Here is a 50,481-nt window from a genome sequence, read left to right as displayed (position 1 = left end):
ACGGTAATAGTGATTTGATGCGCTGTGCCATCAGCTGAGTGAACAGTGACGATGTCTGTCGCAGTTGAACCTTGGCCAAGTCTTTGAACTGCTGGGTTATTGTTGTCTAAACTGTATGTCCACGCACCGTCTTTGGTGATGCTTAGCGTACCGAAATTACTAGTCACTTGTGAGGCTTGAAAGTGGTCCTCTCCAAGATCAGAGTCCGTTACCGAAAGCTGCCCTTGAACTTGTGTCGTTAAATCTTCAGTTAACGTGCCAGCATCCACACCCGTAATTACGGCATTGTCGTCGTTTCCGCCAATCGTCATATCGATCGTTTGCGGTGTGCCATCTTTGGTGTGAATTGTGAAACTTTCATGCAGTGAAGTGGCTGCGGTTAAAGCTTGAACATTAGAGAGCGAGTTATCAACTTGATACTGCCAATGTCCATCAGCATCGATAGTTAATGAACCATATTTACCTGAGATAACTTCCGGCGTAACCGAACTTTCATTTTGGTCAGGGTCTATGACATCGATTTTGCCGTTCGCATGTAACAAGCCTTGTGAATCAATATTGTGATCTTCTGTTACCACACCTGTTAAGTCTCCAGAAATATTTGGCGTGTCTTGCTTACCTGTTACCGGTATCTGAACAATGATGCTCGAGCCGTTAGATAGATGTAACGCAAAATGATCAGTACCTGGTTGGTGCTGGTTTAACAGGATGTATTGAGGAGAATTTGGATTCAATACGAATGTGTATTGACCATTTGCATCAACATGAAGCTCTCCGTAGGTACCTTTTATGACTTCTGGCATAAAGGTGACGGGTAAAGCGGGTGTCGTCGGCGCATTTGAATGAGTCGGCTGACCGTTACTTCCTGAGGAGATAGTCGGCATCGATACCGAAGGAATGTAATGGACTTGCGGGTGAGAAAGCGTCGACAAATGATGAGAAGGAACCAAGTGAGAGCTCGAACCATGGGAGGCATGACTTGCACTTAAGGTGGAGTTTACGTCGCTGTCACTCGTCTGAGCTTCTTGGAGAGCAACCGCTGATGAGTCCGCCTTGCTATGGTCATCGGTGACATCTTTTTCGGTCACGTTATTTGCGGTTACTTGATCTGCAGCGTCGCTGGAATTGTCTATACTTTCTGCAGCAGCGTGTTTAGCCAATGATGGCAAAATCATCATGAGTGACTGAAAAAGTGGGATATTCACTTTTAGGTGTGAATGCAGTCTGAGCTTCTTTTTTTGTGTTGGTTTCTTTTGTTCTAGCTCGTTACTTTTCTTATTTTTGATTTCTGTATTTTTCTTGTTTGCTTCGACGTTTTTTTTGTTAGCCATTTTTCTCATCCGTGAATCGTGGTTGCACTATTTTAAGTAAAATACACAGATAGAGGTTTCGCTAGCTAATTGGATAATTTTTAAAGAAAAAAACTGTAAAGTCGAAGAATTATCTCGTTTTGATGAAAGAGAGGATGAATACTTTTTCAACGGTCAGGTAAATATCGGCACAATAACATTGACCTTACCCTAAGGGGAACGTTTATAGTTGCGTTGTAAATTCAAAGGTAAACTATGACAAACACATTCCGAAAAACTTGGATTATTGTTTTCAGCATCATTGCGATGTTGATGTCTAGCTATGCCTCAAGCTCCTCAGCCTTGATGACTGAAGTAATGATGATGGAAATGGGGTCGAGCAAATCGGCTTGTTACCACAGCGATACTTCGGTTAATGATTCAATGGCGGGGTGTCATGTGATGAGTGAAGAAGTACACGCTGAAGACTCTAACATGAGTGCCCATGCTTTGATGGCTCAATGCGATATGTCTTCAATGAGCGAAGACGGTAGCTCGATGATGGGTAACCATTGTTCGAGTGTCGATTGCTGTGCCTCAATGTGTTCTGCAAGTCCCTATCCAATTCAGGCTGTTCAAGCCGTTGATCAACTTTCCTTTTCATTAGCTCGTTTTCAATCGGTCACGATTGGCCAGAAAGTCGCACGCGCTCAATCTTTGCTACGCCCACCTTCCGCATAAATCTATATCTAAAAATACAGCTCTATCAGTTAGATAAATCTGATAAGCCATTCTTTTTTATGCGCTAATTAGCGTTAGATATGGACATTCATTGTGAATATGACACCAACAACCTCTGTGTTTGTCATGAACACGAGCTTAGTGGTTGCTGCTACCTTGCCTATGGCCTTGTTTTCAAGTGCTACGCTCGCGGCTACCACGGCGTCAGCTTCAAATGCTCAACACATTTCAGCACATGACCAAGCAAGCTCGACGCAGCAACTCAATACACTGATTGAGATTGCTTTAAGCGAAGATGGAAATCGCAAACAGTACTTTGCTCAGTCTCAAGCGATGCGAGAAACGGGCATTGCCAGCTCGACCTTAATGGATCCTAAATTAAAAGTTGGATTTGGCGGTTTGCCTGTCGATAGTTTTCAATTCGACGAAGACCCGATGACCAATATATCGGTAGGGTTGATGCAGCAGTTTGAGCGTGGCGATACGCTTAACCTCCAACAGAAAAAGGCAGGCCAGCAGGCTGATGCGTTAGCTTTGCAGGTGCACGCAAGAGAATTGACGGTTGCTAATAGCATGACGCAGCTTTGGCTTGAGTTGGGTTATCAGCAAAAGGCTGAGTCGGTGATTCGTCAAAATCGTCGTTTGTTGGTTGAGCTTGAAAACTATGTACAAACCAATTACTCGATTGGTAAAAGCGAAGCGCAAGATCTGCTTAATGCTCAGCTCCAAGTGAGCAAGCTTGATGAGAAACTTCAGGCAAACCAGCAGGTTCAGCGTCGTCTAATCTCTCAGCTTTCTGAATGGTTGGGTTCTGATTGGCTAGGCTCTCAGGTTCTTGATTCTCAGGGCACACTGAATGCAACTAACCAAATCGATTGGTCATTGTTGGAAAGCAAATTAGCGACCAATATCGATTCAACCAAGCACTACCAGCTACTGACTGACCATCCTTTGGTTAAGATCTCCGATGTCAGTATTTCCTCTAATCAAACTCAGGTTGAGTTAGCCGAGCAAGCTTATACCCCACAATTTGGGGTGGAAGTGATGTATGCACACCGTCAAGCCAATAACATGGCGGGTGAACCAGCTTCTGATCTGGTGAGTGCTTATCTGACAGTCGACATCCCGCTGTTTACGGGGAATCGACAAGATAAAAACTTATCGGCTGCTCAGTATCAAGTTGGTGCGGCTAAATCTCAAAAAGACACCTTACTTTCCCAAATGAACGCGCAAGTGAATGCATTGCTGGTGGACAGATCAAATCTGATCCAGCGATTAGATCGCTATCAAACGTCCTTGCTTCCTCAAACCGCAGCACGAATCAGCGCGGTTGAAAGGGGCTATCAAAACAATACCGCTCAGTTTAACGATGTCATTTTAGCAACGACCGATGAGCTGGCGCTTAAGTTAGAGCAACAACGTTTGATCACCGATCTCAACATCGTTAACAGCAAACTGGCGGCGTTAGTCAGTGGCTTTGAATACCAAGTAAACCAACCACAACTCAATTCAAGCGCAACTAAACACACAGCCAATCAATAAGGGAATAGACAATGAGTTCAGTAAAAGTAGCAACAATCGCTTTATTGGTCGGTGGTGCAATGGGTTTTGGTGTGAATCACTTTGTCGTTGGGTCAGCACATAACATGTCAGCAATGGCAACGAGTACAGGCGCCGAAGTAAGTAAACAAACCAAGGATGAGCCTTTGTATTGGGTTGCTCCGATGGACCCAAATTATCAGCGTGATAAGCCAGGTCAATCGCCAATGGGGATGGATCTTATCCCGGTGTATGCCGACGATGTGAACGGCGGAGCAAAAGATAAGCCCGGAACCGTGTTTATTGATTCGTCGGTAGAAAATAATCTGGGTGTCAAAACAGCGAAAGTTAAGTTCGAAGCGCTGTCTCCTCGGATTGAAACCGTGGGTTATGTGGCGTTCGATGAAAGTACATTGTGGCAAACCAACGTAAGAGCAGCTGGTTGGGTTGAGAAGCTCTACATCAACGCAGTGGGTGAGAAGGTAAACAAAGGTGATGTGCTTTTCACACTCTATTCTCCGGAGCTTGTTAAAGCTCAAGAAGAGTTGATCAGTGCTTATAAAACGGGTCGTAAAGGTTTGATCAAGGGCTCGACTGAACGCTTGATTACCTTGGGTGTTGATAAGACGCAAATCCGCGCTATTACGCGACAAGGCAAAGCTTCGCAAACCATTGAAATAAAAGCGCCAGCCGATGGTGTCATCGCAAGCCTGAATATCCGAGAAGGTGGTTACCTTTCACCGGCACAAGCGGTGATCAGTGCTGGCCCATTAGGCGAAGTATGGGTTGATGCTGAGGTGTTTGAGCGCCAAGCACACTGGATCTCATCAGGCAGCAATGCCGAAATGACACTGGATGCGATTCCCGGTAAGGAGTGGCAGGGCAACGTCGATTATGTCTACCCAATTCTGGACCCGAAAACTCGAACCTTGCGCGTTCGTTTGAAGTTCTCCAATCCCCATGGCGAGCTTAAGCCAAATATGTTTGCAAATATTGCGCTGAAACCCATTAGTGATGAAGCGGTTCTTACTATCCCAAGATCTTCGGTGATTCACTCCGGTGGTATGACTCGAGTGGTGATGTCAGAAGGTTCTGGCAAGTATCGCTCTGCTCGTATTGAGGTTGGTCGTGAAGCTGGCGAAAAAATAGAGGTGCTTCAAGGGCTAGAGCAAGGTGAGAGTATTGTCACTTCTGCACACTTCATGTTGGATTCTGAATCGAGCCAATCAGCTGATCTGTCACGCATCAATGGTGTTGAGGAAGAAGCGGAAACCGTATGGGCAAATGGTGAAATTTCCGATGTTATGCAAGGCTGCCGTATGGTGACGATTAACCATCAGCCTGTTCCAGAATGGGATTGGCCGGGCATGGTGATGAATTTCACCTTTGTGGAAGGCTTGGACATGAGTGACGTGCAACGTGGTAAGGCAATTGACTTTGAGATGAGAAAGACAGAGTCAGGGCAGTACGAGGTTGTGGATTACAAGGTGAACAAACACAAGATCGCTGGCGAAGTTTGGGTAACGGGTGACATCACTATGTTGATGGCAGATTTTGGCATGATCACCGTAAAACATCAGCCAGTCCCTGAGTGGAATTGGAAAGCGGGTGAAATGAATTTCCAAGCCAGTGATGACCTTGATTTATCTGAGTTTTCCGAGGGTCAAACCATTCGGTTTCTAGTGGCGAAGCAAGGTTCTGATTATGTGCTCAAATCTCTCAAATCTCTCGAACCGACGAATAGCACGGGTGAGGGCGAACTATGATCAATGCAATCATTCGCTGGTCTATTAGCAACCGCTTCTTAGTGTTGGTTGCTACTGTAGCCATCGTATTTGGCGGCTTATACAGCGTTAAAAATACACCTGTCGATGCCATTCCTGATTTGTCAGATGTTCAGGTGATCATCAAAACCAGTTATCCGGGGCAAGCCCCACAAGTGGTCGAGGATCAGGTGACCTATCCATTGACCACCGCCATGTTAGCTGTACCGGGTGCTGAAACAGTTCGTGGCTACTCGTTCTTTGGTGATTCCTATGTCTATATCATCTTCAATGACGATACCGATATGTACTGGGCGCGTTCACGAGTGTTGGAGTACTTAAGCCAAGTTGCACCTAACTTGCCATCGAGTGCCAAGCCAACACTAGGACCCGATGCAACCGGTGTGGGCTGGGTTTACAGCTACGTGTTGCAAGATAAAACAGGTCAGCACGACTTAGCGGAACTTCGTAGTTTGCAAGATTGGTTCTTGAAGTATGAATTGCAAACCGTAGAAGGCGTGTCTGAAGTGGCGACCGTTGGCGGCATGGTGAAGCAGTACCAAGTACAGATTGATCCGGCCAAGTTACGTGCTTATGACCTAACACTTCAGCAAGTCAACAAGGCAATCCAAGATGGTAACCAAGAAACCGGTGCGTCTGTTGTTGAGATTGCGGAAGCCGAGCACATGGTTCGTACGACGGGTTACCTGACAAGCATTGAAGACATTCAATCTTTGCCGCTAAAAGTGACCGACAAAGGTACTCCGCTGCTATTAGGTGACATTGCTGATATTAACCTCGGCCCGCAAATGCGTCGTGGTATCTCGGAACTCAACGGTGAGGGCGAGGCGGTTGGCGGCGTTATCGTGATGCGCTTTGGTGAAAATGCCAGTGAAGTGATCGACTCGGTTAAATCCAAACTCGCTGAACTGCAAGCTGGCTTGCCTGATGGTGTTGAGATTGTCGCGACTTATGACCGTTCGACTTTGATTGATTCAGCCGTTGAAAACCTTTGGAAGAAGCTGGCTGAAGAGTTCATCGTGGTCGCCGTGGTGTGTGCGCTGTTCTTGTTCCATATCCGCTCGTCGTTGGTTATCGCACTAAGTCTGCCTGTTGGTATCTTAGGTGCATTCATTGTGATGCATTGGCAGGGTATTAACGCCAATATTATGTCTCTTGGCGGGATCGCGATTGCGATTGGCGCCATGGTGGATGGTGCCATCGTGATGATCGAGAACGTTCATAAACACATTGAACGGACTCCGCTCACTGACAAAAACCGTTGGCAGGTGATTGGTAAGGCAGCAGAAGAAGTTGGCGCTCCGCTATTCTTCTCTCTGATTATCATTACCTTGAGTTTTGTGCCTGTGTTCGCGCTAGAAGGGCAAGAAGGCAAGATGTTCTCGCCACTTGCCTTTACCAAGACGTATGCGATGGCGGCAGCCGCTGGTTTGGCTATCACGCTTGTGCCTGTGCTAATGGGTTACTTCATTCGCGGTAACGTGCTGCCGGAACACAAAAACCCAGTAAACCGTAGCCTAGTGGCGATGTACAAACCGCTTCTGAACCTCAGCCTAAAATATCCAAAGGTGATGATTGTTATCGCACTTGGCTTAATGGCGTCTGCTTATTACCCAACCAGTAAGCTTGGTAGTGAGTTCATCCCTCCTTTGGACGAAGGGGATTTGATGTACATGCCAACCACGTATCCGGGCATCTCAATAGGTAAGGCTCGTGAGTTGTTGCAACAAACCAACAAGCTCATTAAAACCATTCCAGAAGTCGAAACCACGTGGGGCAAAATTGGTCGAGCAGAGACAGCAACCGATCCTGCACCGTTAACCATGATTGAAACCGTGATTCAGCTTAAACCGCGAGATGAGTGGCGTGACGGTGTCACTACGGAGTCTCTGCGTAAAGAGTTTGATGATCTGATTCAGTTCCCAGGTTTAACCAATGCGTGGGTTATGCCAATCAAAACTCGTATCGACATGTTAGCGACCGGTATCAAAACGCCAATCGGAATCAAAATAGCAGGGCCAGATCTGAGTGTTATAGAGGACATTGGCTCTCAGCTGGAACCTATCTTAAATGGTGTTAGCGGTACGGCTTCTGTCTACGCCGAGCGTGTTGCGGGCGGTCGTTACGTCACGATAGACATTAAACGCCGCTCTGCTGCGCGATATGGCTTGAGCATTAAAGAAGTGCAACAGGTTATCTCGACTGCGGTTGGTGGCATGAACGTGGGTGAAACCGTTGAGGGACTAGAGCGTTACCCGATCAATGTCCGTTATCCACAAAGCTATCGTGATTCTGTCGTTAAGTTACAGAACCTACCGTTAGTGACACCAAACGGTGCTCGTATCGCGCTTTCTGATGTCGCGGATATTCGATATGAAGATGGCCCTCCGATGATCAAAACAGAGAATGCGCGTCCTAATGGTTGGGTGTTCGTGGATATCGAAGGGCGTGACCTTGGTTCTTATGTGGCAGAGGCACAAAAAGTCGTTACAGATCAAATCGTCTTACCTGCGGGTTATTCACTGGTGTGGTCTGGTCAATACGAATACATGGAGCGTGCGAAGGAGCGTTTGAGTGTCGTTGTGCCAATCACAATCGCCATCATCATGCTGTTGCTCTACCTCAGCTTCCGCCGCGTCGGTGAGGTGATGATGATCATGCTGACATTGCCACTCGCAATGGTGGGTGGTTTATGGCTGATGCATGTCCTCAATTACAACTTCTCGATTGCGGTGGGTGTGGGCTTTATCGCCCTTGCCGGGGTAGCTGTTGAGATAGGCGTCATTATGTTGGTCTACCTAAACCAAGCATGGCACTACAAAAAATTGGATGCGGAGCAGAACCAGCAAGAACTTCAGAGTGAAGACTTAACGGATGCGATTCGTGAGGGTGCAGGACTGCGTGTTCGCCCAGTGATGATGACGGTGCTTACGGTGATCATTGGCCTCATTCCAATTATGTACGGCGAAGGTACGGGCTCTGAAGTGATGCAGCGAATTGCTGCGCCGATGATAGGCGGAATGGCGTCGGCATTGTTGCTTACCCTACTGGTTTTGCCTGCAATCTTTAAGCTCTGGAAACAGCGTGAGATTACGCATAGCCAAAACGAGACAAGTAAATAACGCACTGACTATAAAGCCCTTACTTGCGAGACAGGAGTAGGTAAGGGCGCACCATATGAACATGTGAAACTAACAAATAAATAACTGAATTAATCTAAGGAACGACGATGAAAAAGACACTAATTGCTATCGCTCTAACACTGACTACAGCAACCGCGTTTGCTGCAATGGACCATTCAAAAATGGATCACAGTATGATGACGAGTGGAAAGATGGACCATTCAAAGATGATGAATATGGATGGAATGATGGACATGGAAGGTATGTCAGAAGTTGGGATGCCAGCTCAAGGCGCGAAGCCCGATAAAGTGGTTCATGTGCTGCTAAGTGATGATATGAAAATCACATTTAAAAACAAGGTCGATATAGAGCCAAATGACGTAGTGCAGTTTGTTGTGATGAATACAGGCAAGATTGATCACGAATTCTCGATTGGTTCTGCCTTAGAGCAGCTAGAGCACCGTGAAATGATGAAAAACATGGGTAATCACGCTCATGACTCGGGCAGCACAGTGACAGTTAAGCCGGGCAAAGCGAAACAGATGCTTTGGCATTTCCATGGTGATAATAACGTAGAGTTCGCGTGCAATATTCCTGGTCACGCTGAAGCGGGTATGGTGAAGTCGTTAACGCTTTAGACGTTAATCAATAGCGCTTTGTTGAATTAGAAATTCAATGAGGGCTAGAAAATTAAAGATAAGTCTTAACTTATACCTAAAGCGTTTTGCTGTGAGGGATTCGCTGAGGCTTATCTTTATTTATAGTCACTGTAGCAAGATAGAAGTTTCAAGCAGATGGTGTGCTTCGCCGCTCAGATGCGGTAGCTCTGCCATGATCTTTTTAAACTTGTCATCGATTGACTCTGCTTCATTCAGCGATCGAAAAGCCAGTACAGCCTGTTCAGGCTCGCTGTTCACATAACCTTTCAATGTATCTAGCTGAATTTTATTGGCATTTTCAACTTTTGCTAGCGCGACATTAATTGCTTCGATGCTAATTGTTAACTCATTGCTTTTAAACATTTTTTATTATTTATGGGTTGTTGCTAATGCGCGCACATTAACACAATGATTTTTGCAGATATTGACCAAGATTATTAAATTGGAACAATTTTGAAAATCATTAAAAGCTGAACTGCAATGTGTGATTTGGATAGGTGTCAGAAATACGAAGCGAATTAAGGAGTTAATAGCTTTGGTTGGTCACTTAGCGTTGATTCGTCAATCTAAGCTTAAATAAAATAAGTTTAGTCAGTATAGATTTAATGATTATGGACTTAGCAAACGGCGAAAATTTTTGAATAGGGTGTCGCTGGAAGAAAGTGCGTAATGAAGCTTAAGGAGAAGTTGGAGCGTGCAGCGGGAATCGAACCCGCATCATCAGCTTGGAAGGCTGAGGTAATAGCCATTATACGATGCACGCACACTGTCTTATCAGTCAGACTGAGGCGTTAAGAGACTTGGAGCGTGCAGCGGGAATCGAACCCGCATCATCAGCTTGGAAGGCTGAGGTAATAGCCATTATACGATGCACGCACATCGTCTTAACGAGTTTGATAATGCCACATCTAACTGAAAACGAAACCTTTTTCTTTCATTTTTATTCTAAGTGCTCGCATAACCACCACTCCGCTAGTTTTTCCATCATGTTCGGCGCTTTCAGAGTGAATAAAACGTGACTAAAATCTCGTTAAAAGGAGGGCGAGAAATATTAGTAGATGTCATGCTGCTTTTTGCGATAAATCCGAGTCAATTTATAAACACGCTTTGGTGGTGCTTAGTTGTCATAAATCTCATGAAAATTAAGGAATTTGGAGTGTTAACATAAACTGATTTTTATTTGTGTTTTGGCGTCCACTAATAACAATCTGAATGCATAAATTTAACTTATCAGCCTGTCAAAACATTCAGTAAACTAATCCCAAATGAGTAGAGTTATAGGCACTTATAAGCCTTTGCAGAAAAAAGTAACGAGTTCAGTTGATAATTCACGCAAAAGTCTCGTCATTCCGTCTATCGTTTGGTACATTTGCCGCACATTTTGTCTCCCCTAAAATTCCCATGCCTTCTCAGTTCCGAATTAACAAAATTGTTGAAATTGGTGACACTCTTCACCGCAGTGGCTGTGCTCCTTACAAGCTAGAGAAATACACTCAATTCTATGCAAAAAAGCATGGTGTGGATGTGATGATCCAAGCAACGCCAACTGCGATTAACTATCAATTTCCAGACGATAACAACGCCGTTATTCTTAAGCGTCTAAAGCCTGCGTCAATTAACCTGAGTTTGTTGGCCAATACGATCATTCGTATTAACCAGCCAAGCAGTGAGCCTGTACCAGAACCTGTCGGTTACTCAAAATTTGTGACTGCACTTGCCAATATGGGTATTCCGCCTGCTTATTTGATGCTGGTGGGCAGTACGTTGGAAGCGGTGGGCTTTTCTGCGTTATTGGGTTTGATGGTGTGGGTATGTCAGCAAGTTCTTCATTCACGTCGTGCTATCGCGGTTGAGTTCATCTCGGCACTGCTAACCGGTATCTTCGTGGCGTTTCTGGCGAGCACAGGGTTGCCGATTCCGGTGTGGGCGTTGTGTATCGCCTCGATTGTCTTGTTTGTCCCCGGGTTATCCATAGCTAACGCATTAGAATGTTTGGCGTTTAATGACTTGGTTTCTGGTACCAGCTTGCTAGGGCAGAGCGCCTTAACCCTGATTAAGCTGTTTGTCGGGATTATCATGGGGCTCAACATCGGTGAAGCGATATGGGGACAAGCGGTCTCCATCGACTATACCAATGCGGTACCGATGTGGATGCACATATCTGGCTTGGTGCTGATCTCTGTTTCTATCGGTGTGATGTTCAATGCGCGACCTAAAGACATCTTACTTGGTTTACCAGTAGCGGTTCTCGGTATGTGGGGCCCGTTCTATCTAGGTTTTGATAGTGGTTGGGTTGTCGGTACTTGGGTTACGACGGTTCTTATTACTTTGTACGGGACTTGGATTGCCAAGAAGATGGAGCTCACGGGCTCTATTTATATCGTGCAAGGGATCATCATCTTGGTTCCGGGTAGCCGAGTATTAGTAAGTGCCAGCCAGTCGGTGTTTGAACAGTCGATTCTGCCTATTCCTAGTATTGGTTTGTCGGCGTTATTCATGTTCTCTGCAATCGTGGCAGGGCAAATCACCGCTTACTCGATTTACTCACCAAAAGTCGAACGTTAAGCCGTTCCGCTTTTCAAACCTTTAAACAAACACAGCTTAGCGGCTGTGTTTGTTCGTTTTAGGTGCTGCTCTTTTTTGAAGACAATTAGCTCTCCGTAAAACTTGTTAGATTTATGCTCGCTAAGCCTGACAAGAGCCATTAAAATGGAACAAATTCTATTTAAATTAAGTATTAACGTATGTCTCTACCTCCTTGCCCGCAATGCCAATCTGAATATGTTTACCCAGACCAAAACAACCTAATCTGCCCTGAGTGCGCCTACGAATGGAACCCAGAAGAAGAGCGTTTAGAAAGAGAAGCCGCGCGTGTTAAGGACGTGAATGGCGTTGTATTGGAAAGTGGCGATAAAGTTACCTTCATTAAAGATCTAAAAATTAAAGGCAGTTCTAGCGTATTGAAAATTGGTACTAAAGCTGTGATTCGACGCATCAATGAAGGCAAAGATCACCAACTAGATTGCAAGCTGGATGGTGGCGGTGAAATGCTGGTTACGGCGAAGTACGTTAAGAAGCAGTAACCATTGTTTCAAATAATTGTCGTAAATCTTCAATAAGTTTAAGTCGCTTCTCGACATACTTATTCGCATATTAAAACGCAATAATTTTAGAGAATTAAGATGATTAGAGAGTACAACCCAGCTGATATTGAGGTCGTTTTAGATATTTGGTTAACCGCCTCGATCAAGGCGCATGACTTTGTGGCTCCTGAGTTCTGGGAGTCTCAAGTAGGTAATATGCGCGACATATACATTCCTGCATCAATAACTTACGTGTATCAAGTAGACGGTGAGGTTTGTGGCTTTTATTCGCTTTATGAAGGTATCTTAGCGGCGATATTTGTGAGCCCACAGCATCAAGGCTGTGGTGTTGGTAAGCAACTTATCCAACACGCGAAGCTTGAATGCCCGAATCTGTCTTTGAATGTGTATAAAGAGAACCAAGCGACCATTGAGTTCTACTTGTCTCAAGGTTTCTCTATTGTGAGCGAACAAACTGATGAGCACACAGGACATCAAGAATACACCATGCACTTATCTTAAGCTTGATAACTAAACCCGGTAGAAAAGTAACAGGAATCAACATCATATGGACATGGTTAAAGCTGCTCTTTCGCATTCAACAAGAGCTGCTCAGTCATCAGATTATGAATTTCTGTTTGAGCTCAAGAAAGCCGCTGAGTTTGAACCGATCAAAGCCGTATTTGGCTGGGATGAGCAAATTCAACGAGATATACACGCCGAAGAGTGGGCAGAAGAACGACCTGAAATCATTGAATATCAAGGCAAGGCGATTGGCAGTGTGTTGTTGCAAGACAAAGGCGAACACTTCTATTTTTGCCGATTCTTCTTACTGCCTGATTATCATGGAAAGGGCATTGGTAGCCAAGTACTGAAAGATTGCTTAACTAAGGCTGACAGCCTCAATAAACCCGTCGAACTTTGTTACCTAAAAGGTAATCGAGTTGGGGAGTTGTACTTGAGGTTTGGCTTTGAAATCACCTCTCAGAACGAGCAGTTTGTCTATATGTGGCGTAAATAGACACTCATTCAAAATGATCACACCGTGTCGGTAACTTGATAGGCACCTGACACTTATCTAACGTAAAACCTTGTAAAGCTCCCTATGCTTGATGACTAAGCGATTACACTTAGAAAAGATCGAGCGTAAGGGAGTGTGCAATGAATTATTACCCGACTTCAAAAATCGTGGGTGAACAAAGGTTTGGCTTTGGGCCAAAACTAGGTCAAACAACCTATTATTCTCCTGTAGAACAGTTGGATAAAAAGCCATTCGTTCACCAAGCTATACAAGACTTACCGAGTACTGAATCTACTCTGATTAAAGTAGGAGAGAATCGTGTACAACGAATGAAGGCCAAGGGTGACGAACAACAGATGCAAGCCACGAAGAAAGAAGCGCAGTCTTTTCTTCGAACGCAGTATCGACAACAAGCTCAAGCTCGCCACCTACAAAGTGTTGAAACTCCTTATGGTTTTCAAGAGCGCATCATTCAGTTTTGGAGCAATCACTTCGCCATCTCGGTCGATAATCGAAAACTGATGCCCTTGGCCGCCAGCATTGAAAACGATGTGGTTCGCCAGCATTGGAATGGTAACTTTGGCGAGATGCTGATGGCTTCTTCTAAACATCCTGCGATGCTTCTGTATCTCGACAATCAACTCTCGATTGGTCCCAATTCAAAAGTCGGAAAGCGCCGTAATAAGGGGCTCAATGAGAACCTCGCTCGTGAGATCTTAGAACTCCACACTCTTGGCGTTGACGGTTCTTACACTCAGCAAGACGTCATTGCCTTAGCAAAAGCGATTTCAGGCTGGGGCATTAAATTCAAATCTCCTGATGCTGGGTTTCGATTTGCTAATAACCTGCATGAGCCAGGAAGTATCACACTGCTTGGAAAGGCTTATTCTCAATCCGGCGTCTCGCAAGGAGAGTCGTGTTTAAAAACCTTAGCGACCCACAAAGACACTGCTGCGTACTTGGTTGGTAAGCTGTGCCAGCATTTCATTGGCGACATACCTAAAGAACTCTCAGAGCAAATGGTTGCTGAATATCTGAGAGGCGAGGGGAATTTACTGCCTGTTTATCGCTTGTTATTGAACAGTGCTGAGGCGAGTAAACCTAACCCTAATCGTTTTAGACCGCCGAAGGAGTGGCTGTTTGCCGTTCTTCGTAGTGCCGATATTTCTTTAAACGAGAAACAGGCATTCAATGCACTCAACAATTTAGGGCAGCCTCCTTTTAAACCGGGTTCACCTGCAGGCTGGTCGGATCAAGACAGAGACTACAATAGCCCTTCGGCGTTGACTCAACGTATGCAAGTTGCGAATAGGCTTGCGTCTGCTGCAATAAAATCGGCTAAAGCGTCAGGAGTTAAGCCGAAAGCGGTAGTGGATAAAGTGATCGCGGGTTTATATGACGATGCTATTGATGAACACACCCAAATTGTATTGAACAAAGCCGACAGCGCTGCAATGCAACTTTCCCTGTTGTGGCTAAGTCCGCAGTTTCAATATCGTTAGGAGTGGGTATGAAAAAGTCAGATTGTTCTCAGAATAAAGCGCCACATAGTATTAACCGCCGCCAGTTCATGGGTATTGCGGCGGCTGTTGGCGTCAGTGCGATGCTGCCATTTCCAAGCTTTGCCAAAACAGGTTCAGACAATATCTTCATTTGGGTATCACTGCGTGGCGCGATGGATGGTTTAAATGTTGTAGTGCCGCATGCCGATCCGGATTACTCTAATTTGAGACCCAACATCGGATTAAAACCTGAACAGCTAGTGAAGTTGGATGATTTCTTTGGGCTTCACCCATCCCTAAAGCAATGCCATCAATGGTATGAGAGTAACGAACTCAGCTTTGTACACGCTTGTTCAACCGCTTATCGCGAGCGCTCACATTTTGATGGACAGAAGATATTGGAGAATGGCACTTCCGACCCGTTTAACACCGTAGGGTGGATTAACCGTTTACTCACGTTGAGCTCAGAAAAATACGATGGAATAGCGATTGATTCGGGCTTACCACTCATCATGCAGGGCGAATCGACCGTTGCAAGTTGGTACCCAAACCGCTTAAAAACACGTGATAAACAAACGGAACTGCTGGAAGAGTTGTTTCAAAGTGACCAAATGCTGTCTTCAAACTTTGAAAGTGTCATGAAGATAGATCAACTGGTAGGCGACCAAGGTGTCGGCAAACAGTTTAAATCATTGATGGGTAAAACAGGCGACATATTGTCGGCTGATAACGGACCAAACATCGCAGCGTTAGAACTCGGTGGGTGGGACACTCACGCCAATCAAGGCAACGTAAATGGACGGTTGAGTAATCAGCTTAAAACTTTGGATGTTGGGTTAGCGGCTCTCAAAGCTTCACTAGGTGATCGTTGGCAGAAGACAGTGATCATCGCGGCCAGTGAATTTGGTCGAACAGCAAAAGAAAACGGCACCAAAGGCACCGACCATGGCACTGGCAACGTCATGTTTGTTGCGGGTGGTGCGCTGCCATCGTTGAAAGGAGCGGGTGGTAAGGTTATTACCAATTGGCCGGGCTTGAGCCAAAGCCAGCTATATGAAGGCCGAGACCTTAGTCCAACGACTGATATGCGTTCGGTTATCAAGGGTGTGCTCAACCGACATTTATCGATAGAAGTGAAACAACTCAACGCTATCTTCCCTGATAGTGCCGATATTAGACCGATGAATCTTGTTTAGAGTTTTACCAAGACCCAGTTAGATGCGATTCAGTCGTTTGAATCGCTCTCTATTTGTGACTCGCTTGTTTACGATTTAATCGCCAACAGTGCTCCGAACGTCACTAAGCCAAATCCACATGCTTGATTAAGCCTTTTCTTTGCTCTCAATAGATGCTTTTGCAATGTATTCGAAGTAAACAGCATAGCGACAACGCCAAACCATAAACCGTGAAGAACGATCATGTAAAGCCCATAGCCGAGCGCGACATGCTGGTTTTCTGCATCAGGTGAGATGACTTGGCTGAAGATGCTCAAAAAGAACAACATGGTTTTTGGGTTGAGCACGTTACATAAGAAGCCTTGGGCTAAATAGCGCCAAACACTGGTGCTTTGCTTTGCATCTTCCATCGGTGCAAGCTTGTTGTCCGCACTCAAGATACCTTTTAGCCCTAGATAAATAAGGTAGGTTGCACCTGCGTATCTAATCATGTCAAACAGCTGCTCATTCTGTGAGATTAAGTAACTGATCCCAAGCATTGAATAACTGATGTGAACACAAATCGCTAAACTCACACCGATTGCAGTCCAAATCCCTGCTTGTCTTCCTTGATTGACACTGTTTTTCAAAACTAAAACGAAATCAGCGCCTGGGCTGATAACAATCAATAGTCCCAATACTGCTAGGCTTAACCACTCCATAATGACTCCAACTCTTTATATTTGATGAGCCAGCATTGTATGGTTTTTTATTGCTGCCTATAATCGAAATGAATTCTACCTATCTGTGAGAAAAAATCACACATGAGACATTTGAAAGCATTTCATATTTTCCACGTAGCAGCGCATTCGAGTAGTTACAGTGAAGCGGCGGATAAACTCAATATCACACATGGCGCGGTGAGTAAGCAGATCAAGGTATTGGAAAATCACTTATCCCAAGTTTTGTTCTACAAACAGGGCAGGAATGTGTGTCTCACCAAAGAAGGGGAATTACTCAAAGGTTACACAGAGCAAGCGTTCCAAGCCTTGGAGACTGGAGTCCATAAGCTTAATCAGCTGAATCATCAAGCGTTGGAAGTTTCATGCGAACCCACATTGACCATGCGTTGGTTAATGCCTCGACTCGGTGATTTCTATAACGAATCCGGAATTGATGTTCGATTGTCGACTGCTGGTGGGCCTGTGAACTTGAATGCGACAGGGCTCGATATGGCGATTCGCCGAGATGACTTTAAATTAACCGAGCGTTACGAACAGATACCGCTAGTTGAAGAGTGGGTAGGCCCTGTGTGTTCCCCGGGTTATTGGCAGCAGGTAAAAGATAACTTAGATGATGTGAAATTACTGCACAGCAGTACACGGCCAGATGCTTGGAGTCATTGGGGTGCTATCACTATAGATAAAGTTAATGGTGGAGAGTGGTCAAAAGCTCGAGCGAACCAAACATTTGCACACTTCTACTTTTGCTTTCAGGCGGCTGTCGATGGGTTAGGCATAGCGCTTGGGTCTTATCCACTTGTCGCCGACGATCTTGAAAGAGGTAACTTGATCGCGCCGTTTGGCTTCGTACCTTCTGGTCACCAGTACATATTGCTCACGCAAGATAGCAACCATGAAGAGCCAGAAAGCCCGTTTGTTGTTTGGCTGAAGAATGAGTTATCGCAGTGTGTTCCAACTTTATAGGAACGACATCCGACCTAGAAGTGTGCTTGTCTTATGTCAGGCTCTAGTTCGTTGTTGTGGAAATCACTCAATAGGCAAAGACAGCACACCGCCATTGAGTTCGACTTGTTTTAGCCATTCGGTTGGAATGCCTCCATCTTCCTCGTAGAAACACGCCGCTAATACCGCGCCAATTACAATTGCACGCCCGCAGCTATCGCCCCCACATAAAATGTTGTCGCGGATACCTTGTTTAAAGCTCTGAGCGCCAGCAATGATGCGAATCAGCAGCGGGAACGCGGCACTCAATTCGCAATGCAACCCGAACTTTTTCGCGGCATCTGTTATTGAAAGCTCAGGCGCTGAGAGGGCTTCATCGATTTGATCGTGTATAAACTTGCTGCAGGTTTGTCGTACCATCTCTACTGATTGTAATGGTGAATTGCCTTGTATCGCGGCTTGAATCAGTAGGGTGATGGCTTGTGCCCATTCCACGGCTTTGTCGTTGTTGTTGGTCACTCGTACCGCACTCTCTACCATTGCTGGTAAGGTGTGAGAAGTATAAGTACATGCGATTAATGGAATGATCTTTGAGACTGTGGGGAGCTGCGTATCGTCTGCGCCACAGGCAGTAATCGGGGCGTCCTCTAGTTCTAATTGATGGATGTTCAGCAAGCTCATGCGCGTCGCTTTATCAATGTAGCCTTGCCAACTACCACCGAAATCAAACCATTTTCGGAAATGTTGAATATAGCTCGCTTCATCGTATTTTTGGTTGTCGACTAAACTATCGACCATCGCCAATAACTGAGCACCGTATTGCGATTGGTCGCCAGCGGTTTTTCCTTGGTGCGCAAAGTAGCCCTTGTCTTGATAATCGAACTGATTCGGTGAGCGAAATTCTGGCTCAAAACCCGCTACGTGTAAGATCCTCTCTTGGTCATACAGCCAGTGCAGCCCCATTGAAGCGGCGTCTCCAACCAATGCGCCAACAACGGCGTAAAAAGCTCTTTCTTTATGATTGTCCATGTTGAGTGATGTCCTTGAGAAGAATCAACGTAGTTCGATACTTTAAGTATAGTGATTAGGCGAGCATTTTGCTGTGTTTCTGAGAAGAAATATGAAGGGATAAGTCCTTATTGGTCAATAGCTTAAACCAATCAGGTGAAATGGATAAGGGCGTGAATAGCTGGGCGAGTCGGTACTTCTTATTAATGACGTTACTGATGGTTAAGGTAAGCACTAGAACGTTGCTCAATCACTTTGAACAGACGCGAAAGCACAAAGCATAAAGCAAAATATACGAAGCCTACAATCAGCCAGATCTCGAAGATCAAACCTGACGAGTTTGCCATTTCAGTACCAACGAAAGTCATCTCTTGGATAGAAATCAGAGACACAATCGACGTGTCTTTAACCAAAGAGATTGCTTGGCCAGCCAATGGCGGTGTGATGGCCGTTAATACTTGCGGGCCAACCACAAATCGATACTTAGACAATGCCGATAAGCCGAGTGAATCGGCCGCTTCCCATTGGCCTTTTGGAATACTTTCTAAGCCAGCTCGAATCACTTCTGCGATGTAAGCCGAAGAGAGCAAACCGATACAGATAACACCAGACGCCAAGTTTTCCCAAAGGTTAGCTGGGCCGAACAGGAAACCTTGAACTGCGTTAATCTCGCCATTATGTTCACGCAAGATACTTTCTAAACCAAGTAATGGAATCAGTTGGTTTGAAACGAAAAAATAGAATATGAAGACAAACACCAGCGGCGGAATATTTCGAACCAACTGGATAAAAATCAGTGCAGGGGTACGAAAGAAAGTGATTTTAGAGTGCCTTGCAACGCCAAGTAATGTACCAAAAGAGAGTGCTAACACCATACTCCAAACACTCAAGCGCAGTGTCGCGATCAAGCCTTGGAAAAAGTAAGGAATATTGCCTTGAGAAGGCGGAATGAAAATCAGGGTAAACGCATCTTCCCAGCGCCACTGGTAGTTAATACCAACAGCGGAACGATAATAAAGCCAGCCTGCAAACACACAAATGACAGCTAGTAACACGCCATCTAAAAGGTTAAGGCGTTGATACCAAGGCTTCATATGAACGTTGGGCTTAGGTGTTGTTAATGCGCTAGTACTACTCACGTCATTCCTGTTTAAACGATAATAATTGATGTGTTGTGAGAGGTGGCTATGAGGTCATAGCTATCTCGTTGTTTTTAACAAGGCAGCGCAAACAATGCACTGCCTCGATTCACTAGCAAAAGTTCTGATTACTGACCTTGAGCAATCTGGTCTTGCCAATCTAGAGTAGAGAACCAGTACTCGTAACGCTCTTTCAACCAACCGTCTTCAGTACGTGCTTTGATCCACTCGTTGAAGAATTCTGTCTTGTCAGTTTCACCTAGGCGAACTGCAAATGCTTCATTACCTTTTGATAGGCGTTCTTCGAATGGAATAAATAGCGTGTCTGCGTTTTTAATCGCTTCGTGTTCTGGTTTCGGGCTAGACGCGATAACCGCGTGTGCGTTGCCGTTTAATACTTCTTGGAATGCTTGAGCATCGTCATCGAACTGTAGAACTTTCGCTTTAGGGAAGGTTTCACGAGCTACTTGCACTGTGAATGCACCACGACGCGCTGCAATTTTTACACGGCGAGAATCAAAATCAGAGATTTGTGTAAAACCTTCTGCTAGCTCTTTATTCGCTGCCAGTTGAACGCCAGAGTGCGAGTAAGGTTCAGTGAACAATACGCTTTTAGCGCGAGCTTCAGTGATAGACATACCGCCAATGATTACATCAAACTTGTTCGAAAGTAGAGAAGGAATAATGCCATCCCATGCCGTCGGTACGAATTCAACTTTCCAGCCAGAATCTTCAGCAAGGCGTTTTGCTACATCGATTTCAAAGCCAACAAGATCGCCTTGTTTGTTACGCATCGCCCAAGGAACAAATGTCGACATACCAACGCGTAGAGAGCCACGTTCGTTTATTTTGTCTAGGTTAGGCGTTTCAGAAGCAAGTGCAGGCAAACTGACGGCAAGCGCAAGTAGGGCTGTAATTGCGGTTTTAAATAGCTTCATGCTGATAAATCCTTATTGTGTTCGCCAGTTAGCTCCGAGCTTATGCTCAAGCCAAGCTGCAACGGCAGAAAGTGAAAGTGTAAGTGCAAGGTAAATGATCGCCACAGAGAACCAAATCTCAAATGGCATCGCGGTTTCAGAAACTATGTTTCTGGCTTCGGTTGTTAGGTCAAAGATAGCCATGACACTCACAATCGAAGAGTTTTTGATAAGAGAGATCACTTCATTAGTCAAAGGTGGCAAGGTGCGTTGCACCACCTGAGGAAGAATCACATCCCAGTAAGTATAGGTCTTTGATAAACCCAAAGATTGAGCTGCTTCAAATTGTCCTCTCGCAATACCATTTAAACCAGCACGGAAGATTTCGGCGGTGTAAGCACCTTGGAAAAGTGCCAAGGCCAAAACGGCAGTACTAAAGCGATCGAGCCCTAATACGGGGCCAAATACAAAATAGAGCAAATAAATTTGTACTAATAACGGCGTGTTACGAATCAACTCAACATAGCTGGTGGCTAAGGTGCGTCCAACCACCGAATTGGAGTTTCGCAATAGGGCTGTGGTTAAGCCAATCACCAGCGTTGCAACCAAAGAAATCAAAGAGATATTGATGGTAACTAGTAGCCCTTCAACTAATTCTGCAGGCCACCATTCACCATCTTCATAGAAAGCAATATAGTCCGGCACACGCTCCCATTGCCAGCTGTATCCCATGGTTTGTGCACCAGAGTCGAGAATCCAAACAACAGCAGCCGCCAGTACAACAATCTGTACCAAAGCAGATAGGGCGGGTTTAATAATTCGAATCAACATCAATAAGTCAGGATCTGATTTAGGAACGCTTGAGTACGTTCATGTTGAGGGGTTTCAAAAAGCGATTGTGGAGTATTCGATTCCACAATTTGTCCTTCATCCATGAAGATAACGCGGTCGGCCACTTGTTTTGCAAAGCCCATTTCGTGGGTCACACACACCATAGTGATGCCTTCGCTCGCCAGTTCAACCATCACATCGAGCACTTCGTTGATCATCTCCGGATCAAGCGCTGAAGTGGGTTCGTCAAACAAGAGTAATTCCGGCTTCATACACAGGGAACGGGCGATAGCCACGCGTTGTTGCTGGCCGCCAGAAAGTTGCACTGGGTATTTGTTGGCTTGTTCTGCAATGTGCACACGCTCTAGATAGTGCATTGCTATCTTCTCGGCTTCTTGTTTGCTTTTTTTAAGCGTACGAATTGGCGACAGAGTTAGGTTCTCAAGCACGGTAAGATGGGGGAATAAATGAAAGTGCTGAAACACCATTCCGACTTGGCCCGGTGTGTTGAACTTACTCGGGAGTACTTGTTCTAGCACGGAAAGTTCGCCACTTTCGAAAGGTTCTAGCTGATTGATACAACGGATCAATGTTGATTTACCCGAACCAGACGGCCCGCAAATCACCACTATCTCTCCTTGTTCAATATTTAAATCGATATCCTTTAGGGCATGAAAATCACCATACCACTTGTTAAGTGACTTAAACTTAACCATTTCCTTGAGATTGTTCAAATCGTTGTTCATACCTAGTAAAGAGACAGGTTTACCTTAACAATATAGAAATATGATTGCACATAAAATTAGGGACTTATGAGAATTTAATAGCATCTTGTAGGGCAAATTAAAAAGCAGCGCCCAAAATGAACGCTGCTTCTGTTGTACGAAAGAAAAAAGTAATGGGTTCAGTCAGATGTGAAAATTCATCGTTGTATGACCAATATCTTTACTTTCTCTCTATTTTCCCGATTCTTAGTGAATCGCAGACTCTAGAATCTCACGTGTTTTCTCTGGCGTGATTGCTTGGTTCTCACCAAGTTGTAGGTAGCCGTGTGATTCAAGTTGAGCAACAACATTGTCAATCGCCGTTGCTTTGTTTGTTTCGTAGCCGTCGAACATGGTTGCTACGTCTAGGCTGTGGTAGAACGCTTCGATTGCAGCGATTGTGCGTTCTGCTAAATCAGCACCCGCTTCTAAGCCAAATACGTTACGACCCATTTGCTCTAGCTTGCCACGTTTCGCTTCGATTTGGTTACGAAGTAGTGAAGGTTGAACAATCGCAAGCGAACGTGCGTGGTCTACGTGCCATAGTGCAGTGAATTCGTGGCCAATCATGTGAGTTGCCCAATCTTGAGGAACACCTGTACCAATCAGGCCGTTAAGCGCTTGGTTTGCTGTCCACATTAGGTTTGCACGCCATGCATCGTTGTCACGCTCGTCGTATTGCTTACCCAGTACAAGTAGGTTCTTAAGCAGTGTTTCTGCGTAACCGTCTTGAACCATTGCGTCTGTTGGCATCGTGATGTATTGCTCACATACGTGAACCCACGCATCAACTAATCCGTTGATCAGCTGGCGCTCAGGTAGAGACTTCATTACATCTGGGTCCATAACCGCAAACTTAGGCTGTACTGCAGGGTTCATGAATGCCAGTTTCTCTTGAGTCGCTTTACGCGTGATTACCGCGCCCATGTTAGATTCAGAACCTGTCGCAGGAAGAGTCAGTACCGCGCCGATTGGCGTCGCTTCAGTTACTTGGTGTTTGCCCGTTAGGATATCCCAACCGTCGCCGTCGTATTTAGCCGCTCCAGCAACGTATTTAGAACCGTCGATTACTGAACCACCGCCAACAGCGATAATGAACTCTACGTTTTCTTCTTTAACAAGAGCGACTGCTTTGTCTAGCGTCTCTTTGGTTGGGTTTGCTTCAACGCCAGAGAACTCAATCCAAGAGTGATCTTTTAAAGACTCTACAACTTGGTCGTAAACACCGTTGCTCTTGATTGAGCCGCCACCATAGATGACTAGTACTTTCTTTGAAGTATCAACCGCTTGGCTGATAGCGTTGATTTGGCCTTGACCGAAATGGATAACAGTAGGGTTAACGTAAGTAAATTGCATCAGAGATTCCTTGTGTAAAGCGAAATTTGTTATTTTGGTTTATTGCTCAATTTCTATATTTGCATATTAGTACAGTAATCTAGGTCAATGAAGAGCTGTTCCTCCAAATAAATTGCCTATTTCTACAAACTTGATATTCTTCCTCTGCTTTAGCTTACTTACTCTTAGCACTTAGAATGGAAAGTCGCCACTTATGAAAACACTCGCTCAGTTATTACAGTCTTATGTTGAACACAAAGGTTGGGATGACCTTGAAGGGATCAGAGAAACTGAAATTAGCGGTGTGTGGTTGTATCGAAGCAGTGGCGGGAATCAGCGTCAGCCATTTACTTACCAGTCTGGCATTATCATGCTCGGACAGGGCAAAAAGAACATCTACATTGGTGAAAGGTCAGTGACTTACGCTGCAGGTGATTATCTTGTGGTGGGTGTGCCAATGCCGTTAGAGTGCGAAGCCTTGCCTGTTAATGGCGAACCATTGCTTGGTTTGTCGATAAGCATTGATTCTCAACGTTTGCATAGCTTAGTCAAAAAGCTCGAAGACCAAGGCTTTCTAGAGAGCTACTGCAACAAGCATAAACAGAACTCGAGTGGCTTAGAATCGACGCCGATGGAAGAGCAAATGCTAGAGAGCTTTACCCGGTTGGTGAAAACGCTGCATTGCGACATTGAAGCCAATATATTGGGCGATGCGATGGTGACAGAGATTGTCTACCGCGCATTAACCGGTTCAGAAGGGCGTGTGCTGTTTGATTTAGCTCATCATGATGGCCATTACGCACGTGTCGCTAAAGCGCTGTCTAAAGTGCATGAAGAATACGACCAAACCATCACTGTTCAATCGCTGGCTGACGAAGCCAACATGAGCGTGTCTGCCTTCCACTATGCATTCCGTAATGTCACTTTTGAATCACCACTGCAATATTTGAAGAAGGTTAGGCTCAACAAAGCGAAAGAGCTGATTCAACTAGAAGGCCTTCGTATTAGTGATGCTGCACGTCGAGTCGGTTACTCCAGCCCATCTCAATTTAGCCGCGAATTTAAGCGCCACTTCAATACTACTCCAAGAGCGGTTTAGTTCTTCTTTCAACGAAACTATGTGTTGAGAGCTATAATGCCAAAAGCTATGGTGACGATTGCTCATATTTGTTGAATTATATGAGTAAATGTATCTAATCATAGGCATTGTCAGATTGTAGGTATTTGATTCTCGAATATATTATTAACGTACTTATATAAAATAAGCTCTCGAAAATAATTAATTAAATAGCCTAAGAGTTTATGCACAGGTATAGGGGAGAAACTCACTAACTTAGCTATTAACGAAGTTTTAGTGTGAACAACCTATCAAATATTATCTAAAATTCTGGAATTACTCACCGTACTATCAGAGAGAGTATTCAGGATTATTGAATAGACTTAAAATTAAAGATAATTTAGCAGTTGATAAAGCCTAGCACGACGGATAATTAGTCGTTTGATGACTAATTATTCTGTAACTTGCTGATTTATAGTCACCTTAGAGTCTGACGGGTATCACGTTTACCCTAAAATAATTCACTTAACATGGCGCTACTTTAATCATTCTTCCAAATACGATTGTTAAATATAAATACGTATACCTATTTTATTAAAAGGATAATACCGATGAGTAGCGATATCATTAAAATTTCAAGAAACACTGAAAACGCGCCAATTAATTCTGTATCTACACAAACGGTCGCTTTTTCTCATTATAATAACTTTTCTGCTCAACTTCCGATTGACCCTAAAACGGGTGAAATAGTCATCGGTGATATTAAAGATCAAGCAGCACAATGTTTGAATAATATTAAAGCGATTGTTGAAAGCATCGACCATGTTATGGATGATGTCGTGAAGATTCATGTTTTCGTTAAGAATATTTCTGATATCGATGCTATTGATGAAGTTTACAAAAGCTTCTTCCACAACAGTCTGCCAACACGCACTGTCGTGGGTGTCGCTGCACTGACAAACAGCGATGCGCTGGTTCAAATGGATGCTCTCATTTCTAACGGTGAAGGCACTAAACCACAAGCACCTTGCGCTCTAATTAAGGTCTCAAGAAATACGGATAATGCACCTCAAAGTACTGTGTCCACGCAGACTGCTGCCTTTTCTCACTACAACAATCTTTCAGCTCAGTTGCCTATAGATGTAGCCACAGGTGAGTTGGTTGATGGTGGTATCGAAGCGCAAACAGCACAATGTCTATCAAACATCAAAGCTATTCTAGAAAGTATCGGTCATGTCATGAATGATGTGGTTAAAACGACTATCTACCTAAAAAATATCGCAGATGCGGAAGTGGTAAATGAAGTATGTGCTAAATTCTTCCCAAGCTACGTTCCTGCTCGTACTGTTGTTAACGCAGCTGAATTACCAATGGGTGCTTTAATTCAAATTGATACATCCATTTCACATGGCGACGGTACACCGCCGCAATTACCAGAAGACACTCGCTTACTGGTTATTGAAACCAATAATACTGTTTCTGCACCATTCATGCCTTATTCGCATACTGTTGCTTTCTCTCACTACAATCATATTTCAGCCCAATTACCTTTAGATCCGAAAACAAATGAAATCGTTGCTGGCGGGGTAAAAGAACAAGCGGAACAATGTTTAAACAATATTAAGGCGATAATTGAAAGCGTTGACCATAGCATGGACGATACGGTGAAAATTAATATTCAACTTAAGGATATTTCAGATATTGATGTGGTAAACGAAGTCTACACCACATTCTTTAATGCTGAGCTGCCTGCAAGAACGGTAGTAGGGGTTTCAGAAATCCCAATGAATGCTTTAGTACAAATTGATGCTGTCGTTTCTAACTGTGAAGGGACACCTCCACAAGACGTTGTTGCATAAATCAATTGAACCCTTCTCGATAATATCGATCAGATCTCGGTTTAGCTTCCAAATAGGGAGCAAACTCAACAGGCCGAGATCTGATCCGTTCACTTCATTACTCAAGTCCATCGAAGCGACACACCTAAGCTTATCCCGTAAACATGGTATTTATAAGGTTGAAGTGTTTTAATATGAAAAACGGACGCTTAACGTAATAAAGAAAACCAGTTTATGCAATTTCGAGCCATTTTACTGCTATGCCTTACCCTAATAGGGTGTTCGTCCAATCAAGAGTTGGTACCCGACCCAACAACCATCACGCTATTTTATGGTGATACATCCATCGCCGCAGGTGTTTTAGAGGATAAAACATTCAATTCAGTCCTTGCCGATAGGGTTGAAAGCGTTACGTTTTCGGGCTCAATATCAAAGAAAGACTCTGGCTATTTTGTCGATATGTTAGTGATTCGAGAAACAAAAGAGCCACGTTCAACACGACAGCTTAACACCTCGCTTCTAATGAAACCGGGAGAGTTAGTAGATGTTGGCGGCGTGAATAACGATGTGTTCAGGGTAATCCTCGAGTAACAAAAATAAAGTGTTCAATTAATCTGATTTTTTGCTTTACCTCAACCTAACTTCAAGTCTTAAGCTTCTCTTACTGATTAAGAAGGAGCTTATTATGCAAAATAACTACGTAAAAGAACTCGCCGTTAAAACTTACCAAGAAGACCTTCAAAAAGAGTACGTTAGATCTAAAGCTCAGCCATTCCACGCCCCAAGTTTTATAGGTGGGGTGCTGTTGTCAGTTGTGCTGGTGGGACTGTTTTAATTTATGCAGAATTTCTGATCCATTGCCAACTCTCAACATATCTATTTGCTGCACTTTAATGCTTACGGCACAATCTCTTAGGTTGAATTGTGACGCTAATGTCGAGAGGAAGTGAAGTATGGCAAGTCCAAGAGTATTAAAGTCACAGATTACTGATATTACCTGTGGCGAGAATGTCACTATCATCGAGCCAAGTAACGTTTATGGCTGTGAGCTTAAAGATGATGTGTTCGTTGGCCCCTTTGTTGAGATTCAAAAGAACACCGTGATAGGTGCGAGAAGCAAGATTCAATCTCACACCTTTATCTGTGAGTATGTGACCATTGGAAGTGACTGCTTTGTTGGTCACGGAGTCATGTTTGCCAACGACTTATTCAAAGAGGGCAAGCCAGATCCTAATCCTGAAAGTTGGGGGCGTACCTTGATAGCTGACAACGTCACGATCGGTTCTAACGCTACGGTTCTGTCTGTCAGCATTTGCGAAGGTGCAGTAATCGGCGCGGGCAGTGTGGTAACGAAAGACATCACCGAAAAAGGTATCTACGCAGGTAACCCAGCCAAGAAATTGAGAGGTTTACCGTAACCGTATTAATAAGCCGTGGTTCATGAATCATAAGGTGCGGCTTTTTAGGGAAACATTAGAGTATTTGTCATGGATGTATTTTTACACTTACTTCAACCGAATGACGCGAGTGCGCTTTTGGATTTTGAGGTCGAAAATCGAGAGTGGTTTGAGCAATTTATTCCAGTTAGGGGTGATAGCTTCTATTCAAATGCAGGTGTGACCGAGCAAATCACCAGCTTTCTAACTGAATACGAGAATGGTGAGATGATTCCTATGTTGATCAAAGACGCCAATGGCACTGTCTGTGGAAGAATCAACATCCGCGATATCGACCAGATCGCCCATAGTGGAGAGCTAGGGTATCGAGTAGGTCGTTCCTTTGCTTCAAAAGGCATTGCGTCTAACGCAGTAAAGCAGTTTCTACTCTATTTGGAGGAACAGACCAACCTTAAATATGTTGATGCCTATGCGTTAGTGGGCAATATCGGTTCCAACAAAATCTTATCCAATACCGGTTTTGAATTGGTCGAGTATCTTGAGAGCTACGCGGTGTTTAAAGGAGAACATCAAGATGCTCATTATTATCGTAAGGTTTTAGCTGACTAGGTGACTATCAGTGCCTTATACATTAGAAGCTGGCAGCGTCCTTCTAGCCAGCTTCGAGCCTTTATTTTCAAGGTTTAAGGTTACTTCTAGGGTTATGGCCACTTCTAGTTATACAGTTACTTCTGAGGTTTATTGCGTTCGATTACGCTAATTGCGATTGCCAAAAACAGGATGTCTTTCACTAGGAAGAAGTTAGTGACTAAGATGCCATCCGATACTTTCCAAGCGTTTGGCGTTGTAATCAGGAAGCTGAGTGTCACAACAAAGATAGCCGCTGCAGCAATGCCTGAGTAGAAGGCAACTGTCGGTTTCTTAAATCCAACGATCAGTCCAATCGCGACAATGATCTCCGCGCCACCCACCATGTTAGACACAGCTTGGACTGAGAACAGATTGTAAAGCCAGTTCATTGCAGGATGGTTTGCGATTAAAGGCTCGATAAGCATTGCTTCGGTTGGCGTAAACTTGTAAATACCAATCCAAGCTAACACCAACGCTACGCCAATCACGCCTAGGTTATATCCCACATTACTCTGTTTTAAATCATAGGTTTGAACATGCATAAAAGTACTCAATTTAATAAACTCCCTGAATATGACCGCAATAGCTCAGATTAAATTTCGCATTGAGAATAATAATTAATATATTTATCTAAAAACTTAATAGGTAGCGACTTATTGTCTCGATAGGAACTCAAAGGCTAGTGATGTTGAGAACCAAAGCAATGGGTAGGCGATAGTGCTGTTCAAAAGGTAACGCGAGCTTTCTAATTTTTGTTTTCAATATTCATGATTTGGATTAGATTACGCTGATGTTCACCCTAATTATAAGAAGAGTATAACCAGTGAAAATTCATAGAATTAACCCGACCAAACGTTGGTCTGATGTAACTGTTTTTAACGGTATTGCAAGCTTTGTGGAAGTGGCAGAGACGGATACAACAGCAGGAATTAAGAGTCAGGTTCAGCAAATCTTCGAACAAGCCGAAGAAATGATGAGTTTGGTAGACAGCGACAAATCTCGCGTATTGTCAGTGACTATTTATCTCACGGATTTCGCTAACTTTGATGCACTCAATGAAGTTTGGGAAGCGTGGTTCCCTGAAGGCTGCGCGCCAAGCCGTGCATGCGTGAAAGCAGAACTTGCTAATCCTGAGCTACTGGTTGAGATGTCGTTTATGGTTGCTGCGGGTGAAAAGTTTCAATAAGCCGAACTATCGATTGAAATAAGCTTCGTAGATAGAAGTAACGAACAGATAAAACAAAGCCACTCAGGTGAATCACTTGAGTGGCTTTTTAGTGTTCTACGCTACCCGAAACTAAATCGGGTCAGGTATTAAGCGATACCTTGATCTCTTGCCATCTGCTTCGCGATCTTCGGCGCGTGCCATAGACACGGGAGCAAGATAAACGATACCGGAACCGCTGTGATTACAATGAACGACTGTAGAGCGGAGATGCCGCCTGAACCCATCGAGATAAGTGTGATCGCTACCGCACCCATGATGATACCCCAGAAGGTACGTACCGCTGCGTTTGGCTCTGTCGTACCCGTCATTACCACACTGATTGTGTAAGTCATTGAGTCACCTGTTGTCACGATGAACGTGGTCGTCAGGATCAGGAACAGAATTGCAATCAAAGTCGGGAACGGCAGTTGAGCGGTAATGGCCAGTAGCACAGCAGGAAGGTTAAAGCCTTCGAATGCACTAGAGATCACACCTGGGTTCTCTAATTCAAACGCTAAACCGCTACCACCAACGATGCTGAACCAGAAACACGTTACAAGCGGTGCAACGATGCTGATAGAAACGATCATTTGGCGAATAGTACGGCCACGTGAGATGCGAGCAATGAAGATAGCCATCATTGGGCCATAACCTAAGAACCAACCCCAGAAGAATACCGTCCAACCACCTAGCCACGCTGTATCTTGGCGGTATAGCGCCATTGGGATGAAGTTATCAACCATTTCGCCCATACCTTGCAGGTAGCCATCAACGATGAAGCTCGTTGGGCCAACAAGAAGGATGTAGCCGATTAGACACACAGACAAGATGATGTTGTAACGGCTTACCAGTTGGATACCTTTGTTCACGCCGCTCAAAGCAGAAAGCGTGTACATTGCGATAGCAAAGATAATAACGACACTTTGTGTAGCAAAGCTGTCGGAAATACCAAACAGTTCGCTTAGCGCGTAGCTGATTTGTAGGCCAAGGAAGCCGATAGGGCCGATAGTACCTGCGGCTACAGCCACGATGCTGCATGCGTCGACTACGTTACCAACCCAGCTGTTAATCGCTTTGTCGCCAAGTACTGGGTAAAGCAGCGTGCGAGGCTTAAGAGGAAGGCCTTTGTCGTAATGCAAGTGCATTAACACGATGGAAGACAAACCACCTAAGATTGCCCATGCAAGGAAACCCCAGTGCATGAAAGATTGTGATAGAGCATTGAACGCCATCGCTTGAGGATCTGCGTTGCCATACAGTGGCGGAGCTGAAACAAAGTGAGCAATAGGCTCTGCGGCTGCCCAGAACACCCCACCGCCGGCTAGCAGCGTACATAGGACGATAGACATCCATTTAAAGGTGGTCATTTCAGGTAGGGCAAGCGTTCCTAAGCGAACGTGGCCAGTGCGACCTAGTGCAAGCACTAAACCGATAATGAAGTTGAGAAGTAGTAGGACTTGCCAGAAAGCACCGAACCATTTAGTTGAATAACTAAAGCCGATGTTTACAAGTTCGGACAACACGGAGGTGTTGGTGAAGGCTAGGATGACAAAGAGGGTTAAAAAACTGCCACTAAGCCAAAAGACTGGGTTTCCGAGTTCCAGCTTTTCACCCAAAGATTGAGCTTTATTGAAATCGATAGAAGTAGATTCTGCGTTGATGTTTTCGTTGGCGACTTGCGTCAAGTTGGACATTATTTCTTCGCTATATTTGGCTCTTTCAAGCCTATGTATTTCTCCCACACTTGCATTGGAAATGTGAGGTTCGTCAAAAAAATCCGCGATACTACCACAATTGTTAAGGAAAAGTGGGCAAATTTAGAAAAGAAATCAGTTCTACGGCGAAATCAATCCCTTTTGGTTAGTTTTAAAACGAAATTTCAGAACGAACAAATAAAGCAGATATGAATAGAGTTTTGTAATTAAGGATACGAATTAGGCGATATTTTTTAGCGTACCGAAATAAATTTAATATTAGTTGTTCGTGCAAAATAAGTGTCGACTCATTGCATGCTATAAACAAATTAATGCGAGTCATTTTATAAATATCGAATATTTTAGGTGTTAAATTGGCACTGTTACCTACAGTTGTTTTGCGAAGAGATTTAAGTGATGAGAAATATGACACTTAAATTAAGCATCTTGAAACAATAACTTAAGGGACAGCTAACATGCACCTAAACCAAGGAAGAGTGGCCAAGAAGGTTTTTACACTCAGTACTCTCACCGCGTCATGCTTAATGGCGTTCAACAGCTACGCGGCTGTGGATTGTTCAACGTTAGAAGCGTGGGATTCTGCCACGGTGTACACCGGTGGTGATCAGGTTTCACATGACGGCAGCGCGTACTCAGCGAATTACTGGAATCAAAATAACAACCCGAGCCAATTTGAGGGTGACTATGCACAATGGAAAAAGATTGATGTGTGTAGTGGTGGCGGAGGTGGCGGTACGCCAAATGAAGTACCAACGGCTTCATTAACGGCACCCTCTGCTTCTGACGTGATTACTGAAGGCGATAATGTTGTATTGAGTGCAACAGCACTAGATTCTGATGGCAGTGTGGCTTCGGTTGAGTTCTTTGTTGATGGCGCATCTGTTGCGGTAGTCACAGCGGCACCTTTCGAAGCGACTTGGGCTGCAACGTCGGGTAATCATCAGGTTTCTGTTGTTGCAACGGATAATGAAGGCGCAGCAAGTGTTGCAAGTGCGGTTTCTGTTTCTGTTGATTCAGCACAACCAGGGAATGAAGCACCGACAGTTTCAGTTGCACTTTCAGTGACATCTGTTGATGTTGGTGGTGTAGTCACACTGACAGCAACGGCAGCAGATAGCGATGGCACGGTTGATAAGGTTGATTTCTACGTAGCGGGTGCTCTTGTGGGCACTGCTGCAACGAGCCCTTACACGTTAGATTACACAACAACTCAAGCGGGTTCTTTAGCAGTTTACGCGAAAGCAACAGACGACCAAGGTGCGACTGCAGATTCTGCGTTGGCATCTTTGACCGTGAACGGCGCTCCAACAGTGAGCACATGTCGCCCTGATGGCTTATATCAAACTCAAGGTGTCGATGTTCCTTACTGTACAATTTACGATGATGAAGGCCGTGAGAAAATGGGCGCAGACCATCCCCGTCGTGTCATTGGTTACTTCACAAGTTGGCGTGCAGGGGATGACCCACAAGCTGCTTACCTAGTAAATGATATTCCTTGGGAACAACTCACACACATTAACTACGCTTTCGTGAGCATCGGTTCAGATGGCAAAGTAAACGTCGGTGATGTAAACGATCCAAATAACGCAGCGGTTGGTAAAGAGTGGCCGGGTGTGGAAGTTGATCCGGCATTAGGCTTCAAAGGTCACTTCGGTGCATTAGCGACAGCGAAGAAAAAACACGGCGTGAAAACGTTAATCTCAATCGGTGGTTGGGCTGAAACAGGTGGTCACTTCGCGACTGATGGCAGCCGCGTGGCTGATGGTGGTTTCTACACCATGACGACCAATGCTGATGGTTCTATCAACCATCAAGGTATCGAAACATTCGCGACTTCAGCGGTCGAAATGCTGCGTAAGTACCAGTTCGATGGTCTAGATATCGATTACGAATACCCAACTTCTATGGCTGGCGCAGGTAACCCATACGACAAAGACTTCATGGAGCCGCGTCGTCAATACCTGTGGGCGTCGTACCAAGTGTTGATGAAAGTGCTACGTGAGAAGCTCGATGCGGCGTCTGCGCAAGATGGCAATCACTACATGTTAACGATCGCAGCGCCTTCTTCTGGTTACCTATTACGCGGTATGGAAACATTCGATGTAACCAAGTACCTCGATTACGTAAACATCATGTCTTACGACCTTCACGGTGCGTGGAACGATCACGTAGGTCATAACGCAGCCTTGTTTGATACGGGTAAAGATTCAGAGCTAGCGCAGTGGAACGTATACGACACGGCGGCTTACGGTGGTATTGGTTATCTGAACACGGATTGGGCTTACCATTACTTCCGTGGTTCTATGCCAGCAGGCCGTATTAACATCGGTGTGCCTTACTACACTCGTGGTTGGCAAGGCGTAACGGGTGGTGAGAATGGTCTTTGGGGCCGAGCAGCACTGCCAAACCAATCTGAATGTTCAGCGGGTACGGGTGAAGGCGAGAAAAACAACTGTGGCCATGGCGCTATTGGTATCGACAACATGTGGCACGATACCGATCCAAAAGGTAACGAAATGGGCGCGGGTTCTAACCCTATGTGGCACGCGAAGAACCTAGAGAAGGGTATTTGGGGCTCTTACGCTGAAGCTTACAAGCTTGATCCTGTGAATGATCCTTCAGATGTTCTAACGGGCACTTACACGAGAAACTACGACAGTGTGGCGGTTGCCCCTTGGTTGTGGAACGCAGAGAAGGGCGTATTCCTTTCAACAGAAGATAAACAGTCTATCGACGTGAAAGCGGACTACGTTATCGACAAAGAGATCGGCGGCATTATGTTCTGGGAACTAGCAGGGGATTATAACTGTTATGTTCTCGATGCGAATGGCAACCGAAGCTCTATCGATACGACTGAGCAAGCGTGTAACAGCGGTAACGGTGAGTTCCACATGGGTAACACCATGACGAAAGCTATCTACGATAAGTTTAAGTCTGCAACACCATATGGAAACAAAGTAGCGACGGGTGCTATTCCAACAGAAGCGCTAGATATCGCGGTATCGGTTGGTGGCTTCAAAGTCGGTGACCAAAACTACCCAATCAACCCTAAGATCACGTTCACGAACAACACAGGGCAAGCTCTTCCGGGTGGAACTGAGTTCCAATTCGATATCCCAGTATCTGCACCTGATAACGCGAAAGATCAATCGGGTGGTGGTTTGACCGTGATTGCTTCAGGTCATACTCGCGCGGATAACATCGGTGGACTAGATGGAACCATGCACCGAGTGGCGTTTACGTTGCCGACATGGGAAGAGCTTCCTGCTGGCGGTGTGTATGAGTTAGACATGGTGTATTACTTGCCAATTTCTGGCCCTGCTAACTACGCGGTGAATGTCGGTGGCGTTGATTACGCGTTTAGCTTCGAGCAGCCAGATCTACCATTAGGTGATATCAGTTCAGGTGGCGGTAACCCTGGCGATGGTGGCACCAATCCAGGTACATGTGATACGGCAGGTTTAGCGGTTTACCCAGACTTACCTCAGAAAGATTGGGCAGGTAACCCAAGCCATGCAAACACAGGAGACCAAGTGGTTCACAACGGTAGTGTTTACCAAGCAAACTGGTGGACAAGTTCTGAACCGGGTAGCGATGGTAGCTGGACTCAAGTTTGTTCTTAATTTAATGCTAAGCAAACTATTTATAGACAATAGAGTGTAGTAATAGGTAATAAACACAAATGCTTTTAAGTCTATTTATCAGGAATTAGTATCAATTAAGTAATCAATCTAGACGTAAAATCAAAAAGCCGAACTGAATCCAGTTCGGCGTTTTTGTTATAAGTCACAGATTACGTATAGAAACCCTTAAAAATATCGACACTCATTCAGTAAAAAATAAAAACATGATATAAAACAGTCTGTATATAAGAGAAGTCACAGCGTTACCTGAAATTATAAATCTACGGGGTAATCTTGAAAGTCAGACGTAAATACATTCTTAATTTTTCAATTGCGCTCGCCGTCGTGTCGATGATTCTTTCTGCCTTTCAATTTAATCGAACTGAAAGGTCATTGTTGGAATCTAACCAACTGTTTTTTCGTACGATTGTGAACGCGAGTTACGATATTGTCGACACCACAGTTAATGAGGCGATAAAGACATATCTTAAAGGAATTACGGATACCGTTGCGTCTCATGTATGGCATACCACGCCAGAACAAGAAGTTGAACAGGTAAGCCAAATTGCCCGTGAATTGCATATTGGACAATCGGGTTATATCTATTTGATGTCACCCCAAGGCGTCCATCTCTACCATCCATTCTTGCAAGGTCAGAAGCGTGGGCATCTTACTCATATCCAAAAACAGCTCACTATCGACTCTGGCATGATCGAGTACTTTCACGCTAACCCTCATGAGATAAGCCGCAGAGCCAAAGTCGCTTATTCGATGAGGCTACCGAGTGGTAATACTTTGGTTGCGACGACCTATAAAGAAGAATTGATGTATTTGGTCGATCTTGAAGGTTTAAAAGATAAACTTAGAAAGTATGCGTTTGGTGATAGCGGATATGTGTACATTGTCGATCTGCAGGGTAACTTAGTGCTTCATCCAGATTATGAGCACAAATCATTGAAATCCTTAATAGGCTACTCGTCTGAACTGCTTATTGATCGAATCGCCACCAAACCAGAAGGTCAATTCAGTTACTCGATTTCCAGTGATAGTGGCACGACCAACAAAAAAATCTTCTATAAGTTTTACCCTTATCTTAATTGGGTCATTTCTGCAGGTATCTTAGAGCAAGAGCTTAATCGAAATCATAGCCTATTGTTTATTAGCTTGATGGCTTTGGTTGTAAGTTTGTTGAGCATTATTGTCGTGTTGGTGCTTTACCTGCGGCATCGTCATCTTAGAATCTTGGATGTGGCAAGCCTCGATTACCTTACTGGGCTTCCTAGTCGACGGAGTTTTATCGAACAGCTAAAACTGAAAATTACTCAAAGGTCGCCTTATCCGCTAACAAATGTCGGTGTCATTTTGCTGGATATTGACCATTTCAAGCGGGTGAACGATCAATATGGTCATGCTCAAGGCGATAGGTTTATCTGTGAGGTCGCAAAATCACTGAAGAGATTTGTTAACCGTCGTCGTTTGATTGCACGCTATGGCGGTGAAGAGTTTATTTTGGTGACGTTTGATTGTGATGAACATGAGTTATTCGAATTATCAGAGGCGTTACGGTTATGTGTTGAGCAACTTCAAGGCTTAGTGTCGCCAGTAACAATCAGCGCTGGTTGTTGCCATGCTCAAGCACTGACTGACATTGAAACCGCTATCGATAAAGCCGACAAAGCGCTTTATCAAGCAAAAGAGAGTGGACGTAACAACACTCAAGCGTATCGAGAGAACGAATATCACGTTGCTTACATGTGATCGGTTGAAAGCCTCATTGAATTGAAAAGTTTTGTTCACACAAATCGAGCTCTTGAGAACGACAAACACAAAAAAGCCCAAATAGATCGCTCTATTTGGGCTTTTTCAGAATTATTTGAAAGGCTAATCGTTAATTTAAGCTTTCGCTGCTTTCATCGCTTCCGTTTTTTTTTCCTTTTGCATTTTTGCAAGGAAGTAGATGTTTACACAAGCGATAAAGCCGTTGGTGGCTGCAACTGGCCATGCGTCAATCATGATGCCGTATGCTGTGAAGAGTGCACAGCCAATAAAGTTAAGGACACGCAGACGAACGATATCTTTCATTGTTAATGAAATTGCGACCATAATAGACGCAGCGTAACCTAAAATTTCAACCATATTGAATTCCATTGTTTGACCCTCTTAAATTTGCCGATACTTTGTCGGTACCAATTCTTCTCTTCATGAGATGATTGAGGAAGCTCCGTGCCTCGAATGGTCTGGTTTTGTTTAACGGGGAGAACTATACCAACTCTGTTTTTGTGATTAAACCCCCAAAACAGACAGAGGTGAAGGTTAGCGATTACGCAAACGTTTAATGACCTTTCTATTAACATAATTACTATTTATGTTGGAGGTTGAATTGATAGTTATTCTTATATAGGTAAGGAAGCCTCGAATGATAAAACGATCCATTTGTGCAACAAAAAGCATAAAAAAAGCAGCACTATTGGCTTTGATGGCTATTGGGCTGACCGCATGCTCTACGCAAGAAATACCACCCACACACAATTATGGTGTGGTCACTAGCGGTGACTTTGGTTTCATGAAACACGGCGTGATGACGTACTCCTGGCACCCTGAGTCAGAAAAGGTTTACCTTTCTCAAAAATACGATGAAACCGTGGTAACCGATTTAGTGCGTGATTCGATTCAAGAACAGCTCTCAAGTAAAGGTTATCAGTTAAAGCAGGATGGTGTCGGTGATGTTGTTGTAGGCTTTGGATTAGCGGAAGAATCGGAACTGAACGATGAGTCTATCTTCGATGCGATTAAGCTATCTACTGGTGTGCCATTTTACGATGGTGAAGGTAAAGTCGCGGAGAAAGGGTCGTTGTACATTGCGTTTTTCGTACCTAACTCAGAGGTCGTACAATGGCAAGCATTAGCACAGTCTGGCATCCAACCTGATTTAGAGCCAAGCGAGAGCAAACAGCGTATTACTGGCTTTGTTGAAATGTTATTTAGACGCATGCCTGAGCGATAGCATTAGGCGTTGAATGCATTCGTGGAGTAAATATTAGTTGTGGAAAATATGGTCAGATCGCAGATTATACTTTTTTATTTGTAACGAATGGTACAAATACGTAAAGCAACGTAAAGTTCGCGCTTCTTTTGCTAGCATTTGTCTATACTGCTCAAAACGTTAACTTAGGTTTGATTCAATGAAACTGTTTTCCAAATACTCTCTCCCTCTATTAAGTATATTCATTGTAAGTAACGCCGCGATGGTAAGTAATGCAGCTATCGCAGCACCTTCTATAGTACCAAGCCCACCTAGCCTAGGCGCAAAAGGGTATGTGTTAATTGATTTTAATTCTGGTGATGTGCTGGTAGAAAAAAACGCACATACGAAGTTAAACCCAGCAAGCTTGACCAAACTGATGACCAGTTATGTGGCAGGTCAAGAGATGAAGCGAGGCAACATCTCTGCTGATGATCAGGTACGAATCAGTGAGAACGCGTGGGCGAAGAACTTCCCAGACTCTTCAAAAATGTTCATCGAAGTAAACACCGATGTAGCAATGATGGATCTTTATCGTGGCTTGATTATTCAATCCGGTAATGATGCTAGCGTTGCGATTGCAGAGCATGTTGCAGGCTCACAAGATGCATTCGTTGACCTGATGAACTCTTGGGCTACCTCTCTGAAGCTAGAAAACACCCATTTTGCCAATGCACATGGTTTGGATGCAGACGACCTCTATTCGACTCCTTACGATATCGCGTTACTCGGTCGTGCCATTATTCGTGATTTACCGGATGTGTATGGCTTATACAGCGAACGCTCTTTCAGTTACAACGGCATCACTCAACATAACCGTAATGGCTTGTTGCGTGATAGAAGCTTAACCGTTGATGGCATGAAAACGGGCTACACCTCTGGTGCTGGCTACAGTTTGGCGAGTTCAGCGACACAAGGTGAGATGAGACTTATCGCGGTTGTGATGGGCGCATCAAGCGTTAAGAGCCGTGAATCAGACAGCAAACAGCTGTTGAGCTACGGTTTCCGTTTCTTCGATACACTAAACCCGCATAAAGGCGGCGATCAAGTGGCTGAAGAGAAGGTATGGTTTGGTGAGCAAGACACATTGAAATTAGGTGTGGCAGAAGACACGTTCATTACGTTGCCTAAGTCAGACAGTAAAAAGCTGACTGCATCTATCGAGCTTAACTCTGAACTGAAAGCGCCAATTGCAGAAGGTCAAACTCTAGGTGTGGTTCATTACACCGTTGATGGCGAAGATGTTCAAACTCAGCCTTTGATCGCGCTTGAAGCGGTTGAACAGGGCGGTTTGTTCAAACGTTTAATAGACTACGTTAAGCTGTTCTTCGCGAGCCTGTTCTAAATAGAGCCTGTGGCGATAAGCCGCGCTGAAAAGTCGAAATATTATGGGTGTTGTGAGTGAATCACAGCGCCCTTTGTTATTTCTACATCAATGAAAACGCCGCGCCGCACTATCTTTATTAGCCGTAGCGGGCGGTTTCGATTACTATACGCAAAATTTAGCAGTGTAGTCACTTATGACGATAGATATAAAGAACGTAACCGAACCCGAAGTAACCTGTGCAAATTGTCAGGCATGCTGTTGTCGTTTAGAGGTTATGATCATCACAGATACGGGCGTACCTGAAGAACACATCGCTTATGATGAATGGGGCGGTGAAACCATGAAGCGCTTAGACGACGGCTGGTGTTCTGCGGTAGATAGAGAAACACTGATGTGTACTATCTACGAAAACCGACCATGGATCTGTCGCGAGTTCGAAATGGGCTCTTTCGAATGTGTTGACCAGCGCAAAGATGTGATGGGCTAGGCGTCTGCAGTATTGAACTCAGTAACTAAAGTACGCTAATGAACTGTGATAATCACATTAAAATTAAATATCAGGGTTCTATACCTTAAGCAGTTGTAGAACCTTGATGCGTTTTATGAGATCAAATATTGAGTGAGATAAGAGTCTTAGCTCGATAAGTTAGAGTTTAGAACTCGGAAGGCACTTCAAACTCCATCCATTCACCGGTTGTCGGGTGAATCAACTTTAAGTAGCCAGCGTGCAGGTGTAAGCGCTCGCGTTTGTATCCGTATAAGTCGTCACCACGAATAGGTACACCAAGCCCTAATGGATGAGCACAGTGCACTCGCAGCTGGTGGGTTCGCCCTGTTTTAGGGTACAAGTGAACCTTGGTTTTGCCATTGTGAGTGCTAACCACTTGCCAATGGGTCTCTGCATTTCGGCCGTGTTGGTGACAAACCAGTTGTCTTGGTCTGTCCGTGATGTCGCCGCGCAAAGGAAGGCTGATATTGCCAGGTTCGCCCGTTATCTCGCCATCTAACAAAGCGGTGTAGCGTTTCTCTACGGTTCTATTAATGAACTGCTTCTGAATATGCTTGTTTGATTCCGCCGTGAGCGCCAAGATCAACAAACCTGACGTCGACATATCCAACCTATGGATAATCAAAGGACCAGTCGCATCCGGGTAACGCGCTTTTATGCGGGTATAAACTGAATCTTCGATGAACTTACCGGGAACCGACAAGAACTCTTCAGGCTTATTGACGACTACGATTTCATCGTCTTCATAAACAATATTAAAAGACTTACCAACCGCAGGGTTCACGATAAGCGGGTTATCTTCTAGCTCTATGCTACTTAACTGGTGTTCGAGGATCTCAAAGCTTTTACTCTGACAAACAGGGTAGAGGTTTGCGTGTTGTCGAATGATGTCTGTAGGCGGTAATCCCCACCAAAACTCAGATAATGCTAACGGCTTGAACCCGTGTTCAAACGCAAAGTTAAGCAACTTAGGTAGGCAGCAGTCACCAGAGCCTTCAAGCGCGTCTTTACCATCGAGCAACTCGAGTAAATTCTTAGATTGCTTGGCTTGATTGATAAAGCGATAGTGAGAGAGGCGTTGAGTTTCCAACTGTTGTGAAACTGCTTGGTGATCTTGCTTACGGTTTTTCAGTTCGCTTTCAATCAAATCAATTTGTGATTGGCGCTCTGCGATCTTCTGTTTCCACTCAATACGAAGTGCTTTTAGGTCACGTTTCTCTTGGCTACTTTGATTGCCCAGTTGTTTGAGCAAATTCGCCGCTGACTCTAGATTCCCTAATGCTTTTTCTTGATTGGCTTGTTCTCTGAGTTCGTTACGCTGAGCTTTGTTTGCGGCCATTGCTAACTGAAAGGCTTCGATAGCTTTTGCTGATTCGATTTTTAACCCTTCAAGCTCGGCCAATAATGTGTCTAGATTGTGCGACTGTTGCAGCTTTTCAATGTCGTCCGAGAGCTGCAATTGTCGAGCAAGGTTCGCACTGTTTTGAGATTGAAACTGTTTTGAATCGAAGGCTGGTGGAACAAAGTGAATGTTGTTTAACTGAGAGACCAAAGCCGGATCTAACTGCAAGCCTGAAAACGCAGAAAGGTAACCTAACCCTTGTGTGGTTGGATTCTGAACAAGAAGCACAGCGTAGAGATTACCTTGCGAGGTTTCATTCACACCACAGTCGACAAGTGATTGCTGAAGCTGCAGCATAGCGAATTCACACACAGGGTGCGGGGTATAGTAATACGGAAACGTAAAACGAGTCGGTAGCGCTAAATCGACATTCGTGTTTGCTAGGTGCAGAGGTGTGTATTGAGCGAGGTTTGTTGGCATTAAGATCAAACTCTATGGCTGTTCAGTTAGAGTTCGGTATTGTTGTCGAAATGAAGACAAATGAGAAGCCAAAGCAGAAGATAAATCGGCTTTGGCTTCATTTAGTTTCTTGTGTTTACTCTAGCAAGCACGTGTTTGAGTGAAACTCGATCAGTTCGAGTGTTCTAGCTCTACTTGCTCAGCTTTTTGGTAAGCAGGGTGGCTCTTTAAAAGTTCACCGTATTTAGCGATGTTAGGGTAAAGCGCAGTTGCACCAAAGTTACCCACGATTTCTACGATGAACGACATCATAAAATCTGCACCTGTTAGTGTGTCTGCAACCAAGTAGGTTTTGCCTTCAAGTGCATTATTCACGTAAGTGAGGATCTTTTGGTTTTCGTCGTCTGCATAACCGCCTAGGAAGTTAGTTTCGCAGCCGTCTTTCATCACAAAGATCTTAAGTAACATTGGCAAAATACCTGAACTCTCAGCGAAGTGTAACCACTGTGAATATTCCACGTAGTCTGCGGTGCCGCGTGTAGGTGCGAACTTACCCTGACCGTATTTGTCGATTAGGTATTCCGTGATAGCTCCAGATTCAGTGATCACGACGCCATCGTCTTCAATGACAGGAGATTTACCCAATGGGTGAATGAATTTAAGTTCTGGCGGTGCAAGAAAAGTGACACTGTCTCGTTGGTATGGTTTGATTTGGTAATCCACCCCAAGCTCTTCCAATAGCCAGATGATGCGCTTTGAGCGCGACTTATTCAGGTGATGTAAAGTAATCATGATTCTACCTAGTTAACGGGTTCAGTTTATTGAATTTATTTAGCTTCGTTCGTTTTGATAACAAGCTTACCGAAGTTCTGACCTTCCAATAGGCCCATGAATGCTTGTGGTGCATTATCTAGACCTTCAACAAGGTGCTCACGATAGTGCATCTTGCCTTGAGATAGCCATTCTGTCATTTGAACAGCAAACTCGTTGTAACGGTGCGCGTAGTCATCAAAGATGATGAAACCTTGCATCTTAATTCGTTTAACCAGCAACATACCCATTAAGCTAGACATGCGATCTGGGCCTTCAGGCAGTGAAGTCGCATTGTATTGAGAAATAAGACCACACACAGGAATACGAGCACCTGTGTTAAGTAGAGGCATTACTGCATCGAATACTTTGCCCCCAACGTTTTCAAAGTAAACATCGATGCCGTTGTCACACGCTTTAGCCAGTTGCTCTGCGAAGTCGTCAGCTTTGTGGTCAATACATTCATCAAAGCCAAGAACCTCTTTCGCGTATTGGCACTTCTCTTGACCGCCTGCAACGCCGATAACACGACAACCTTTTAGTTTGCCGATTTGTCCAACGGTTGCGCCTACAGCACCTGTTGCTGCTGCAACGACTAGCGTGTCGCCTTCTTTAGGTTGGCCGATATCAAGCAAGCCCATGTAAGCAGTAAAACCAGGCATACCCATGATGCCAAGCGCGTAAGAAGGGTGCGTTGGTTCTTTACCTAGTTTGATAAGGCCTTCACCGTTAGACACACCAAGATCTTGCCAACCTGTGTAAGCCAGTACCCACTCGCCAATTTCGTAATCAGCGTGGTTTGATTCTTCAACCTGACATACGGTTGCGCCTACCATCACTTCATCAATCGCAACGGGATCTGCGTAGGATTTAGCATCGCTCATACGACCACGCATGTATGGGTCTAGAGAAAGGTAAACTGAGCGAAGTAACATCTCGCCGTCTTTGATGCTTGGCGCAGCTATTGTCTCTAAACGGAAGTTGTCTTGAGTCGGTGCGCCAACTGGGCGAGAAGCCAATACGATTCGGCGATTGTCTTGTTGAGTCATTGGATGTCCTTAATTGTGTATTTTATACATTTAGAATTAGACCAGTCGTCTAGTCTTGTTGTCTAAAAATCCCGCCGTCATCAAATTGATAAGAGGGCGGGTGATTTTTTTAAGTTAAAGCCAATAAAGCGCGCTGCGTGTTATTAGCTTTCACCTTTTAAAATTCGTTCGGTAAGGCTCAAAGCTGACTGTAAGCTATGTGAGCTTTGGCTCAGCTTGCTCAATAAGCTGGCGCCTAACCACATTGAGTATAGGTTCTGAGCTGCTTCTTGGCTCTCTTCAACCTTTATGGAGCCATCTTCAATACCGCCGACAATGCACTGTTCGATGGTATTCGTCACTTTTTCTGCACCCTTTAATAGCGCTTGGCGCATAGGATCAGAAAGATCAGAAACTTCCGCGCTGAGTTTAACGACCAAGCATTTATGAGCATTGCAGGTGCCGTTTTCAATCTGTGACCATCGAGTGAAATAACTGACAATTCTCTGGTAATGGTTGCCTTCACCATGAACCAAAATAGTTTCAACTCTGCTGATGTAGGTCTCAAAATAGTGCTGGATCAGAGCCTCGCCAAATTGCTCTTTCGATTTAAAGTAGTGGTAAAACGACCCTTTCGGCACGTCCGCTTCTTTAAGCAATTGCGATAAGCCAACGCCGTTAAAGCCGTTGTTCACTATTAATTGGTAGCCAACATCTAAAACATGCAGGCGTGTGTCATTCGTTTTTTCGTTCATGGGCGGTACTATAAGTTAAATTAGACCAGTCGTCTAGTGGTCGGTTTTCGAGGGTATATTTGGTCGTTGTTACAGTAGCTAAATAGCTAAATAGCTCAATATCTAAAGAGGCTTCAAATGTTCAGATATAAAAAAGCCCCGACATAGCGCGTATGTTGGGGCTTAAATCAGTAACTTCGATTATTTGATAGATATGAGTTCTACATCAAAAATCAGAGTCGATGATGGTGGGATAGGGCCTGAACCGCCTTTACCGTAAGCTAGAGTGCTTGGAATAAATAGACGAACTTTTTGGCCTTCAACCATGTAAGTCAAACCTTCTTGCCAGCCTTTAATTACTTGCTTAAGAGCAAATGAGATTGGCTCGCCGCGCTCAAAAGAGCTGTCGAAAACAGTGCCGTCGATTAGCGTACCGTGGTAGTGAACCGTTACTTTGCTGTTCTTAGTTGGGTGCTCTGTGCCTGTACCTTCTTCAAGAACAAGGTATTGAAGACCGCTTTCAGTCGTAATCACGCCTTCTTTAGTGCCGTTTTCAATTAGAAATTGTTGGCCTTGTTCGAAGTTTTCTCCGCCAGACTTATGATTCGTCCAAGTACGGTAAATCATGAAACCCGCCAAAAGAAAGACAATGACCGGGATGACAAATTTAGACATAGTAAAACCTATTTATATTGAGTGCTGAATTTCGTAGTTAATACAAAATGTGTTAATCAGTTGACTAAAGCCGTGATTATGGTTGAGTCAAAAGGTAGTTGATCGTTTTTGCAATGCCAGCAACGTCTTGGTGACCTGCTGTTAGTACTTGGTATTTACCGTTGATGATAAAGGTTGGTACTGAGTTGATCTGACCTTTTACTGAGATCTCTTCTGCTTGCTTAACGTAGTCGAAAAGAGCGACTTGCTGTTCTTTATTCAGCTGGTATGGGCTAACCAAACCACGAGAAGTAAACGCTGTCTCTAGTGCTTGTTGACGCTGCTCAGGTGTTGCATCTGCACCCATTTGAACGGCACCAAATAGGTCGTCCATGAATGCGTGGTCAGGCGTCGCATCAAGCTGCATCACTGCTGTGTAGTAGATCATTGCGCTGATTTGAGCGCTTTCGTTGAACGTCACGTGCATCTTGCCAATAGTTTGGTCTGTTAGAGATTCAATCTCTGGAATGGCACTTTCCATTTGACGGCAGTGACCACAGTTAAGAGAGAAGATTTCAGTGATCGGAGACAAGTTAAATTCTGTTAGAGCAGTAGGAAGCGCTTCGTATTGAACGCCTTTTTGTGGCTCGTCTGTTTCACTACAACCCGCGATAATGAGTACGGCAGCGAGTGCTGTGATGAATTTAGTAAATGGTTTAAACATAATGTTTGCTCTAGCGTTGAGAAGTCGTGAGATTCTAACTATTTAGTACGAATTGGAAAACAATTATAAGGTAAATAAATGCAAACAGTTCGAACTAGCGGCTGAAGACAAGCTAGTAGACGGTTAACTGTGATCAACAGCACTTTTTTGGGTTCTGCTTTCTTTTCGTCTAAAGTTTTTCCCTCGGTGCCGATATAGACATTAGTGAATGGTTTATCTGCATGAGTGGTTGGTGAAGTAATGAGATATTTAGCGATAATGTTAAGCATAGCTTTGGCTGGGTGTGAAGCCACGTCACCAACTGACTTACTTGGCGGTGACATGCTAGAGACTGCACCACAAACCGATTACGACTTGATGCATCCTGAATGGGGTGTGGTTCAAACGACTCATGTAGCAAGCAATCGTGGGTACTCTATCCAGAGTAGCACTCATCAACACAGAACCATCACGACCAACTACGGACGTGGCGTTTCGACTAACGACCCACTGGAAGTCTTTTTAAGACAAAACCGCATCGATTTTGAAGTGTTGCCGGGTAACCATGTGATGGTAAAGCTTGAGCAGCACGTGAACTTTAAAACAGGTTCAGCATTCCCTGAGCCAGCGTATAATCAATGGCTAGATACGCTAGGCAGCTACCTTGCTCAACGCCAAGATATTGATGTGGTGATTGAAGGGCACACCGATAACACGGGCACAGATCGAATCAATGATCCGCTTTCAGAGCAGCGAGCAAAAGAAGTGAAGGCTCGATTAGAGAGTAACTACGTATCAAGTCGTTCCATCTATACTCGTGGCTTCGGTGAGTATGTTCCAGCTTGTACGAACGCTTCTGCGCAAGGCAAGGCGTGTAACCGCCGTGTTGAATTGATGCTGATTGTCACGAAGTAGTCGTTTGAACTTTCGCGCCCAATTTGAAGCGATTAACGCCAAATAACAGACATAAAAAATCCCTCACATTCGAGGGATTTTTTGTATCTGACTTTTGTTGCTTTATTGCTTATGCAAACTGCTTTTCTAAGTAAGTCACGATATCTGAAGATTCGTACATCCACTCAGTTTTACCGTCTTTTTCGATACGTAGACAAGGCACTTTCACACGACCGCCGCCAGCTTCAAGCTCAGCACGGTGTTGCTCGTTGTTTTTTGCATCACGAAGTTCAAATTGAACCGACTGACGTTTCATCGCGCGGCGCACCTTCACACAAAATGGGCACGCTTCGAATTGGTATAACGTGTGCGTTTTTGCTTGCTCATTTACTTTGCTTTGTTCTTCTTGAGAACGCTTCACACCACGTGGGCTGAAAACAAAATTCAATAACAAGATGACACGACCTAAGAACCAACGGATAAACTTCATAACTCTCTCTACATATTTAAAATTAGCGTTACAATTTGCAGCATTATATACACAAGTTTTGTCAGATGCTCGCAACAAACCGCTAATATCTATTTTGTCCGTTCGATCGTATGAGACTTAGCCACATTTAGCCCTAAACGCTTAGACAGTCGAGTCAGATTTGCTCGGTCTGTTTTCAGAACTCGCCCTGCTTGTGCCCAGTTAAAGTTGGCATCTTCCAACACCTCAGTAATGATACTGCGTTGAAAATCGTCCGTTGCACCACGTAGCCCTGCAGAAAGGTCGATCGTTGGTGTCGATAATGGTGTGTTTTTCACCTGAGTCGTCGCAATTGGCTGATCTTGGTCTAGAGGACCACAATCTTCCTTGGTGATTGTCACCAGGTTTTTATTGGTGCTGCGCGCTAACGCTTTCAATGCGGAACGACTGATCACATGCTCAAGTTCACGCACGTTACCCGGCCAACCATAACGGTTTAGGAAAGAAAGAACGTCGGAGCGGAACTTAACTTGGTTGATACCAAGCTTACGACGCGCTTGTTCTAAGAAGAAACCCGCTAATAGGCTGATGTCGTCACCACGATCTTTCAGTGCTGGCACCGCGATAGGATACACACTCAATCGGTGGTACAAATCGGCTCTGAATCGACCGTCTTCAACTTCTTGTTTTAGATCTCGGTTTGTCGCTGCCAATACTCGCACATCAATGGTTTGAATGTTGTCTTGGCCAACCGGTTGGATTTCGTTGTTTTGCAGCGCACGTAGGAGCTTACTTTGAGCGGCCAAAGGCAATTCACCAATCTCATCAAGGAACAGTGTGCCACCATCGGCTAAAGCAAATTTACCTAAGCGGTTTTTGTCTGCGCCAGTGAACGCGCCACGAACGTGACCAAACAGTTCACTCTCTACTAAGTTTTCAGAAATTGCAGCACAGTTTACGTAGACGAGTGGGTTACGTTTACGTTGAGATTGGTGGTGCAGGGTGCGAGCCACAAGCTCTTTACCAACCCCGGTGTCACCATGAATCAAGATATTAAACTCAGATGGAGCTACAACAGCGATGTCGTTCTTAAGCGCGACCATGGTGTCACTGTTACCAATCAACTCACCGCCGTCACGTTCCCACGCTTCTACGTTCAATTCTTCGAGTAATTGCTTTGACTGTTTTGCTTGATGCTCAAGTTGCGAGAAGGTCAGTGCCATCTGCATGGTTGAGGCTGCAATAGCTGCCAGTACTTCAAGGTTACGCGCCGGAATATTCGCGAAGACATCAGGTTTCAAGCTGTCTAGAGTCAGAATACCTAAGAGCTTATCGCCAAATAGCAAAGGCAAGCCCATACAAGCATGCATTGGTAAATCGCCATCATGGTCAATAAGCAAACCATCGAAAGGATCGGGTAAGGAGCTGTCAGCATCGAAACGAACAGGAGAGCGAGACGCGCAGATCTCTTCAAACCGTGGGTGTTCTGAAATGATAAAGCGACGACCGAACGTATCTCGGCTGAGCCCTTGCATTGCGATAGGTACTAGCGTGTCGCCTTGAAGGCTTAAAAGCGCGACACAATCACACGTTATGGTTTTGCGAATGGCATCGATCAGGCGATTGAAACGATCTTGATCGTTGACACCACTTGCGAGGCCAATGGTCATTTCCATGAGGGTAGATGCGGAGATATCTTGCATAAAAAACTCTAACTGTGTGTGTTTATCTACATAATAGAGTCTTATTGACTTAAAAAAAAGGTCTTTTTGACATTTTTATAAGATGAGTTTTGAGAAGAAAACCAGTAATGACGGGGATTGATAAAGTTGGCACTGATTGTGCAGAAGATACAGAGAAGCCCAATTATAGCGCTGATTAAACAGACTATTCTTGATCTCAATCAATCAGGTTGCATTAATCAGGTTTCGCGATTTTTTGAAATGAAAACGAGTCAAAATAACTCAGTTTCTAAAAATAACTAAGGTTTCAGAAAATCGATAAGTCATTCTTAATTTTTAGTAGTCAAAATGACATATAGGTCATAAGGCTCAGTGTTCGGAGTAAATTTATGCTTAACAATGCACATATCGAAATCATCAAATCTACTATTCCTCTACTTGAGAGCGCAGGCCCAGCTTTAACTCAGCATTTTTATCAACGTATGTTCACGCATAACCCTGAGTTGAAAGATATCTTCAATATGACTCACCAAAGAACAGGTCGCCAAGGCGTAGCACTGTTTGAAGCTATCGCGGCATATGCAAAGAACATTGAAAATCTAGCAGCGTTAACAACTGCCGTTGAACGTATTGCTCAGAAACACACAAGCTTTAACATTCAACCAGAGCACTACCAAATTGTTGGTTTGCACCTGATTGAGACATTACGTGAACTAGCTGCTGACGCCTTTACTCCAGAAGTGGAAGAAGCATGGACAGCCGCTTACCTATTCTTGGCGCAAGTATTCATCGATCGTGAAGCTGAACTTTACCTACAGCGTAAGCAAGCTGTTGGTGGTTGGGAAGCAGCGCGTGCGTTTGTGATTGCAGACAAAATCGAAGAGTCAGCGCTAGTAACAAGCTTTATCCTTCAGCCAAAAGACGGCGGTGAAGTTCTGGATTACACACCAGGTCAATACATCGGTATCGAAGTGAAACCAGAAGGCTCTCAATACAGCGAGATTCGTCAATACTCACTGTCTGATAAGCCAAACGGCAAGCAATACCGTATTTCTGTTAAACGTGAAGGACAAGGCCAAGAGACACAAGGCGTTGTATCTAACCACCTACACGATACGGTTGCTGTTGGTGATGAGGTTAGCCTATACGCACCAGCGGGTGACTTCATGTATCAAGAGCGCAGCAAGCCAGTAACACTTATCTCTGCAGGTGTTGGTGTAACGCCAATGCAGTCTATGCTTGAGTTCCTAAACACGGTAGATAAAAACGAGCCAGTACTTTACCTTCACGCTTGTGAGAACGTAGGCCAACACTCTTTCACGACTCGTGTTAAAGATATTGTTGCCGACAAAGGTTGGGAAGCGAAAACGTGGTACATGAACAAAGACGAATCTGCATGTGAAAACACGCATCAAGGCCAAATGGATCTAGCGTCTATCTCTGATACTAAAGGCTTTGAAGAGAGCGATTTCTACATATGTGGTCCTGTTGGTTTCATGAAGAACATCGTGGAACAACTAGACGCACTCAAAGTTGATCGTTCACGCGTTCACTACGAAGTATTCGGCCCTCACGCTAACTTCTAAGAGCTCAAGGTAGTTGTGTTAACACTCGCCTGATCTATTTAAAACCTTGCCTATTCAAAGGCCTCACAGTGTGAGGCCTTTTTGGGTTTGGTTGGTTTTGTCTGACATCATCGACTACTGCAAAACACGATGGTTCAGCTAAGATCTTTTCGCTTCTATCTAAGAACGTTTCACCTTCTTAGACATGTAGTCGGAATCAAAAAATTCAGGCCAGTACATTTTC

The 50,481-nt window shown here is 44.5% G+C and carries 47 protein-coding genes and 2 tRNA genes (1 of these 49 cut by a window edge); 26 read left to right on the top strand and 23 right to left on the bottom strand.

The window, feature by feature from the left end; genetic code table 11:
- Window positions 1-1,331: VCBS domain-containing protein (locus tag AB4482_RS03690; protein WP_372180567.1), on the bottom strand; the 1,331-nt coding region annotated here is incomplete at its 3' end.
- Window positions 1,332-1,565: 234 nt separating this feature from the next.
- Here AB4482_RS03690 and AB4482_RS03685 point away from each other — a divergent pair.
- The 5 genes from AB4482_RS03685 (at window position 1,566) to AB4482_RS03665 (ending at window position 9,113) form a co-directional block, all read left to right on the top strand.
- Window positions 1,566-2,030: a hypothetical protein gene (locus tag AB4482_RS03685; protein ID WP_017064449.1), complete on the top strand. Its 465-nt coding sequence runs from the start codon at window positions 1,566-1,568 to the stop codon at window positions 2,028-2,030.
- 99 nt (window positions 2,031-2,129) lie between these two features.
- Window positions 2,130-3,572 carry a TolC family protein gene (locus AB4482_RS03680; protein WP_372180571.1) on the top strand — a complete coding sequence of 481 codons (1,443 nt, stop codon included), beginning with the start codon at window positions 2,130-2,132 and terminating at the stop codon, window positions 3,570-3,572.
- A gap of 11 nt (window positions 3,573-3,583) precedes the next feature.
- Window positions 3,584-5,335, top strand: coding sequence for an efflux RND transporter periplasmic adaptor subunit (locus AB4482_RS03675; RefSeq protein ID WP_372180566.1), 1,752 nt, complete (start codon window positions 3,584-3,586; stop codon window positions 5,333-5,335).
- Window positions 5,332-8,475: an efflux RND transporter permease subunit gene (locus AB4482_RS03670; RefSeq protein ID WP_372180564.1), complete on the top strand. Its 3,144-nt coding sequence runs from the start codon at window positions 5,332-5,334 to the stop codon at window positions 8,473-8,475. Before AB4482_RS03675 ends, AB4482_RS03670 begins: the two co-directional genes overlap by 4 nt.
- A 107-nt stretch (window positions 8,476-8,582) precedes the next feature.
- The gene (locus AB4482_RS03665) at window positions 8,583-9,113 is read left to right on the top strand and encodes a cupredoxin family protein (RefSeq protein WP_372112879.1); all 531 of its coding nucleotides are present in this window, start codon (window positions 8,583-8,585) and stop codon (window positions 9,111-9,113) included.
- Between the two features lie 126 nt (window positions 9,114-9,239).
- Here AB4482_RS03665 and AB4482_RS03660 read toward each other — a convergent pair whose 3' ends face one another.
- The 3 genes from AB4482_RS03660 to AB4482_RS03650 form a co-directional block, all read right to left on the bottom strand.
- A complete protein-coding gene (locus tag AB4482_RS03660) occupies window positions 9,240-9,497 on the bottom strand; it encodes a hypothetical protein (protein ID WP_065583933.1) in 258 nt (85 codons plus the stop codon).
- Window positions 9,498-9,822: 325 nt separating this feature from the next.
- Window positions 9,823-9,897: transfer RNA gene (locus AB4482_RS03655), tRNA-Gly, on the bottom strand.
- Between the two features lie 38 nt (window positions 9,898-9,935).
- Window positions 9,936-10,010: transfer RNA gene (locus AB4482_RS03650), tRNA-Gly, on the bottom strand.
- A gap of 525 nt (window positions 10,011-10,535) precedes the next feature.
- Here AB4482_RS03650 and AB4482_RS03645 point away from each other — a divergent pair.
- From AB4482_RS03645 to AB4482_RS03620, 6 genes are all read left to right on the top strand, one after another.
- Window positions 10,536-11,699, top strand: a complete 1,164-nt coding sequence (locus tag AB4482_RS03645; RefSeq protein ID WP_004731486.1) for a threonine/serine exporter family protein — start codon at window positions 10,536-10,538, stop codon at window positions 11,697-11,699.
- 179 nt (window positions 11,700-11,878) lie between these two features.
- Window positions 11,879-12,217, top strand: a complete 339-nt coding sequence (locus AB4482_RS03640) for a zinc ribbon domain-containing protein YjdM (protein ID WP_004731484.1) — start codon at window positions 11,879-11,881, stop codon at window positions 12,215-12,217.
- Between the two features lie 99 nt (window positions 12,218-12,316).
- Window positions 12,317-12,739, top strand: coding sequence for an N-acetyltransferase (locus tag AB4482_RS03635; protein ID WP_017067098.1), 423 nt, complete (start codon window positions 12,317-12,319; stop codon window positions 12,737-12,739).
- A 46-nt stretch (window positions 12,740-12,785) separates the two neighbouring features.
- The gene (locus AB4482_RS03630) at window positions 12,786-13,238 is read left to right on the top strand and encodes a GNAT family N-acetyltransferase (protein WP_372082883.1); all 453 of its coding nucleotides are present in this window, start codon (window positions 12,786-12,788) and stop codon (window positions 13,236-13,238) included.
- Window positions 13,239-13,378: 140 nt separating this feature from the next.
- A complete protein-coding gene (locus tag AB4482_RS03625; protein WP_372112877.1) occupies window positions 13,379-14,740 on the top strand; it encodes a DUF1800 family protein in 1,362 nt (453 codons plus the stop codon).
- A gap of 8 nt (window positions 14,741-14,748) precedes the next feature.
- Window positions 14,749-15,936, top strand: coding sequence for a DUF1501 domain-containing protein (locus tag AB4482_RS03620; RefSeq protein WP_102333476.1), 1,188 nt, complete (start codon window positions 14,749-14,751; stop codon window positions 15,934-15,936).
- Between the two features lie 68 nt (window positions 15,937-16,004).
- Here AB4482_RS03620 and AB4482_RS03615 read toward each other — a convergent pair whose 3' ends face one another.
- On the bottom strand, window positions 16,005-16,616 hold the full coding sequence (locus tag AB4482_RS03615) for a LysE family translocator (protein ID WP_102333477.1): 612 nt from the start codon (window positions 16,614-16,616) through the stop codon (window positions 16,005-16,007).
- Between the two features lie 102 nt (window positions 16,617-16,718).
- On the opposite strand from AB4482_RS03615, the gene AB4482_RS03610 reads away from it, so the two are divergent.
- Complete coding sequence (locus AB4482_RS03610; RefSeq protein ID WP_017064462.1) at window positions 16,719-17,600, top strand: LysR family transcriptional regulator; 882 nt, start codon at window positions 16,719-16,721, stop codon at window positions 17,598-17,600.
- Between the two features lie 63 nt (window positions 17,601-17,663).
- Here AB4482_RS03610 and AB4482_RS03605 read toward each other — a convergent pair whose 3' ends face one another.
- The 6 genes from AB4482_RS03605 to AB4482_RS03580 all read right to left on the bottom strand — a co-directional run bounded on the left by AB4482_RS03605 (window position 17,664) and on the right by AB4482_RS03580 (window position 23,594).
- A complete protein-coding gene (locus tag AB4482_RS03605; RefSeq protein WP_372112875.1) occupies window positions 17,664-18,608 on the bottom strand; it encodes an ADP-ribosylglycohydrolase family protein in 945 nt (314 codons plus the stop codon).
- Between the two features lie 191 nt (window positions 18,609-18,799).
- Window positions 18,800-19,726, bottom strand: coding sequence for an amino acid ABC transporter permease (locus tag AB4482_RS03600; protein WP_372112873.1), 927 nt, complete (start codon window positions 19,724-19,726; stop codon window positions 18,800-18,802).
- A gap of 128 nt (window positions 19,727-19,854) precedes the next feature.
- Window positions 19,855-20,664: a transporter substrate-binding domain-containing protein gene (locus tag AB4482_RS03595; protein WP_017067595.1), complete on the bottom strand. Its 810-nt coding sequence runs from the start codon at window positions 20,662-20,664 to the stop codon at window positions 19,855-19,857.
- Between the two features lie 12 nt (window positions 20,665-20,676).
- Window positions 20,677-21,474, bottom strand: coding sequence for an amino acid ABC transporter permease (locus tag AB4482_RS03590; RefSeq protein ID WP_372102936.1), 798 nt, complete (start codon window positions 21,472-21,474; stop codon window positions 20,677-20,679).
- Entirely contained in the window at window positions 21,474-22,220 is a 747-nt protein-coding gene (locus tag AB4482_RS03585; RefSeq protein WP_102333483.1) for an amino acid ABC transporter ATP-binding protein, read from the bottom strand. The genes AB4482_RS03590 and AB4482_RS03585 overlap by 1 nt, the downstream gene beginning before the upstream one ends.
- Before the next feature lie 225 nt (window positions 22,221-22,445).
- Window positions 22,446-23,594 carry an iron-containing alcohol dehydrogenase gene (locus AB4482_RS03580; protein ID WP_372103299.1) on the bottom strand — a complete coding sequence of 383 codons (1,149 nt, stop codon included), beginning with the start codon at window positions 23,592-23,594 and terminating at the stop codon, window positions 22,446-22,448.
- 193 nt (window positions 23,595-23,787) lie between these two features.
- On the opposite strand from AB4482_RS03580, the gene AB4482_RS03575 reads away from it, so the two are divergent.
- The 6 genes from AB4482_RS03575 to AB4482_RS03550 all read left to right on the top strand — a co-directional run bounded on the left by AB4482_RS03575 (window position 23,788) and on the right by AB4482_RS03550 (window position 28,474).
- Window positions 23,788-24,672, top strand: coding sequence for an AraC family transcriptional regulator N-terminal domain-containing protein (locus AB4482_RS03575; RefSeq protein ID WP_372180562.1), 885 nt, complete (start codon window positions 23,788-23,790; stop codon window positions 24,670-24,672).
- A gap of 569 nt (window positions 24,673-25,241) precedes the next feature.
- Entirely contained in the window at window positions 25,242-26,489 is a 1,248-nt protein-coding gene (locus tag AB4482_RS03570; RefSeq protein WP_065583922.1) for a RidA family protein, read from the top strand.
- A gap of 213 nt (window positions 26,490-26,702) precedes the next feature.
- On the top strand, window positions 26,703-27,059 hold the full coding sequence (locus AB4482_RS03565; RefSeq protein WP_017062659.1) for a hypothetical protein: 357 nt from the start codon (window positions 26,703-26,705) through the stop codon (window positions 27,057-27,059).
- Window positions 27,060-27,153: 94 nt separating this feature from the next.
- The gene (locus AB4482_RS03560) at window positions 27,154-27,303 is read left to right on the top strand and encodes a hypothetical protein (protein WP_017062658.1); all 150 of its coding nucleotides are present in this window, start codon (window positions 27,154-27,156) and stop codon (window positions 27,301-27,303) included.
- 118 nt (window positions 27,304-27,421) lie between these two features.
- Window positions 27,422-27,886: an acyltransferase gene (locus AB4482_RS03555; RefSeq protein WP_017062657.1), complete on the top strand. Its 465-nt coding sequence runs from the start codon at window positions 27,422-27,424 to the stop codon at window positions 27,884-27,886.
- Between the two features lie 69 nt (window positions 27,887-27,955).
- Window positions 27,956-28,474 (top strand): GNAT family N-acetyltransferase, encoded by a 519-nt coding sequence (locus AB4482_RS03550; RefSeq protein WP_372180560.1) that lies wholly within the window; start codon window positions 27,956-27,958, stop codon window positions 28,472-28,474.
- 116 nt (window positions 28,475-28,590) lie between these two features.
- Here AB4482_RS03550 and AB4482_RS03545 read toward each other — a convergent pair whose 3' ends face one another.
- Window positions 28,591-29,037, bottom strand: a complete 447-nt coding sequence (locus AB4482_RS03545; protein ID WP_017108085.1) for a DUF417 family protein — start codon at window positions 29,035-29,037, stop codon at window positions 28,591-28,593.
- A 281-nt stretch (window positions 29,038-29,318) separates the two neighbouring features.
- Between AB4482_RS03545 and AB4482_RS03540 the strand changes: the two genes are divergently transcribed.
- On the top strand, window positions 29,319-29,681 hold the full coding sequence (locus tag AB4482_RS03540; RefSeq protein WP_017062654.1) for a RidA family protein: 363 nt from the start codon (window positions 29,319-29,321) through the stop codon (window positions 29,679-29,681).
- A gap of 128 nt (window positions 29,682-29,809) precedes the next feature.
- Here the strand turns inward: AB4482_RS03540 and AB4482_RS03535 are convergent, their stop codons facing one another.
- Window positions 29,810-31,396: a BCCT family transporter gene (locus AB4482_RS03535; RefSeq protein WP_017062653.1), complete on the bottom strand. Its 1,587-nt coding sequence runs from the start codon at window positions 31,394-31,396 to the stop codon at window positions 29,810-29,812.
- Window positions 31,397-31,872: 476 nt separating this feature from the next.
- Between AB4482_RS03535 and AB4482_RS03530 the strand changes: the two genes are divergently transcribed.
- Complete coding sequence (locus AB4482_RS03530; protein WP_017072213.1) at window positions 31,873-35,040, top strand: chitinase C-terminal domain-containing protein; 3,168 nt, start codon at window positions 31,873-31,875, stop codon at window positions 35,038-35,040.
- 294 nt (window positions 35,041-35,334) lie between these two features.
- Window positions 35,335-36,798, top strand: coding sequence for a diguanylate cyclase domain-containing protein (locus AB4482_RS03525; RefSeq protein ID WP_372117299.1), 1,464 nt, complete (start codon window positions 35,335-35,337; stop codon window positions 36,796-36,798).
- 135 nt (window positions 36,799-36,933) lie between these two features.
- Here the strand turns inward: AB4482_RS03525 and AB4482_RS03520 are convergent, their stop codons facing one another.
- Window positions 36,934-37,188: a YgjV family protein gene (locus tag AB4482_RS03520; RefSeq protein ID WP_017068159.1), complete on the bottom strand. Its 255-nt coding sequence runs from the start codon at window positions 37,186-37,188 to the stop codon at window positions 36,934-36,936.
- Window positions 37,189-37,456: 268 nt separating this feature from the next.
- Here AB4482_RS03520 and AB4482_RS03515 point away from each other — a divergent pair, with 268 nt between their 5' ends.
- From AB4482_RS03515 to AB4482_RS03505, 3 genes are all read left to right on the top strand, one after another.
- Window positions 37,457-38,044 carry a DUF4136 domain-containing protein gene (locus AB4482_RS03515; RefSeq protein ID WP_017064475.1) on the top strand — a complete coding sequence of 196 codons (588 nt, stop codon included), beginning with the start codon at window positions 37,457-37,459 and terminating at the stop codon, window positions 38,042-38,044.
- A 178-nt stretch (window positions 38,045-38,222) separates the two neighbouring features.
- Complete coding sequence (locus AB4482_RS03510; protein WP_017064476.1) at window positions 38,223-39,407, top strand: D-alanyl-D-alanine carboxypeptidase family protein; 1,185 nt, start codon at window positions 38,223-38,225, stop codon at window positions 39,405-39,407.
- 175 nt (window positions 39,408-39,582) lie between these two features.
- Entirely contained in the window at window positions 39,583-39,876 is a 294-nt protein-coding gene (locus tag AB4482_RS03505; RefSeq protein WP_080582263.1) for a YkgJ family cysteine cluster protein, read from the top strand.
- A 166-nt stretch (window positions 39,877-40,042) separates the two neighbouring features.
- On the opposite strand, the gene AB4482_RS03500 is transcribed toward AB4482_RS03505, so the two are convergent.
- The 6 genes from AB4482_RS03500 to AB4482_RS03475 form a co-directional block, all read right to left on the bottom strand.
- Window positions 40,043-41,719 (bottom strand): RluA family pseudouridine synthase, encoded by a 1,677-nt coding sequence (locus tag AB4482_RS03500; protein ID WP_136978163.1) that lies wholly within the window; start codon window positions 41,717-41,719, stop codon window positions 40,043-40,045.
- Between the two features lie 150 nt (window positions 41,720-41,869).
- On the bottom strand, window positions 41,870-42,490 hold the full coding sequence (locus AB4482_RS03495) for a glutathione S-transferase family protein (RefSeq protein ID WP_102394548.1): 621 nt from the start codon (window positions 42,488-42,490) through the stop codon (window positions 41,870-41,872).
- Window positions 42,491-42,525: 35 nt separating this feature from the next.
- Window positions 42,526-43,557 (bottom strand): NADP-dependent oxidoreductase, encoded by a 1,032-nt coding sequence (locus AB4482_RS03490; protein WP_372133696.1) that lies wholly within the window; start codon window positions 43,555-43,557, stop codon window positions 42,526-42,528.
- Window positions 43,558-43,700: 143 nt separating this feature from the next.
- Entirely contained in the window at window positions 43,701-44,291 is a 591-nt protein-coding gene (locus tag AB4482_RS03485) for a TetR/AcrR family transcriptional regulator (RefSeq protein WP_017062643.1), read from the bottom strand.
- A 180-nt stretch (window positions 44,292-44,471) separates the two neighbouring features.
- Window positions 44,472-44,945, bottom strand: coding sequence for an FKBP-type peptidyl-prolyl cis-trans isomerase (locus AB4482_RS03480; protein ID WP_372133694.1), 474 nt, complete (start codon window positions 44,943-44,945; stop codon window positions 44,472-44,474).
- Between the two features lie 76 nt (window positions 44,946-45,021).
- A complete protein-coding gene (locus tag AB4482_RS03475; RefSeq protein WP_017062641.1) occupies window positions 45,022-45,648 on the bottom strand; it encodes a thioredoxin domain-containing protein in 627 nt (208 codons plus the stop codon).
- Between the two features lie 258 nt (window positions 45,649-45,906).
- Here AB4482_RS03475 and AB4482_RS03470 point away from each other — a divergent pair, with 258 nt between their 5' ends.
- Window positions 45,907-46,542 carry an OmpA family protein gene (locus tag AB4482_RS03470; protein WP_029235219.1) on the top strand — a complete coding sequence of 212 codons (636 nt, stop codon included), beginning with the start codon at window positions 45,907-45,909 and terminating at the stop codon, window positions 46,540-46,542.
- A gap of 109 nt (window positions 46,543-46,651) precedes the next feature.
- Here the strand turns inward: AB4482_RS03470 and AB4482_RS03465 are convergent, their stop codons facing one another.
- Window positions 46,652-47,011, bottom strand: coding sequence for a glutaredoxin (locus AB4482_RS03465; RefSeq protein WP_017062638.1), 360 nt, complete (start codon window positions 47,009-47,011; stop codon window positions 46,652-46,654).
- 89 nt (window positions 47,012-47,100) lie between these two features.
- Window positions 47,101-48,693, bottom strand: coding sequence for a nitric oxide reductase transcriptional regulator NorR (gene norR, locus AB4482_RS03460; RefSeq protein ID WP_017062637.1), 1,593 nt, complete (start codon window positions 48,691-48,693; stop codon window positions 47,101-47,103).
- Window positions 48,694-49,061: 368 nt separating this feature from the next.
- Between norR and hmpA the strand changes: the two genes are divergently transcribed.
- Window positions 49,062-50,258, top strand: coding sequence for an NO-inducible flavohemoprotein (hmpA, locus tag AB4482_RS03455; RefSeq protein ID WP_372112859.1), 1,197 nt, complete (start codon window positions 49,062-49,064; stop codon window positions 50,256-50,258).
- A gap of 159 nt (window positions 50,259-50,417) precedes the next feature.
- Here hmpA and AB4482_RS03450 read toward each other — a convergent pair whose 3' ends face one another.
- Window positions 50,418-50,481: the final stretch of a TDT family transporter gene (locus tag AB4482_RS03450; protein ID WP_050634251.1), read on the bottom strand. It continues 884 nt past the right edge of the window; only the last 64 of its 948 coding nucleotides appear in the window; its start codon lies off the right edge, out of view; it ends in the stop codon at window positions 50,418-50,420.

The sequence above is a fragment of the Vibrio sp. 10N.222.55.C7 genome (assembly GCF_041473335.1).
Taxonomy (GTDB): Bacteria; Pseudomonadota; Gammaproteobacteria; order Enterobacterales; family Vibrionaceae; genus Vibrio; species Vibrio crassostreae_C.
This window is presented reverse-complemented; position numbering and strand designations above follow the sequence as displayed.

Excerpts from the sequence above, each read along its gene's own strand:
- AB4482_RS03685 (WP_017064449.1), top strand. The coding sequence starts at position 1,566 with ATGACAAACACATTCCGAAAAACTTGGATTATTGTTTTCAGCATCATT.
- AB4482_RS03680 (WP_372180571.1), top strand. The coding sequence starts at position 2,130 with ATGACACCAACAACCTCTGTGTTTGTCATGAACACGAGCTTAGTGGTT.
- AB4482_RS03675 (WP_372180566.1), top strand. The coding sequence starts at position 3,584 with ATGAGTTCAGTAAAAGTAGCAACAATCGCTTTATTGGTCGGTGGTGCA.
- AB4482_RS03670 (WP_372180564.1), top strand. The coding sequence starts at position 5,332 with ATGATCAATGCAATCATTCGCTGGTCTATTAGCAACCGCTTCTTAGTG.
- AB4482_RS03665 (WP_372112879.1), top strand. The coding sequence starts at position 8,583 with ATGAAAAAGACACTAATTGCTATCGCTCTAACACTGACTACAGCAACC.
- AB4482_RS03660 (WP_065583933.1), bottom strand. The coding sequence starts at position 9,497 with ATGTTTAAAAGCAATGAGTTAACAATTAGCATCGAAGCAATTAATGTC.
- AB4482_RS03645 (WP_004731486.1), top strand. The coding sequence starts at position 10,536 with ATGCCTTCTCAGTTCCGAATTAACAAAATTGTTGAAATTGGTGACACT.
- AB4482_RS03640 (WP_004731484.1), top strand. The coding sequence starts at position 11,879 with ATGTCTCTACCTCCTTGCCCGCAATGCCAATCTGAATATGTTTACCCA.
- AB4482_RS03635 (WP_017067098.1), top strand. The coding sequence starts at position 12,317 with ATGATTAGAGAGTACAACCCAGCTGATATTGAGGTCGTTTTAGATATT.
- AB4482_RS03630 (WP_372082883.1), top strand. The coding sequence starts at position 12,786 with ATGGACATGGTTAAAGCTGCTCTTTCGCATTCAACAAGAGCTGCTCAG.
- AB4482_RS03625 (WP_372112877.1), top strand. The coding sequence starts at position 13,379 with ATGAATTATTACCCGACTTCAAAAATCGTGGGTGAACAAAGGTTTGGC.
- AB4482_RS03620 (WP_102333476.1), top strand. The coding sequence starts at position 14,749 with ATGAAAAAGTCAGATTGTTCTCAGAATAAAGCGCCACATAGTATTAAC.
- AB4482_RS03615 (WP_102333477.1), bottom strand. The coding sequence starts at position 16,616 with ATGGAGTGGTTAAGCCTAGCAGTATTGGGACTATTGATTGTTATCAGC.
- AB4482_RS03610 (WP_017064462.1), top strand. The coding sequence starts at position 16,719 with ATGAGACATTTGAAAGCATTTCATATTTTCCACGTAGCAGCGCATTCG.
- AB4482_RS03605 (WP_372112875.1), bottom strand. The coding sequence starts at position 18,608 with ATGGACAATCATAAAGAAAGAGCTTTTTACGCCGTTGTTGGCGCATTG.
- AB4482_RS03595 (WP_017067595.1), bottom strand. The coding sequence starts at position 20,664 with ATGAAGCTATTTAAAACCGCAATTACAGCCCTACTTGCGCTTGCCGTC.
- AB4482_RS03590 (WP_372102936.1), bottom strand. The coding sequence starts at position 21,474 with ATGTTGATTCGAATTATTAAACCCGCCCTATCTGCTTTGGTACAGATT.
- AB4482_RS03585 (WP_102333483.1), bottom strand. The coding sequence starts at position 22,220 with ATGAACAACGATTTGAACAATCTCAAGGAAATGGTTAAGTTTAAGTCA.
- AB4482_RS03580 (WP_372103299.1), bottom strand. The coding sequence starts at position 23,594 with ATGCAATTTACTTACGTTAACCCTACTGTTATCCATTTCGGTCAAGGC.
- AB4482_RS03575 (WP_372180562.1), top strand. The coding sequence starts at position 23,788 with ATGAAAACACTCGCTCAGTTATTACAGTCTTATGTTGAACACAAAGGT.
- AB4482_RS03570 (WP_065583922.1), top strand. The coding sequence starts at position 25,242 with ATGAGTAGCGATATCATTAAAATTTCAAGAAACACTGAAAACGCGCCA.
- AB4482_RS03565 (WP_017062659.1), top strand. The coding sequence starts at position 26,703 with ATGCAATTTCGAGCCATTTTACTGCTATGCCTTACCCTAATAGGGTGT.
- AB4482_RS03560 (WP_017062658.1), top strand. The coding sequence starts at position 27,154 with ATGCAAAATAACTACGTAAAAGAACTCGCCGTTAAAACTTACCAAGAA.
- AB4482_RS03555 (WP_017062657.1), top strand. The coding sequence starts at position 27,422 with ATGGCAAGTCCAAGAGTATTAAAGTCACAGATTACTGATATTACCTGT.
- AB4482_RS03550 (WP_372180560.1), top strand. The coding sequence starts at position 27,956 with ATGGATGTATTTTTACACTTACTTCAACCGAATGACGCGAGTGCGCTT.
- AB4482_RS03545 (WP_017108085.1), bottom strand. The coding sequence starts at position 29,037 with ATGCATGTTCAAACCTATGATTTAAAACAGAGTAATGTGGGATATAAC.
- AB4482_RS03535 (WP_017062653.1), bottom strand. The coding sequence starts at position 31,396 with ATGTCCAACTTGACGCAAGTCGCCAACGAAAACATCAACGCAGAATCT.
- AB4482_RS03530 (WP_017072213.1), top strand. The coding sequence starts at position 31,873 with ATGCACCTAAACCAAGGAAGAGTGGCCAAGAAGGTTTTTACACTCAGT.
- AB4482_RS03520 (WP_017068159.1), bottom strand. The coding sequence starts at position 37,188 with ATGGAATTCAATATGGTTGAAATTTTAGGTTACGCTGCGTCTATTATG.
- AB4482_RS03515 (WP_017064475.1), top strand. The coding sequence starts at position 37,457 with ATGATAAAACGATCCATTTGTGCAACAAAAAGCATAAAAAAAGCAGCA.
- AB4482_RS03510 (WP_017064476.1), top strand. The coding sequence starts at position 38,223 with ATGAAACTGTTTTCCAAATACTCTCTCCCTCTATTAAGTATATTCATT.
- AB4482_RS03505 (WP_080582263.1), top strand. The coding sequence starts at position 39,583 with ATGACGATAGATATAAAGAACGTAACCGAACCCGAAGTAACCTGTGCA.
- AB4482_RS03500 (WP_136978163.1), bottom strand. The coding sequence starts at position 41,719 with ATGCCAACAAACCTCGCTCAATACACACCTCTGCACCTAGCAAACACG.
- AB4482_RS03495 (WP_102394548.1), bottom strand. The coding sequence starts at position 42,490 with ATGATTACTTTACATCACCTGAATAAGTCGCGCTCAAAGCGCATCATC.
- AB4482_RS03490 (WP_372133696.1), bottom strand. The coding sequence starts at position 43,557 with ATGACTCAACAAGACAATCGCCGAATCGTATTGGCTTCTCGCCCAGTT.
- AB4482_RS03485 (WP_017062643.1), bottom strand. The coding sequence starts at position 44,291 with ATGAACGAAAAAACGAATGACACACGCCTGCATGTTTTAGATGTTGGC.
- AB4482_RS03480 (WP_372133694.1), bottom strand. The coding sequence starts at position 44,945 with ATGTCTAAATTTGTCATCCCGGTCATTGTCTTTCTTTTGGCGGGTTTC.
- AB4482_RS03475 (WP_017062641.1), bottom strand. The coding sequence starts at position 45,648 with ATGTTTAAACCATTTACTAAATTCATCACAGCACTCGCTGCCGTACTC.
- AB4482_RS03470 (WP_029235219.1), top strand. The coding sequence starts at position 45,907 with ATGTTAAGCATAGCTTTGGCTGGGTGTGAAGCCACGTCACCAACTGAC.
- AB4482_RS03465 (WP_017062638.1), bottom strand. The coding sequence starts at position 47,011 with ATGAAGTTTATCCGTTGGTTCTTAGGTCGTGTCATCTTGTTATTGAAT.
- norR (WP_017062637.1), bottom strand. The coding sequence starts at position 48,693 with ATGCAAGATATCTCCGCATCTACCCTCATGGAAATGACCATTGGCCTC.
- hmpA (WP_372112859.1), top strand. The coding sequence starts at position 49,062 with ATGCTTAACAATGCACATATCGAAATCATCAAATCTACTATTCCTCTA.